The sequence below is a fragment of the Tolypothrix sp. VBCCA 56010 genome (assembly GCF_050875635.1).
In the GTDB taxonomy this organism is placed as follows: Bacteria; Cyanobacteriota; Cyanobacteriia; order Cyanobacteriales; family Nostocaceae; genus Hassallia.
In genome coordinates this window covers 57,448-114,595 of record NZ_JBPAOH010000005.1, presented here as the reverse complement: position 1 = coordinate 114,595, position 57,148 = coordinate 57,448, and the positions used below count along the sequence as shown (strand labels likewise).

General features: G+C 43.0%; 57 protein-coding genes, 1 other RNA gene and 1 pseudogene (1 of these 59 cut by a window edge). 28 read left to right on the top strand and 31 right to left on the bottom strand.

Annotation, left to right across the window (positions count from 1 at the left end):
• The 3 genes from AABK37_RS03290 to AABK37_RS03280 form a co-directional block, all read left to right on the top strand.
• On the top strand, positions 1 to 769 hold a 769-nt coding region (locus tag AABK37_RS03290), incomplete at its 5' end, for an RNA-guided endonuclease InsQ/TnpB family protein (protein WP_432550173.1).
• Between the two features lie 91 nt (positions 770 to 860).
• Positions 861 to 1,403 (top strand): glycosyltransferase, encoded by a 543-nt coding sequence (locus AABK37_RS03285; RefSeq protein ID WP_432550172.1) that lies wholly within the window; start codon positions 861 to 863, stop codon positions 1,401 to 1,403.
• Positions 1,403 to 1,669 carry a glycosyltransferase gene (locus tag AABK37_RS03280; RefSeq protein ID WP_432550171.1) on the top strand — a complete coding sequence of 89 codons (267 nt, stop codon included), beginning with the start codon at positions 1,403 to 1,405 and terminating at the stop codon, positions 1,667 to 1,669. Before AABK37_RS03285 ends, AABK37_RS03280 begins: the two co-directional genes overlap by 1 nt.
• A 63-nt stretch (positions 1,670 to 1,732) precedes the next feature.
• Here the strand turns inward: AABK37_RS03280 and AABK37_RS03275 are convergent, their stop codons facing one another.
• The 6 genes from AABK37_RS03275 to AABK37_RS03250 form a co-directional block, all read right to left on the bottom strand.
• Positions 1,733 to 1,936 (bottom strand): phycobilisome linker polypeptide, encoded by a 204-nt coding sequence (locus AABK37_RS03275; RefSeq protein WP_039738781.1) that lies wholly within the window; start codon positions 1,934 to 1,936, stop codon positions 1,733 to 1,735.
• Between the two features lie 246 nt (positions 1,937 to 2,182).
• A complete protein-coding gene (apcB, locus tag AABK37_RS03270) occupies positions 2,183 to 2,668 on the bottom strand; it encodes an allophycocyanin subunit beta (protein WP_039738782.1) in 486 nt (161 codons plus the stop codon).
• A gap of 65 nt (positions 2,669 to 2,733) precedes the next feature.
• Positions 2,734 to 3,219 (bottom strand): allophycocyanin subunit alpha, encoded by a 486-nt coding sequence (gene apcA / locus AABK37_RS03265; RefSeq protein WP_039738783.1) that lies wholly within the window; start codon positions 3,217 to 3,219, stop codon positions 2,734 to 2,736.
• A 413-nt stretch (positions 3,220 to 3,632) separates the two neighbouring features.
• Entirely contained in the window at positions 3,633 to 7,025 is a 3,393-nt protein-coding gene (locus AABK37_RS03260; RefSeq protein ID WP_432550170.1) for a phycobilisome rod-core linker polypeptide, read from the bottom strand.
• 413 nt (positions 7,026 to 7,438) lie between these two features.
• Positions 7,439 to 8,167, bottom strand: a complete 729-nt coding sequence (locus AABK37_RS03255; protein ID WP_432550169.1) for a hypothetical protein — start codon at positions 8,165 to 8,167, stop codon at positions 7,439 to 7,441.
• Positions 8,168 to 8,503: 336 nt separating this feature from the next.
• Complete coding sequence (locus AABK37_RS03250; protein WP_432550168.1) at positions 8,504 to 8,878, bottom strand: hypothetical protein; 375 nt, start codon at positions 8,876 to 8,878, stop codon at positions 8,504 to 8,506.
• Between the two features lie 824 nt (positions 8,879 to 9,702).
• Here AABK37_RS03250 and AABK37_RS03245 point away from each other — a divergent pair.
• From AABK37_RS03245 to ssrA, 11 genes are all read left to right on the top strand, one after another.
• A complete protein-coding gene (locus AABK37_RS03245; RefSeq protein ID WP_432550167.1) occupies positions 9,703 to 10,233 on the top strand; it encodes a hypothetical protein in 531 nt (176 codons plus the stop codon).
• A gap of 193 nt (positions 10,234 to 10,426) precedes the next feature.
• Complete coding sequence (locus AABK37_RS03240; protein ID WP_432550166.1) at positions 10,427 to 11,605, top strand: class I SAM-dependent methyltransferase; 1,179 nt, start codon at positions 10,427 to 10,429, stop codon at positions 11,603 to 11,605.
• A 235-nt stretch (positions 11,606 to 11,840) separates the two neighbouring features.
• Complete coding sequence (locus AABK37_RS03235) at positions 11,841 to 12,284, top strand: ATP synthase subunit I (RefSeq protein WP_039738800.1); 444 nt, start codon at positions 11,841 to 11,843, stop codon at positions 12,282 to 12,284.
• A 60-nt stretch (positions 12,285 to 12,344) separates the two neighbouring features.
• Positions 12,345 to 13,106, top strand: coding sequence for a F0F1 ATP synthase subunit A (atpB, locus tag AABK37_RS03230; RefSeq protein ID WP_200819242.1), 762 nt, complete (start codon positions 12,345 to 12,347; stop codon positions 13,104 to 13,106).
• A gap of 84 nt (positions 13,107 to 13,190) precedes the next feature.
• Positions 13,191 to 13,436 (top strand): ATP synthase F0 subunit C, encoded by a 246-nt coding sequence (gene atpE, locus AABK37_RS03225; RefSeq protein ID WP_008233924.1) that lies wholly within the window; start codon positions 13,191 to 13,193, stop codon positions 13,434 to 13,436.
• A gap of 210 nt (positions 13,437 to 13,646) precedes the next feature.
• Positions 13,647 to 14,081 carry a F0F1 ATP synthase subunit B' gene (locus tag AABK37_RS03220; protein ID WP_432550165.1) on the top strand — a complete coding sequence of 145 codons (435 nt, stop codon included), beginning with the start codon at positions 13,647 to 13,649 and terminating at the stop codon, positions 14,079 to 14,081.
• A gap of 150 nt (positions 14,082 to 14,231) precedes the next feature.
• A complete protein-coding gene (locus AABK37_RS03215) occupies positions 14,232 to 14,792 on the top strand; it encodes a F0F1 ATP synthase subunit B (protein ID WP_432550164.1) in 561 nt (186 codons plus the stop codon).
• A gap of 1 nt (position 14,793) precedes the next feature.
• Entirely contained in the window at positions 14,794 to 15,345 is a 552-nt protein-coding gene (gene atpH, locus AABK37_RS03210) for an ATP synthase F1 subunit delta (RefSeq protein ID WP_432550163.1), read from the top strand.
• Positions 15,346 to 15,492: 147 nt separating this feature from the next.
• A complete protein-coding gene (atpA, locus tag AABK37_RS03205) occupies positions 15,493 to 17,013 on the top strand; it encodes a F0F1 ATP synthase subunit alpha (RefSeq protein ID WP_432550162.1) in 1,521 nt (506 codons plus the stop codon).
• 153 nt (positions 17,014 to 17,166) lie between these two features.
• Positions 17,167 to 18,114, top strand: a complete 948-nt coding sequence (locus AABK37_RS03200) for a F0F1 ATP synthase subunit gamma (RefSeq protein ID WP_432550161.1) — start codon at positions 17,167 to 17,169, stop codon at positions 18,112 to 18,114.
• Positions 18,115 to 18,300: 186 nt separating this feature from the next.
• Positions 18,301 to 18,691: a transfer-messenger RNA gene (gene ssrA, locus AABK37_RS03195) on the top strand.
• Between the two features lie 61 nt (positions 18,692 to 18,752).
• On the opposite strand, the gene AABK37_RS03190 is transcribed toward ssrA, so the two are convergent.
• Complete coding sequence (locus AABK37_RS03190; protein ID WP_089127168.1) at positions 18,753 to 19,025, bottom strand: DUF1830 domain-containing protein; 273 nt, start codon at positions 19,023 to 19,025, stop codon at positions 18,753 to 18,755.
• A gap of 551 nt (positions 19,026 to 19,576) precedes the next feature.
• On the opposite strand from AABK37_RS03190, the gene AABK37_RS03185 reads away from it, so the two are divergent.
• Together AABK37_RS03185 and trpD are read left to right on the top strand one after the other, a co-directional pair.
• The gene (locus AABK37_RS03185) at positions 19,577 to 20,965 is read left to right on the top strand and encodes a hypothetical protein (RefSeq protein WP_432550160.1); all 1,389 of its coding nucleotides are present in this window, start codon (positions 19,577 to 19,579) and stop codon (positions 20,963 to 20,965) included.
• 943 nt (positions 20,966 to 21,908) lie between these two features.
• Positions 21,909 to 23,066, top strand: coding sequence for an anthranilate phosphoribosyltransferase (gene trpD / locus AABK37_RS03180; RefSeq protein ID WP_432550159.1), 1,158 nt, complete (start codon positions 21,909 to 21,911; stop codon positions 23,064 to 23,066).
• Here the strand turns inward: trpD and AABK37_RS03175 are convergent.
• Positions 22,996 to 24,069, bottom strand: a complete 1,074-nt coding sequence (locus AABK37_RS03175; RefSeq protein ID WP_432550158.1) for a retropepsin-like aspartic protease family protein — start codon at positions 24,067 to 24,069, stop codon at positions 22,996 to 22,998. The two genes, trpD and AABK37_RS03175, sit on opposite strands and share 71 nt — an antisense overlap.
• A 378-nt stretch (positions 24,070 to 24,447) precedes the next feature.
• On the opposite strand from AABK37_RS03175, the gene carA reads away from it, so the two are divergent.
• The gene (gene carA, locus AABK37_RS03170) at positions 24,448 to 25,611 is read left to right on the top strand and encodes a glutamine-hydrolyzing carbamoyl-phosphate synthase small subunit (protein ID WP_432550179.1); all 1,164 of its coding nucleotides are present in this window, start codon (positions 24,448 to 24,450) and stop codon (positions 25,609 to 25,611) included.
• On the opposite strand, the gene AABK37_RS03165 is transcribed toward carA, so the two are convergent.
• On the bottom strand, positions 25,608 to 25,862 hold the full coding sequence (locus tag AABK37_RS03165) for a hypothetical protein (RefSeq protein WP_432550157.1): 255 nt from the start codon (positions 25,860 to 25,862) through the stop codon (positions 25,608 to 25,610). The genes carA and AABK37_RS03165 overlap by 4 nt on opposite strands.
• 33 nt (positions 25,863 to 25,895) lie before the next feature.
• On the opposite strand from AABK37_RS03165, the gene AABK37_RS03160 reads away from it, so the two are divergent.
• The 4 genes from AABK37_RS03160 to AABK37_RS03145 all read left to right on the top strand — a co-directional run bounded on the left by AABK37_RS03160 (position 25,896) and on the right by AABK37_RS03145 (position 28,951).
• Entirely contained in the window at positions 25,896 to 26,333 is a 438-nt protein-coding gene (locus AABK37_RS03160) for an STAS domain-containing protein (RefSeq protein WP_432550178.1), read from the top strand.
• Positions 26,334 to 26,722: 389 nt separating this feature from the next.
• On the top strand, positions 26,723 to 27,205 hold the full coding sequence (locus tag AABK37_RS03155; RefSeq protein WP_432550156.1) for a Mini-ribonuclease 3: 483 nt from the start codon (positions 26,723 to 26,725) through the stop codon (positions 27,203 to 27,205).
• Positions 27,206 to 27,296: 91 nt separating this feature from the next.
• Positions 27,297 to 28,574, top strand: a complete 1,278-nt coding sequence (rlmB, locus tag AABK37_RS03150) for a 23S rRNA (guanosine(2251)-2'-O)-methyltransferase RlmB (RefSeq protein ID WP_432550155.1) — start codon at positions 27,297 to 27,299, stop codon at positions 28,572 to 28,574.
• Between the two features lie 74 nt (positions 28,575 to 28,648).
• Positions 28,649 to 28,951 carry a DUF1816 domain-containing protein gene (locus tag AABK37_RS03145; protein ID WP_432550154.1) on the top strand — a complete coding sequence of 101 codons (303 nt, stop codon included), beginning with the start codon at positions 28,649 to 28,651 and terminating at the stop codon, positions 28,949 to 28,951.
• A gap of 29 nt (positions 28,952 to 28,980) precedes the next feature.
• On the opposite strand, the gene AABK37_RS03140 is transcribed toward AABK37_RS03145, so the two are convergent.
• The 10 genes from AABK37_RS03140 to AABK37_RS03095 form a co-directional block, all read right to left on the bottom strand.
• Complete coding sequence (locus AABK37_RS03140) at positions 28,981 to 29,829, bottom strand: alpha/beta fold hydrolase (protein ID WP_432550153.1); 849 nt, start codon at positions 29,827 to 29,829, stop codon at positions 28,981 to 28,983.
• 113 nt (positions 29,830 to 29,942) lie between these two features.
• The gene (locus AABK37_RS03135; protein WP_432550152.1) at positions 29,943 to 30,650 is read right to left on the bottom strand and encodes a CAP domain-containing protein; all 708 of its coding nucleotides are present in this window, start codon (positions 30,648 to 30,650) and stop codon (positions 29,943 to 29,945) included.
• A 133-nt stretch (positions 30,651 to 30,783) separates the two neighbouring features.
• Complete coding sequence (locus AABK37_RS03130) at positions 30,784 to 31,500, bottom strand: CAP domain-containing protein (protein ID WP_432550151.1); 717 nt, start codon at positions 31,498 to 31,500, stop codon at positions 30,784 to 30,786.
• Positions 31,501 to 31,590: 90 nt separating this feature from the next.
• Positions 31,591 to 32,304 carry a CAP domain-containing protein gene (locus tag AABK37_RS03125; protein WP_432550150.1) on the bottom strand — a complete coding sequence of 238 codons (714 nt, stop codon included), beginning with the start codon at positions 32,302 to 32,304 and terminating at the stop codon, positions 31,591 to 31,593.
• A gap of 178 nt (positions 32,305 to 32,482) precedes the next feature.
• Positions 32,483 to 32,782, bottom strand: coding sequence for a type II toxin-antitoxin system PemK/MazF family toxin (locus AABK37_RS03120; protein WP_432550177.1), 300 nt, complete (start codon positions 32,780 to 32,782; stop codon positions 32,483 to 32,485).
• A 365-nt stretch (positions 32,783 to 33,147) separates the two neighbouring features.
• Complete coding sequence (locus AABK37_RS03115; protein ID WP_432550149.1) at positions 33,148 to 33,291, bottom strand: hypothetical protein; 144 nt, start codon at positions 33,289 to 33,291, stop codon at positions 33,148 to 33,150.
• Between the two features lie 73 nt (positions 33,292 to 33,364).
• Positions 33,365 to 34,135, bottom strand: a complete 771-nt coding sequence (locus AABK37_RS03110; protein WP_432550148.1) for a DsbA family protein — start codon at positions 34,133 to 34,135, stop codon at positions 33,365 to 33,367.
• A 69-nt stretch (positions 34,136 to 34,204) separates the two neighbouring features.
• Entirely contained in the window at positions 34,205 to 34,756 is a 552-nt protein-coding gene (locus AABK37_RS03105) for a transposase (RefSeq protein ID WP_432550147.1), read from the bottom strand.
• Between the two features lie 146 nt (positions 34,757 to 34,902).
• A complete protein-coding gene (locus AABK37_RS03100) occupies positions 34,903 to 37,536 on the bottom strand; it encodes a DNA polymerase III subunit alpha (protein WP_432550146.1) in 2,634 nt (877 codons plus the stop codon).
• Between the two features lie 278 nt (positions 37,537 to 37,814).
• The gene (locus AABK37_RS03095; protein ID WP_432550145.1) at positions 37,815 to 38,879 is read right to left on the bottom strand and encodes a hypothetical protein; all 1,065 of its coding nucleotides are present in this window, start codon (positions 38,877 to 38,879) and stop codon (positions 37,815 to 37,817) included.
• Between the two features lie 343 nt (positions 38,880 to 39,222).
• On the opposite strand from AABK37_RS03095, the gene AABK37_RS03090 reads away from it, so the two are divergent.
• Positions 39,223 to 40,512 (top strand): dicarboxylate/amino acid:cation symporter, encoded by a 1,290-nt coding sequence (locus tag AABK37_RS03090; RefSeq protein WP_432550144.1) that lies wholly within the window; start codon positions 39,223 to 39,225, stop codon positions 40,510 to 40,512.
• A gap of 148 nt (positions 40,513 to 40,660) precedes the next feature.
• Here AABK37_RS03090 and AABK37_RS03085 read toward each other — a convergent pair whose 3' ends face one another.
• The 3 genes from AABK37_RS03085 to AABK37_RS03075 all read right to left on the bottom strand — a co-directional run bounded on the left by AABK37_RS03085 (position 40,661) and on the right by AABK37_RS03075 (position 45,105).
• Complete coding sequence (locus AABK37_RS03085; protein WP_432550143.1) at positions 40,661 to 40,840, bottom strand: hypothetical protein; 180 nt, start codon at positions 40,838 to 40,840, stop codon at positions 40,661 to 40,663.
• 574 nt (positions 40,841 to 41,414) lie between these two features.
• Positions 41,415 to 43,127, bottom strand: coding sequence for a diflavin flavoprotein (locus AABK37_RS03080; RefSeq protein WP_432550176.1), 1,713 nt, complete (start codon positions 43,125 to 43,127; stop codon positions 41,415 to 41,417).
• A gap of 262 nt (positions 43,128 to 43,389) precedes the next feature.
• The gene (locus tag AABK37_RS03075) at positions 43,390 to 45,105 is read right to left on the bottom strand and encodes a diflavin flavoprotein (RefSeq protein WP_432550142.1); all 1,716 of its coding nucleotides are present in this window, start codon (positions 45,103 to 45,105) and stop codon (positions 43,390 to 43,392) included.
• Between the two features lie 315 nt (positions 45,106 to 45,420).
• Here AABK37_RS03075 and AABK37_RS03070 point away from each other — a divergent pair, with 315 nt between their 5' ends.
• On the top strand, positions 45,421 to 45,549 hold the full coding sequence (locus AABK37_RS03070; protein ID WP_432550141.1) for a hypothetical protein: 129 nt from the start codon (positions 45,421 to 45,423) through the stop codon (positions 45,547 to 45,549).
• On the opposite strand, the gene AABK37_RS03065 is transcribed toward AABK37_RS03070, so the two are convergent.
• The gene (locus AABK37_RS03065; RefSeq protein WP_432550140.1) at positions 45,529 to 45,972 is read right to left on the bottom strand and encodes a hypothetical protein; all 444 of its coding nucleotides are present in this window, start codon (positions 45,970 to 45,972) and stop codon (positions 45,529 to 45,531) included. The genes AABK37_RS03070 and AABK37_RS03065 overlap by 21 nt on opposite strands.
• Positions 45,973 to 46,378: 406 nt before the next feature.
• On the opposite strand from AABK37_RS03065, the gene cruF reads away from it, so the two are divergent.
• Positions 46,379 to 47,284 (top strand): gamma-carotene 1'-hydroxylase CruF, encoded by a 906-nt coding sequence (gene cruF, locus AABK37_RS03060; RefSeq protein ID WP_432550139.1) that lies wholly within the window; start codon positions 46,379 to 46,381, stop codon positions 47,282 to 47,284.
• A 6-nt stretch (positions 47,285 to 47,290) separates the two neighbouring features.
• Here cruF and AABK37_RS03055 read toward each other — a convergent pair whose 3' ends face one another.
• Complete coding sequence (locus tag AABK37_RS03055) at positions 47,291 to 47,428, bottom strand: histidine kinase (protein ID WP_432550138.1); 138 nt, start codon at positions 47,426 to 47,428, stop codon at positions 47,291 to 47,293.
• 27 nt (positions 47,429 to 47,455) lie between these two features.
• Here AABK37_RS03055 and cruG point away from each other — a divergent pair, with 27 nt between their 5' ends.
• Positions 47,456 to 48,634, top strand: a complete 1,179-nt coding sequence (gene cruG, locus AABK37_RS03050; protein ID WP_432550175.1) for a 2'-O-glycosyltransferase CruG — start codon at positions 47,456 to 47,458, stop codon at positions 48,632 to 48,634.
• A gap of 108 nt (positions 48,635 to 48,742) precedes the next feature.
• Here cruG and rnhA read toward each other — a convergent pair whose 3' ends face one another.
• From rnhA to AABK37_RS03030, 4 genes are read right to left on the bottom strand one after another with little or no spacing between them, the layout of a single operon-like run.
• A complete protein-coding gene (rnhA, locus tag AABK37_RS03045) occupies positions 48,743 to 49,642 on the bottom strand; it encodes a ribonuclease HI (protein WP_432550137.1) in 900 nt (299 codons plus the stop codon).
• Positions 49,643 to 49,692: 50 nt separating this feature from the next.
• A complete protein-coding gene (locus AABK37_RS03040; protein WP_432550136.1) occupies positions 49,693 to 51,072 on the bottom strand; it encodes a hypothetical protein in 1,380 nt (459 codons plus the stop codon).
• Complete coding sequence (locus tag AABK37_RS03035; protein WP_432550135.1) at positions 51,069 to 51,491, bottom strand: hypothetical protein; 423 nt, start codon at positions 51,489 to 51,491, stop codon at positions 51,069 to 51,071. Before AABK37_RS03035 ends, AABK37_RS03040 begins: the two co-directional genes overlap by 4 nt.
• Positions 51,479 to 54,682: a tetratricopeptide repeat protein gene (locus AABK37_RS03030; protein WP_432550134.1), complete on the bottom strand. Its 3,204-nt coding sequence runs from the start codon at positions 54,680 to 54,682 to the stop codon at positions 51,479 to 51,481. Before AABK37_RS03030 ends, AABK37_RS03035 begins: the two co-directional genes overlap by 13 nt.
• Positions 54,683 to 54,917: 235 nt before the next feature.
• Here AABK37_RS03030 and AABK37_RS03025 point away from each other — a divergent pair, with 235 nt between their 5' ends.
• Together AABK37_RS03025 and AABK37_RS03020 are read left to right on the top strand one after the other, a co-directional pair.
• Positions 54,918 to 55,163, top strand: a complete 246-nt coding sequence (locus AABK37_RS03025; RefSeq protein ID WP_432550133.1) for a DUF433 domain-containing protein — start codon at positions 54,918 to 54,920, stop codon at positions 55,161 to 55,163.
• On the top strand, positions 55,164 to 55,514 hold the full coding sequence (locus AABK37_RS03020) for a DUF5615 family PIN-like protein (RefSeq protein ID WP_432550132.1): 351 nt from the start codon (positions 55,164 to 55,166) through the stop codon (positions 55,512 to 55,514).
• 71 nt (positions 55,515 to 55,585) lie between these two features.
• Here the strand turns inward: AABK37_RS03020 and AABK37_RS03015 are convergent, their stop codons facing one another.
• From AABK37_RS03015 to AABK37_RS03005, 3 genes and pseudogenes are all read right to left on the bottom strand, one after another.
• The gene (locus AABK37_RS03015; RefSeq protein WP_432550131.1) at positions 55,586 to 56,029 is read right to left on the bottom strand and encodes a protein tyrosine phosphatase family protein; all 444 of its coding nucleotides are present in this window, start codon (positions 56,027 to 56,029) and stop codon (positions 55,586 to 55,588) included.
• 51 nt (positions 56,030 to 56,080) lie between these two features.
• A complete protein-coding gene (locus AABK37_RS03010) occupies positions 56,081 to 56,539 on the bottom strand; it encodes a cupin domain-containing protein (protein ID WP_432550130.1) in 459 nt (152 codons plus the stop codon).
• Positions 56,529 to 56,955 (bottom strand): annotated as a pseudogene (locus AABK37_RS03005) (GNAT family N-acetyltransferase). Before AABK37_RS03005 ends, AABK37_RS03010 begins: the two are co-directional and overlap by 11 nt.
• 89 nt (positions 56,956 to 57,044) lie before the next feature.
• Here AABK37_RS03005 and AABK37_RS03000 point away from each other — a divergent pair.
• Positions 57,045 to 57,148, top strand: partial view of a DinB family protein gene (locus tag AABK37_RS03000; protein ID WP_432550129.1) — the beginning only. 436 nt of this gene lie beyond the right edge of the window; 104 of the gene's 540 nt are visible here — the first part of the coding sequence; it begins with the start codon at positions 57,045 to 57,047; the stop codon falls past the right edge of the window.

Genomic DNA, 57,148 nt, shown 5'->3' with positions numbered 1-57,148 from the left:
AGGTCAGAATGATTCTTTCACTATTGACGCTAGTGGTAAACCCATCCCTGTCGGCGGTGTGCGTGTCAAGCTACCTACTATAGGTTGGGTCAAAACTTATGAAAGATTGCCCCATACCACGACTACTAAGTTATCAATATCTCGGATAGCTGATGACTGGTACATTGCATTTGCATATGAACAAAAATGCCCACTAACACCGAAATCTGTAGATATTGTAGGCGTGGACTTGGGAATCAAGGAACTGGCTACACTCAGCACTGGTGTTACATTCCCTAATCCGAAAGCTTACAAGAAAAATATCCAAAAATTCAAACGATTGTCGAAAGCTCATTCCCGAAAAGAGAAAGGCAGCGCCAATCGTCATAAGTCAAAAATCAAGCTAGCGAAACACCATAACCGTGTTTCAAACATTCGCAAAGACTCACTTCATAAAGTTACCAACTACTTATGCAAAAACCACGCTGTAATAGTAGTCGAAAACTTGAATGTTAGCGGTATGATGGCTAACCATAAGCTTGCTCAATCCATTACTGATTGTGGGTTTTATGAATTCAGGCGACAACTTGAATATAAATCCAAGAAGTTTGTTGCTGTGCTAATTTTGGCGGATAGGTGGTATCCATCATCCAAGACTTGTAGTAATTGTGGCTGCAAAAAAGAAACGCTCACGTTAAAAGAACGAGTGTTTAAATGTGGTCATTGCGGTTTTGTTATTGACCGCGACTTGAACGCAGCAATCAATCTATCGCGTCTGGCTAAGGCGTGAATGCTTTCCGAGGGATAACCGCTTCCATGCTCCCTGTGAAGAAAGAAGTAAATGTCTAGACTTGTCTAGGTTTTATATAGCAGGTAAAATAGTGAGTCGAATAGTTGTAACCACGATTGGTTCTCTTGGCGATCTTCATCCGAAAATAGCGATCGCGCTCGAATTGCGGCAACGCGGTCATGATGTTGTGTTTGCAACCCACAAAGAATATCAAGCTAAAATTGAAGCTTTGGGATTTGAGTTTCACCGGATGCGTCCTGACAATACCGCGCTCAACGATCCTCAAGAAATGGCACGGGTAATGGATTTGCAAACAGGATCGGAATATATTATCCGAAAATGGATTTGTCCGAGTTTGCGCCAGATGTATTCGGACTTGATGGACAGTGCAAAAGATGCAGATTTTATCTTTGCTGGTGAAGGAGTTGTTGCAGCTCCATTAGTAGCAGAAAAATTAGAAATGCGATGGGCATCAAGTGCTATGGCACCGATTTCATTTTTCTCTGCTTACGATCCGCCAGTGTTAGCTCCATTTCCATTTTTAGCTAAACTGCGTCGGTTTGGTGCGATCCTCATCAAGGAGGTATTGGTACGACAGCTCAAGCGTTACGGGCAGGTCGTCCTACCCTCGTAATGCCCTACAGCCACGACCAACCGGACAACGCAGCACGAGTCCAACGCTTAGGAACTTCCCGCACCATTTCCCGCAAGCAGTATTCAGCTTCATCGGCTGCAAAAGAATTGCGTGAATTGTTAGATAATCCCAGCTATGCAGCAAAAGCAACACAAATCAAACGCATTATCCAATTAGAGAATGGTGTTTGTCTAGCGTGCGATCAAATTGAAAAACAGATTATACCAAACAGTAGGGGCGGGGTTTCCCCGTCCACGACTACGTAAACAAAAAAGAGGTCATCATTGACCTCTTTGCAACTCCCTACAATAATTTTTGTTATATAGGAATTACAGTAACCCAGTATTGACACCTTGCTTGCCAGTTGCTAGTTCCACCTTGACGATTTTGCCGCCCATTTTCATAATGCGCTGCTGTTCGCGAAACCAGTTGTCATAGGGAACCAGCTTGGTGAAGTAGGTATTTTGCAGTTCGCGTTGAGTGCGAATGCGAGTTTGACTGGGAACGCAAGCGGTAATTTTAAACATCCGCATCGGGTTAAATCTCCTGTATCTTTGGTGAAAACTTTTTTATGTCTAAAAAATGGGAGTGTATTTTTTACGCAAATCTTTAAATTAATCACTCCAAGGCTGGAAATCAATCATCAATACTAGACAGTTAACACTCATCACTCCAAATATTTAAATTTAAAAAGACAAGCGAAATAACTTTCTAGCACTCACGATTGATTTCCAGACCTTAATCAAGCCGCACCTAAATCATTAAGCGCTGACTAGCTCTTAGCTCAAGCCAGAGGAGATATAGTCGAAGTAAACGCCCATTTCCTTACCGGCGTCAGGACCTACCAAGCTAGCAGTTACTTCCTTCATTGCTTGGATAGATTGCACGGTTGCACCAACGGGTACACCCAAGGAATTGTAGGTTTCTTTCAAGCCATTCAACACGCGCTCATCGAGGATGGAAGGATCTCCAGCCAACATAGCGTAGGTAGAATAACGCAAGTAGTAGTCCAAATCGCGGATGCAAGCAGCATAGCGACGGGTGGTGTACATGTTACCACCGGGACGGGTGATGTCAGAGTACAACAAGGACTTTGCTACAGCTTCCTTGACGATCGCCGAAGCATTAGCGCTGATGCTGGTAGCAGCACGAACGCGCAGTTCACCAGTTGAGAAGTAGCCTTTTAGTTTCTCTAAAGCAGAGGTATCGAGGTACTTACCTTGAACGTCTGAAGAGTTAATGACAGCGGTAATTGCGTCTTGCATGTTGTTAATTCCTTATTTCCAACCGTATTGCAATTGTTTTGTTTCGAGAGAGAAACAAGTTCAACCTATTGCATTGCACCAACTAAGTAGTCGAAGTAAGCGCCAGCTTCACCAGCATCTTCACTTGACAACAAAGAGGCAGCTGCATTCTTCATTGCGGTTACGCCTGAAGCAACAGCGTCAATGGGAGTTCCCAAGGACTTGTACATTTCGCGAACACCGACAACACCGATTTCTTCGATGGGGGTTACATCACCAGAAACAACTCCGTAGGTGATCAGGCGGAGGTAGTAATCCAGGTCACGCAGGCAAGTAGCGGTCATTTCTTGACCGTAAGCGTTGCCACCGGGAGATACAACATCAGGACGCTTTTGGAACAGTTGGTCACCAGCTTGCTTAACAATCCGCTCGCGGTTGTCAGTCAAAACTTGAGCGATCCGAAGACGACGCTCACCACCTGTAACAAAGCTCTTGATCCGATCCAGTTCGCCAGGGCTAAGGTAGCGGGCTTCTGCATCAGCATTCACGATAGCTTTCGTGACGATACTCATGATTTGGATTCCTCCAGTACTAATGAAACCAGAATTTGATTAAACTGGTGCGACTTTTTGGATTGACTGAGTTTTTCTCGTTTTCTTAGACAAAACACTTGCAAAATTGTTTGTGTTGTGCTAGGAATTTCGATTTGACTTGGGTAAATAGAACTACACAAGCCGTAAAACTCAGATACCTTCCGCAAAATATTTTCGGGCATTATGTTGAGCAATTATGACTGCTCTTAACACTTTGTAATATTTATTTTCAGATTTGCAGTCGCACAGACAATCTGAAAGCTTTGTTGCGAAAGGTTGGGAGGGGAGTGGAGAGGGGGATAGGGGGGGAGGGGGGGAGAGGGGAGAAATTTCTCCTTGTCCCCCTTGTCCCCTTGTCCCCTTGTCCCCCCCTCCCCCTGTCCCCCTAAGCGCTACCTAGCACGTCCGCCGGTTATAACAGACGGTGACAAGCTAGACCAGGATTGTTTCACCAAGTCCGCAGCCGCTTGGACGCTACCGAGGTAGTTACCCGCAGGTAAAGATGGGAAGCGGTTGTAAGGTACTACGTCTTCACCAAAGTAACGAGCGTACTCTGGGCTTTCGACTATCGCTATTACAGCGGCTTTTAAACCGCCATCAGCCAGCAGCTTGTTGTAAGTGCGTATTTCCGCCTGAGTAGCTGGTGCGCGTCCCAATAGGTGACGGAATAGGAATTCAATCACTTTGGTGTTGGGATAAGGCGTATAGAAGCGTTTGCGATAGATTTCTGAACTAGCTAGATCGCGCACAAACTCGCGCACGGAGATTTCCCCATTCCGCAGTTTGCTTTCCAAGTCAGAACGGCGGAAGTAATCAGGAACCTGTCCGCTAAATACATCCAATACCTGACAGTAAATCGCGTCCATCACCTGCTGCATTTCTGCTTGACCCGTTCCTACAGTCATGCGGTAAATGCGGGATGGTTTGCGACGAGTTGTACCGACACCAACTTCCACCGACTGTCCGCGACCGTCGTTGAAGGAACGACCGAGTTCGATAAACAGCGGTTTGGTTTTGTCGATTTCGCGAGTTCTCGCCGCCAAATCTGCGATCGCCTTGCCCAAAAGCGGCATTTTCGCCACATCCATACGCGGCTCCACCGTCTCAAAGCTGGGCACAACCACATCATCGTTTTGTTTGGTGAGTTGGTTGTACAATTTCTGAGAGTTCGGGTAGTTCGCCGCCGGCAATGTTAAGAAGCGGTTGTAAGGCACTGTATCTTCACCAAAGGCTTGCAGATACTCAACACTGTTCACCATCGCCCCAATAAAAGCACGCAGCCCTTGACTTGCCAGTATCTGATTATACTTGCGAATTTCTGCCTGATCTAATGGCGCACGACCTAAGAAGTGCTTGGTTCCCAGTTCAATTACCTTGGTGTTGGGATAAGGCGCGTAGAACTCTCTTTGGTATAGACTAGAACCACCTAAACCTTCGATGAATTCCTTAACGTTAATTTCCCCGTTACCCAGTTTGCTTTCTAACGCCGTAAATTCGTTTTTCACGATGTATGGAGCAATATCGCGCTCGAAAATCTGCCGGTAAGCAGCACCAATCGCTGTTTTCACAGCAACTTTATCGTTAAGACCTGCTACCAACTTGAAGACTTTGGTTTGTTCGCGCTTCTTGCTAACACCTTGATTAATGCGGGACTGAATTTCCGGTTCTGAGCGAGTTTCGACAGCACCAAGTTCGACAAAGCGCGGCGCTTCTTCCTTGTCAACTCTGTTACCGACGTCTTCGCGAATGCTACCAACGCGCAGTTGTCGCAGCGAAACACCTTGAGGAGTCAGATAACGTTCGTAAGGAACTGTATCTTCACCAAACGCCTCACTGTACTCCGGACTGTCAATAATCGCATCTACAAGCGCGTAGAAGCCCTTCTTAGAACAGATATCGAAGTACTTATTGTTTTCTTGACGACCGTAGGTAGGACGACCCAACAAGCGACGGTGGATGTACTCGATCGCCTTACATACATAAAGCGAAGTCCAGTACATTTTCCGGAACAGATCCGACTTCGCCAAAGCACGGATAAATTCTCTTACAGAAATTTCACCGTTTTCCAGCTTAATTTCTGCTACTTTCAGCCGCTGACCTTCATAAACATCGCGACCAAAAACTTGCAGGTAAGCACCTTTAATTAATGCTTGGGTCGAGCTTTCCGAGTATTTTACACTGACACCGCTTGGTGCTTTTCTGCCTCTTGTGCCGGGTAGCTGATCTAACCTAAACACTTTCGGACCGAGCGTACCTGGGAATTCACCACGCGCTTTCGGATTGCCATTTTGGTTAGAAATACCGGGACCATTGTGAATCAAAATCCGCTTGGTATCTTTGCCAAAAGGCGCCGGACGAGTGCTGGGGTTGCGAGTTTCTTTCGGGAAAATCGCTCCAAATTGAATTTCCAGCGGATCGTTACCAGAACCGTAAACGTGTTGATCTGGTAGTGGCTGTTCGTAGTCAGCGAATGTCGTGATAAACTGAGGAACTTTGCGGAAAGGCGCACTGTAATTTAACAGGTCTTGCTGCGGTCCCCAGTTGCGACATTCTTGAGCTTCTTGACCCAGACCGCGCAAATATGGTACTGTTTCTTCCCCAAAGTAGTCAGAATATTCCTGAGAATCTACCAAAGCATCGACTAAAGCAGATAGACCGCCATTGGAAATAATCGAGAAGTAATCTTGTACTTCTTCGCGGCTACTCGGTCCACGTCCGAGGAAGTGACGGAATGCCAATTCTAAAGCGCGGCTGTTGATAAAAGGCTGATAAAACTGTTTTTGGTAAAGGGGAGATTTGCCAAGGCGTCGGACAAACTCTTTCATCGAGATTGTACCGTTCTTCACCTGAGATTCTAGGTAAGATATCGACTGACTGTAAGCACGGGTAATGTCGCGCTCAAAGATTTGCCGATAAGCCGCTTTGACTACTTCATTTTTTTCACCTGCGCTCAATCCAGTCTTCATGACAAACTTGGGTCTACGCTCTGCCGCATTAAAGTAAATTTGAGGCAGTTCTAACCCTTGTTGGTCGCTGGAGGGACGTTGGCGCAGTTTATTTGATGGAGTGGGTGCTTTGAATTCTCCTAGCAAAACATCCATGTACTGAGTCACAATATCTGCTGCCTCAGCATCCCTGCGGAAAAATGAGAGTGATGCTAGTTTTATTTCTTGCAAAGCAACAATTGTTGCTTCACCAGAACAAGCGTTCTCAATGATTTCTCGCAATCCCCGTGTATTCACGGATATGATGTTGGGATCGCCTGCGACGATCGCATAAGTTGCGTAGCGCAGAAACCACGACAAGTCCCGCAAGCTCTTAGCCATATTGCTAGGACCATAACGGGAAATGTTGATTGGTCTAAAACCTGGAGGTGTCGGACCGCTGGGCGAAGAGTTAAAAATGGAACGTAAATTTTCCAGGAATCCGCCACGAGTTTCCACGTAGGTGACGTTTCCTAATTTCATTCCTTCTTTTACATCAATTCCCCCAGCAGCAACAGTCTCTAGTTCTGGTTCTTTGAGCTTTTCTAAGAAAGCCATTGGCGAACCACCGACAAAAATTCGGTTGGCGGCTCGTGAGACAATAATCTCAGAATTGTCCGTGAGCGTCTGGGCAATTTCTAAACGCTTTGCACCAGATGCAAAATAGCTTTCGAGTTCCTTCAGTTCGCCGGTTCCCAAAAAGCGGTCTTGCTGTTCCGCTTGGGTAATTGTTGACAAAGCTAAAGTTTGATATAGTTGCGGACGCGCAACTGAGCTTCCACCACTTGCCTTAACACTCATCGGATTTCTAAAACTCCCATCATAATTATTTATGTGTTAAGTCTGGGTTCGTTTGCAGCTTGACACATCGGTGTGGTCATCCACTTCCGTGCCACTTTCAAAACTGCCAAAAAAATTTAACCCATTCAGCTTTTAGATTAGAACGTTTTGCGGCGTCTGAGCGTATTTATTAAGAAGTGTGTACAATCTGTAATCTACAAGCGTCTGATTCGGCAAGTGGATGGGAGGCGTCTGTGAGAGAAATCCTAAGTTTTGTGTCGTTAGTGCCTGACGACTGGAAGTCGCGGCTATACGAACAAAGTCCGCCTTCGCGGACTATGAAGAGTGGTGATTTTTAGGTGACGGTGACAAATATGGGTGAGAATGTCGGTAAATCTAGGTTAGACTACATTTTTTCTTTAAATATGTCACCTTTATAACTGACTTTTTATATCATTAAAATATGCTTGAATTTTATCTGCTGATAATGTGACATTATCAGGTTCACAAAAATCTGATGGATTAGTTTTTAATTTGGTTATAATTTCTTCTATAAAAATATAAAAATCAGAACCTATTATTAAATCTGAGTTACATTTACTTGCCAGCAGGCATACTGAAACATACATATTTAGGCTGAATACAGCACTCTTAAATATTTTCGAGTCATTACTGTAATTCCCAAAATAAGCTAACATTATTTCATCTGCACCAATTCCATCTTCTAATAGTATTTTTTGGCAAATTTCATATATCTTATTTTTTTCATGAAAACGAATTTCTTGAAATACGACTTTATCTCCAATAATAAATCCACCAGTTAAACGTAAAAGTTCATTTAGATATGTAGCTTTATTTTCGTCTTCGGCATTTGGCTCTATAACTTGTTGTAAAGTTCTTGTAGTTCTTAATACTGATGGTGAGGTAATTATATAGCTAGTTATACAAAAAACCAAAAAAATAAATATTGAAGTTTGTATAAATGTGGCAACCCAATCTACTTCTTCTTGACAATTTTGATAATTCTGATAATTAGATTGGCAATAAGAATTATAATTAGGGCTTTGACTTTTATACGAAACACAACCAGACAGTAAGCATATAATAGCAATAAAGGGAACTATTTTTAGATGTTTAGCCCAATATAAATGACGTTTTTTCATCTCTATGTTTCTGTTATACCTGATGAATTCGTTGAGAAGCATATATTTAAATTTCTGCTTTAAAAATATGTTTAATAAATAGAAAAATTCCAATTATATTATAATTATCTCGGATATTTACCAAACTGTTTTTCTAGTTGTTTTACTAGGTCTTGGTCAGATGTACCGAAAGTGTTTTCCAACCATTATAAACTGACTGATAAGCATCTAGGTCGTCAATTATACATTTAATAACTACTTGAACAGGAGATTTTATTATGAAACTATTTTCAATTGAGACTTTGCGTCTTTGGAAAACGCAAAATCTCAATTACCTTTAAAAATAGATTACTTAATTTAACTTTCCAAAGTAAATAACGGATACAAATTTAAAAATTTCTCTTCTGCTAAAGTACTGTACAAACTTTGAAGTACATAATATTTTTTACAATGCCGACATTCAACAAAATCCCAACTGTAATAATCAGTTTCCTCTCTTGGTTCTGAATGAACATCTATTATATTACCATCGTCATCATATTCAGGTTCTGTTATAAAATCAAAATAATTGTTTGTAGCTGTTACTTGATTTTTTGAAGAGTTAACATTAAATACAGATGAACCATCTGGAGTTAATGAAGTTAAAATACGACGCATAAAATCATGTTTGTTACACTCTGGATTTTTACATCTGTGATTCGTGACCGTAATTTGAGTTCCATCATCATGCATCTTAAAATTCATTATATATAATATCCTTTTTGAAAACTATAATTTATATTGGCACTAGCCTTTCTAAAAATAAGTGTCAAACACTCACTAACGTATTTTTATACTCGTATTTTAGTGAATCTAGACAGAAGTTTTTTTTAATTACTTCTGGCAAGGTTTAGGTTTTTTAATTTGCAAAACTTTCTGAGTCAGTACTGTACAAACATCCTTATAAATTAACCTTTTCAAGAATTTAATATCCTCAACAAATATACTGGATATTTTAAAATGTATCAAATGCTTATTCCTCGTAATAACACTTAGAAAAACTATATAACCAAGCCTAGACCTTCCCAACCAATCACCCCATAAGCCATTAGTCCCCCGTTACCGCGTCGTGTAGCGCTTTATTTTGCCGCGTGGATTTGTACAGCATTTATGATACTCGCGAAAAAATGATTGATAAATTGCCGCTTTATTGAGGCAATGCACGAGTGCGATCGCTCAAAAATAAATTTCCCGGCTGATTGCGAAATAGAAGTGAGTGAAGCTGTATATATCAACGTCCACTTATAAAAAACTTATATTTATGCGTAATAAATTTTACTTACTATTACATGCTGCTTTGTTCACTCTAGCCCTGATGTGGGCGAACACTTCTGCTGATGGCTTACCAAAACCAAACACGAATCTTGCCTTCAGGTTGACACAGAATATACCTGTTGTACAACCTTGAAATATTCAAGATGCTAATTGTGCGATCGCGTGTGTGACTGCAATCACTAACGTAATTTAGCGATCGCCTAAACTGTAACTACTTATTTTTCACATAACAGAGGAAACCGATGTTTGCTCGTAATAAATTTAACTTATTATCAACTGCTGCTTTATCCGTTTGTGCGATCGCCTTAACTGTCGCACCTGCAAACGCACTACCAGGACAAAACATTAACACTGTCCTCAACTGGGCAAAAACCAGACCTCAACTATCAGCGCTGAAGTATAACAACGAAGCACATGGTTACGAAGGTCGCAACGGTAATTTATACTTTTATGTAAATACTACTTCCGAAAACGGGACTGTAACTAAAGAAGGAATAACAGTCAGCAATGACCCCAGCATAAAATTTACCACTAATAATGCTAAGGGCATGAAACTGCTGCAAAATATTTATAATTCAGAAATTGCCAACGATTTTCGTAATTCTCGTTCTGTCGCCAAAGTCGGTAGAGACACGTTTTCTCGCGGGCAAAAATTCGCTTACATCACTGCTGAAGTTCAAAATGGGACTAATTTGCAGATAATTTCTTTGAATAATTTGCAAGGTGAAATCAAAAACGCCAAATATTGCCAAACCCATCAATGTGACCTTTGATAAACACCCCTCCCTCAGGCTAGAAGCCTGGGGCTATACGAACAAAGCCTGCCTACGCAGGCTTTTAATTTATTAGTCCGCGCAGGCGGACTTCGTTCGTGTAGCTGCACCCTTGAGGGTGTCAGGCTTCTAATTTAATCAAAAATGATCCAGCATTCGCTACACTCAAAAATGCTGCCATACTGCTCCAAAAATGTCCGATCAAACCGTTAGCGCTGCTGTCGCCAAACTCTACAATACCTACCCCTTTCCCCCAGAACCGCTGCTAGATGAACCACCACCCGGTTACAATTGGCGCTGGAATTGGTTAGCCGCTTACAACTTCTGCACCGGACAAAAACCGCAAAAGCAAGACATCCGCATTTTAGACGCTGGCTGCGGTACGGGGGTGAGTACTGAATATTTGGTACATCTCAACCCACAAGCCCAGGTTGTCGGAATTGACTTAAGTGCTGGTGCTTTAGATGTTGCAAAAGAGCGCTGCAAACGTTCTGGAGCCAATAGAGTAGAATTTCATCACCTCAGTTTGTACGACGTGGAACAACTTCCGGGTGAGTTTGATTTAATTAACTGTGTGGGAGTGCTGCACCATTTAAGCGATCCAATTCGCGGTATTCAAGCTTTGGCGAAAAAGTTAGCCCCAGGTGGGTTGATGCACATCTTCGTCTATGGCGAGTTGGGACGCTGGGAAATTCAACTTATGCAAAAGGCGATCGCACTCCTTCAAGGTGACAAACGCGGCGATTATCGCGATGGTGTCCAAGTCGGGCGACAATTATTTTCATCATTACCAGAAAATAATCGAATTGTCAAGTACGAAAAACAACGTTGGGCATTGGAAAACCAGCGGGATGAATGCTTTGCCGATATGTACGTCCATCCCCAAGAGATTGACTACAACATTGATACGCTATTTGAATTAATTGATGCTTCGGGTTTGGAGTTTATTAACTTTTCAAATCCGGGATTTTGGCAGTTGCAGCGACTTTTGAGCAAAGCACCGGAGTTAATCGAACGGGCACAAGGTTTGAGCGATCGCTCTTTATACCGACTGATAGAATTACTAGATCCAGAAGTTACCCATTACGAGTTTTTTCTCGGTCGTCCGACCATAGTAAAAGCAGACTGGTCAGTTGATGATGCTTTATTAGCAGCGATTCCCGAACTTAATCCTTGTATTGATGGGTTTCCGAGTAAGTGTATTTTTAACTACGATTATCAAATTATCAACTTGTCAGACAGCGAGTTTGAGTTTTTGCAAAAATGTGATAGAAAAGCGACGGTAGGAGAGATTTTAGGAAGTGTGGAGTTGGGGATAGAGGGAGTGCGATCGCTCCTTGAGCAGCAGGTGATATTGTTAACACCAAGGTAGGGAGACAAGGAGACAAGGGGACAAGGGGGACAAGGGGGACAAGGGGGACAACTAACCACTAACCACGCTCCTCCTAACTCCTAACTCCGCTCCTCCTAACTCCCAACTCCGCTCCTCCCAACTCCCAAACAAGAAGTTAATTGTTTTTTCCTAAAGTATTGTTACCCAACCGTGATATGATTCAGCTGACTGAATGTGCAGTCAACATAATTAGCTGTACTGGTTTCTCCTTCCCGTGAGCTTGTCAGACGAATCGATTAACCCCACGCCGACAACACGACAAGATGCTCAACCTGGTTTTGAGGATACAGAACCAGCCTCTTCTTCTATGGAAGAGTTTTATCAACTCTTTCAGAAGTTGTTGAAAATCACACTCGTGTTGACCGGGATTATTTTTATCTCAGTGTGGATTTTTTATTCCCTAAACATTGCCCTGAATTATTTGATAGGGGCGTGTGCGGGTGTGGTTTACTTAAAATTGCTGGCTAGAGACGTTGAGCGGCTAGGTAGCGAAAAAAAAAGTTTGAGCAAAGATCGTTTTGCTCTGTTTATTGGTTTGATGGTAGTTGCGACTCAATGGCGCGATTTACATGTCCTGCCAATATTCTTGGGATTTCTCACTTACAAAGCCACGCTCATCGTCTATACGGTGCAAACTGCGTTTATTCCTGATTCTTAAAAGTCAGGCTCACAAAGACAATATCTCCAATCCTCGCTTTTTGGGGAAAAATCTTGAAGAATGCACATGCTTAGTGTCTCAAACGCCTTTAATTCTTTTCCCCTCGCCGAATTGGAAGTAGGTCATCACCTCTACTGGCAATTGGGCAATCTGAAAATACACGGACAAGTTTTTCTCACCTCATGGTTTGTGATTGGCGTTCTCGTCATAGCTTCCATCGCTGCTACTACCAACGCCAAGAGAATTCCTAAAGGCATCCAAAATTTGATGGAATATGCCCTAGAATTTATTCGGGACTTGGCGAAAAACCAACTTGGTGAGAAAGACTACCGTCCTTGGGTGCCGTTTATTGGCACACTATTTTTGTTTATCTTCGTGTCGAATTGGTCGGGTGCTTTAATTCCCTGGAAGTTAATCAAACTGCCTTCGGGTGAATTGGCAGCACCGACAAATGATATCAATACGACTGTCGCATTGGCGTTGCTAACTTCTTTAGCGTATTTTTACGCCGGATTTAGCAAACGGGGTTTAGGCTACTTTAAGAAGTATATAGAGCCGACACCGATTTTATTGCCGATCGCTATTCTCGAAGACTTCACCAAGCCTCTCTCCCTAAGCTTCCGTCTATTTGGCAATATTTTGGCGGATGAATTGGTAGTAGGTGTGCTAGTTCTATTGGTTCCTCTGTTTATACCTTTGCCCGTTATGGCTTTAGGTCTATTTACCAGTGCCATTCAAGCCCTGGTATTTGCTACCTTAGCAGGAGCATACATTCACGAGGCAATAGCTGGTCACGGTGATGAAGGGCATGAGGAGCATTAAACCTTCTCAGTTGATGTAATTTTAGATTTTGTTCAAAATCTAAAACCGAAAATTGTTCATTCTGTTCTCATAAGGAAAATCAAAATGGATCCATTAGTTTCTGCTGCTTCCGTTCTCGCTGCTGCTTTAGCAATTGGTTTAGCTGCAATTGGACCTGGTATCGGTCAAGGAAATGCTGCGGGTCAAGCAGTAGAAGGTATTGCGCGTCAACCAGAAGCAGAAGGAAAAATTCGCGGTACATTGCTGTTAACCCTGGCATTCATGGAATCCCTGACCATCTACGGTCTGGTTATTGCCCTAGTGCTACTGTTTGCTAACCCATTTTCCTAAGACCTAAAAATTGTTAGTGTAGAGACGCGAACGATGTTAGCGCAAGCTGCTACACATCCAACCGTCTCTACAACTGACATCTACACGATTGGCTCTTTCGTTTCGATGATGTAAGTTGACCCTGGTTGGCTATGGGGTCTATAGAATATCAAAGGTTGGATGAATTAGCTAGCCATCAAAGAATGCTATTCCAGCCCGTAGAGGAGAGAAATGTTTGATTTCGATGCTACCTTGCCCTTGATGGCATTGCAATTTTTGCTGTTAGCAGCTTTGTTGAATGCAATTTTCTACAAGCCACTGACCAAGGTACTAGACGATCGCGATAATTATATCCGGACGAATAACCTTGAAGCTGGCGAACGCTTGGCAAAAGCCGAGCGCTTAACTAAAGAATACGAACAGCAGCTAGCCGATGCTCGCAGGCAATCGCAAGCAACTGTAGAAGCAGCTCAAGCCGAAGCGAAGAAAATTACCGCAGAGAAAATTGCCCAAGCGCAAAAAGAAGCTCAAGCTCAACGCGAACAAGCATCTGTGGAAATCGAGCAGCAAAAGCAAGAAGCTATGCAATCCTTAGAACAACAAGTTGATGCCCTCAGCAGGCAGATTCTAGAAAAACTATTAGGACCAACAAGTCTGGTTAGATAAAGTAATATCTTCCAGATTATAACATTGGTTCTGTTGAAAGTATACGCGCATCTCAACGAAAGTCTTGAAGGGCGCTTAATTAAGTGTCGTTTGGCACTTTTTCTCATCGATAAAGTTCAAATTAATCAGCAAGCGATCGCGAGCGTGTAAATGGCTAACATGGGGACTTTCATATTACTTGCCGCAGAAGCCGCTGTTCATCACTCAGAAATGGCAGAAGGCGAAGGTGGTTTCGGTCTAAACCTAGACATATTAGAAACCAATCTGATTAACTTAGCGCTTCTAATTGGCATACTATTTTACTTTGGACGTAAAGTTTTAACCAACATCCTGAACGAGCGGCGGATAAATATTGAAACCGAAATTCAAGGAGCCGAAGCGCGTTTAAAAGAGGCACAAATTGCCCTTTCCAAAGCGCAAGAACAGTTAACTCAAGCGCAAGCAGAAGCACAACGCATCCGCAAAGCAGCCGAAGAAAATGCGGCATCTGCGCGAGAAGCAACGTTACAGAAGGCAGCACAAGACGTAGAACGCTTGAAACAAACAGCCGCAGCTGATTTGAATACAGAAAGAGATCGAGCGATCGCCGAACTGCGACAAAGAGTAGCTGCCCTAGCATTGCAAAAAGTCGAATCTAATTTGCAAAGTGGCATTGCCGACGACGTTCAACAAACATTAATTGACCGCAGCATCGCGCAGGTGGGAGGCTAGGATGAAAAGCGACATAGCAACAGCCGAAATCGCCCAGCCTTACGCACAGGCATTAATGTCAGTAGCCGAGTCAAAAAACCAGACAGAAGAATTCGGCGAAGATGTACGTTCTTTGTTGAATTTATTGAAAAATTCACCAGAATTGCAAAGCTTTGTCGGCAACCCCTTTATTGAGCCTGACAAAAAAAAGGCAGTGATCAACGAAGTAGTTGGTGACACTAACTCAAACTTCCGCAATTTCTTGATGCTGTTGGTAGATAGACGGCGCATTTTGTTGCTAGAACCAATTTGCGAACAGTATATAGCGCTTCTCAGACAGAAAAATCAAACTGTCTTAGCAGAAATAACCTCAACCGTTCCCCTTTCTCAAGAGCAAGAACAAGCAATACGAGAAAAAGTCATCGCCATGACCAACGCTCGTCAAGTCGATCTAGAAACAAAAATAGACCGTGACTTGATTGGTGGTGTAATCATTAAAGTTGGCTCTCAAGTAATTGACGCCAGTTTGCGGAGTCAGTTACGCCGTCTTTCCTTACGCTTAAGTGGATCGTAATAAATTGTTGGTTGATAGTTGATAGTTGATAGTCGATAGTTGTTGGTTGTTGATTTTTCCACTAACTATTAACCACTAACTACTAACCACTAACCACTAACCACTAACCACTAACTACTTTCTCAGTTTCCCAAAAAAGATAGACACATGGCTATTAACATCAGACCTGACGAAATCAGCAGCATTATTCAGAGACAAATCGAGCAATATGACCAAGATGTCAAAGTTGCTAACGTTGGTACCGTTTTGCAAGTAGGTGACGGTATTGCCCGGATCTATGGTCTGGAAAAGGCTATGGCTGGGGAACTACTAGAATTTGAAGATGGTACAATCGGCATCGCCCAAAACCTAGAAGAAGATAACGTGGGTGCGGTGTTGATGGGTGAAGGTCGCGATATTCAAGAAGGTAGCTCCGTTACCGCCACTGGTAGAATTGCCCAAGTGCCGGTGGGTGATGCGATGATTGGACGAGTCATTGATGCTCTCGGTCGTCCGATTGATGGTAAGGGAGAAATCAAAACTACAGAAACTCGTTTGATTGAATCTCCCGCACCTGGTATTATTGCGCGTCGTTCCGTACACGAACCGATGCAAACCGGTATCACCGCGATTGATTCGATGATTCCCATCGGTCGGGGTCAGCGCGAATTAATTATCGGCGATCGCCAAACCGGAAAAACTGCGATCGCGATCGACACAATCATCAACCAAAAAGAAGAAGATGTAATTTGTGTTTACGTGGCGATCGGTCAAAAAGCTTCCACCGTTGCCAACGTGGTGCAAACATTGCAAGAAAAAGGCGCAATGGATTATACCATAGTTGTTGCCGCTAACGCCAGTGACCCAGCAACACTACAATACTTGGCTCCTTACACTGGGGCAACAATGGCTGAGTACTTCATGTACAACGGCAAAGCTACCCTAGTAATTTACGATGACTTGTCCAAGCAGGCTCAAGCTTATCGCCAAATGTCCTTGCTGCTGCGTCGTCCACCCGGACGCGAAGCGTATCCTGGAGATGTATTCTACATCCACTCCCGCTTGTTGGAAAGAGCCGCTAAACTCAGCGATGAATTGGGCAAAGGCAGCATGACCGCTTTACCAATCATCGAAACTCAAGCTGGTGACGTATCTGCCTACATTCCTACAAACGTAATTTCGATTACCGACGGTCAGATATTCCTTTCCTCGGACTTGTTTAACTCAGGTATCCGTCCGGCTGTAAACCCAGGTATTTCCGTATCCCGCGTAGGTTCTGCCGCTCAAACCAAGGCAATGAAAAAAGTTGCCGGTAAAATCAAGTTGGAATTGGCGCAGTTTGACGACTTACAAGCCTTCGCGCAATTTGCTTCTGACTTAGATAAAGCCACCCAAGACCAGTTAGCACGCGGTCAACGTTTGCGCGAACTTCTCAAGCAGTCGCAAAACGAACCCCTATCGGTATACGAGCAAGTAGCAATTCTATACGCTGGTATTAACGGCTATTTGGATGAAATTCCCGTCAATAAAGTTACTTCCTTCACCAAAGGTCTGCGGGAATACTTAAAGAGCAGCAAACCTCAATACAGCCAAGCAGTACAAACTCAGAAAGTACTCGGCGACGCTGAGGAAACTGCTTTGAAAGAAGCACTTACCGAATACAAGAAGACTTTCTTGGCAACCGTTTAGGTAATGGGTAATGGGTAATAGGTAATAGGTAATAGGTAATGGGTAATGGGTAATGGAATAAAAATTTTCCCCCTTTTCCCCTCTTGATATGCCCTGTTACCTTTTACCCAATTACCAATTTGCAATTAGCAATTAGCAATTAGCAATCAGATTATGGCTAATCTCAAAGCAATACGCGATCGCATTCAGTCGGTCAAAAATACCCAAAAAATTACAGAAGCGATGCGACTGGTAGCAGCAGCAAGAGTGCGTCGCGCTCAAGAACAAGTAATTGCTACCCGTCCCTTTGCCGATCGCTTGGCACAAGTATTATATGGCTTGCAAACTCGCTTGCGGTTTGAAGAAGCAAATTTGCCACTTCTAAGAAAACGCGATGTCAAGTCTGTCGGGTTGTTGGTAATTTCAGGCGATCGGGGTTTGTGCGGTGGTTACAACACCAACGTCATTCGTCGTGCCGAAAATCGCGCCAAGGAACTGAAAGCAGAAGGCGTAAACTACAAATTTGTATTGGTAGGACGCAAAGCCATTCAGTACTTCCAACGCCGAGATCAGCCGATTGATGGAACCTACACAGGCTTAGAGCAAATTCCTACCGCAGCCGAGGCAAATCAAATTGCCGATCAACTGCTTTCTTTGTTCCTCTCAGAAAGCGTAGACCGCGTAGAGCTAGTCTACACCAGGTTCATCTCCCTGGTAAGTTCTCGCCCAGTAGTGCAAACTTTGCTTCCTTTAGACGTTCAAGGTTTAGAAGCCGGTGACGACGAAATTTTCCGCCTGACAACTCGTGGCGGTCAATTTGAAGTGCAACGCGAGAAAGTCACTACCCCAGTTCGCGCTTTTCCCCGCGACATGCTTTTTGAACAAGATCCAGTACAGATTCTCGATTCTCTGTTGCCATTGTATCTGAGTAACCAGCTATTGCGGGCGCTGCAAGAATCAGCCGCCAGTGAACTAGCCGCACGCATGACAGCAATGAACAACGCCAGCGACAACGCCGGCGAATTGATTAAATCTCTTTCCTTGTCTTATAACAAAGCCCGACAAGCCGCAATTACCCAAGAAATTCTAGAGGTTGTTGGCGGCGCCCAGGCGTTGACTTAGTGACTAGGGACTGGGGACTGGGGATTAGGGACAAGGAGACAAGAAGACAAGGAGGACAAGGAGGACAAAAAGACAAGGAGAATAATTCTTCTTTCCCCCCATCCCCCCCCTCTCCCCATCCCCCCACTCCCCACTCCCATTTTGTTGCAAATTTCCAAATACTACACTATAATCGAAATATGACATGGGGCCGTAACGGTTTCGACGGGATGGCGAAAGCTGCTCTGTGATTCAGGTCGAGAGTGAGTCTGCTCTCGTAAATCAAAGGCTCGAAAAAAAAGTAAATGCGAACAACATCGTAAAATTTGCTCGTAAGGATGCTCTAGTAGCAGCCTAATACACCTCTTTCAGGTTCGAGCGTCTCTAGTTTGACTCCGTTAAGGGCTAGAGACCAACCCCCAACGGATGCTCTAGCAAGCGTTCTCTGGTTGGCTTGCTAGCTAAGATTAAATCAGAGCATCCTACGTTCGGGATAATGAACGATTCCCGCCTTGAGGGTCAGAAAGGCTAAACCTGTGAACGAGTGGGGGGTTAATACCCATTGCGGACGGCAGTTCAATTCTGCCCGGTTCCACTAAGATAGTTAAAAAATCCACCTGACACTAATGTGTAGGTGGATTTTGCTTTTTGGATACGATTTAGCCACTAGTAAAAGAATGTGCGAGATCATTATCAAGGTGTAAATCAGTACAGCAGATTTTATCAGCCAACGACGTACTTGTATGAATTTCTAATTCAGCTTCTGGTAAAGCTTCAAACAAAAGTATTTGTTCGGGAAAAACTACTCGCTCAAAATACCAATTGGGAATGTTGGAAATCCGAATAATTTGGATTTGAGAAGTGTGATTTGTATAACCACATAAAATTTGACGTTCCGAGTCAATATTTAGATAATCAAGAATTTGAGTCATATTTTTCCTTCTTGGGTGATAACTAATAAAGCAGAAGGATAAAGGATAAAAAACACATTGCTTTACAAGCGAACGTATATAGTGATATGTATAAACAATACGAACGTATCACTTTATCCTTCTCAATCGCACTTTTACGCACTCGCGTTCATAGTTTATCTTTTAATTGAGATTACAGCAATTTTCGTGTATCTAGACCACACTCAAGTTTCTTCATTTCTTCGTTTGCTACGAGTGCGACGGCAGTCGCTACAACCAAGGCAAAATACGCACTTGCCTGCCTCGACTTTGCGCTTCTATAAAAATAATGTGGTTCATATAAGCTGAAAATCGCACTCCAGAGCTAGATTGATTTTTTCTAGCTTTAATAAAATAGTCATAAATTTATTGTACGGTACTCCTATCGTTTAACCGTTATTTTCAGATAAAACCTGGAAACTCCGGGTAAACAACTATAGGTAGTTTAGCTAGTGTCTGCTTGCAGGTTTGTAAACTACAGAAACTTTTGAGAAATTTCATCTGTCTGATTGTGTACATTCTGACAAAAGCTAATGTCTGTTTCTTTTCAAGGCATTCCCGGAGTGCCAGATTTAACACATCCTGTTGAACTAGTTCACTTGGGAAGCCAGATACTCAAAGCTTCAGTTTTGTTAGTATTTCTGCTGATCGCTTTGGGAATAGCGATCGCACTACTAAGTTTTTCTCTGCGTCGTTCGCCAAAAGAACAATCTTTATTTATTGGCGAATTGGGGCTTCGTTATTCTGAGCTTTTGCGGGGATTCCAGCATCTAGCCTTGGTATTAGTTTTGCTGGTGGTGGGATTTTTTCTTTGCTCAACTCTTAGCAATCGCTATCATCACTGGGAACAGGCAAAAGTAGCTCAAGTTGCTCTCTTGGTCGCAGGAGATAAACTAGAACAATCAGCACCGCAAGTGCGCTACATCATAAAAGAGCCATATACCACGACAACTCAAGTTAATGGCAAAATAGTCAAAATAAATGAAACGCGAGATGTAAACCGCTTTTTAACCATAGCTGGTTCGCAAATTCAAGTAAAGCTTGACCAAACTCCAGACGTTCAAGGTCGGAGTGCAACTTATCGCGTAGATTACAGCGCTGACTACAAAGTTATCAATCAACTTGAGAATATTAATAATTTTATCTTTGAAGTACCGCCACCTAACGGCTACTCCCTACTGCAAAGCTATAAAGTAGAGCGTGTCGGTACTAGATTACAACAAACCAATGCCGGTGATTACAGCTTTGCATTTAGCTTGCAACCAAAAGAAGAAACTAGCTTTCGCGTTACCTACAAAGCGCAAGGCGGATCGCGTTGGGTTTATAGTGCCCAAGGGCAATTACTTTCTAACTTTCGCTTGATAGCGATCGCTAACTTTTCTGGAGCTAACTTTGCCAGCGGTATTATACCAAATGACATTAAAGTTGACAGAAAAAGCACTCAATTTACTTGGATATTTGATGATAACGTTTCCGTCAGAAATCCCTTTGGAGTATATACCAACACCGACCCGATTCGGAACACTGGCATCATCCCCCGTTTATTATTGCTAGCGCCGGCGTTATTTCTCTGGTGGATATTGTTGTTATATTTATCCATCCCAATGAGTTTAAAAAACGTAACCCTGGCTGGCGGGATTTTCTTTGCTTGTCTATTGAGTTTGACTTATTTAGCCCGTATAATAAACGCCGAATTTGCTTGGACGCTGATTTCTTTCATCTTACTAGGATTGACATGGGGGTTAGGAGCAAATTTGCGTGCGTCTGTTGCTGCTTTCATTTGTGCGATCGCCGGCGCAGTAATACCTGTTTTTGGTTTATTAGTATCATTTAGCGGTCTTACCCTCAGCCTTGCGGGTTTACTTTCCGCAGTCTGGTTGGCAGTTCTTCATTTGTACGGGTGGTACAAATTGCACCCCTGAATCGGTTGCTCAAGCTATGGGAGGAAATGAGCGCGGCGATCGCTACACCAAACACATGCTCTTTCGAGCCGAAATCGATTATAAAATGTATCCATGTCGCGCCTGTGCAGCATATTCTAGCAACTCAGATCGGCTAGTTCGCGCCGGCTTAATCCAATCATCAATGATTTTGTAAACCCGTTGATTGTGTATAGCCATATGTCCCAACCCATGCAAGGCACTCTCTATACAGGCTGGCTTTTTTAGATAAAGAGCAAATTCAAGGACTTCCAGAGTTAATTCAAAATACTCACAGTCTCCTTTATTTCCCCAACTACTTATTGGAGTCACGTCCCACAACATGTAACAAACAGAGTTAATGGGTGAAGCTCCAGGTTCATCTAAGTGACTTAGAATAGGTCTAGCACGCTTTTCAAAGCAATCAGTGTAGAGAATTTTGATGCACGAATAGCTGCTGTACGAGCTTGGGCAGGAACTGTTGGCTCTTTCAAGCTATAGATAATATCCGAAATTGAATTATTGAAAATTGCATTTATTCCATTCTTGACCTGTTTATCTGAAAAGCAAAGCAGATCGGAACCAGAATGTACTAATGTTCTATGGATGTACTCAACAGTTGTACGAGCATCGAACTTGGAATATGAAACGTGTTGATTGGCAGCCCGACCAAATATGCAATTGAGCCACTTTTCATAAGTTAGCATTGGTTTTTAAGCTTTTTGTATTAGCGATAATTTTCGAGGAGTGAAAGATTTTGATAGTGTTATCAAGCGCGATCGCACGCTCTTCTATTCATTTGCCATCGCCAATAAATGCTAATATTATCAGATTGCACCCGCAAAACCGTTAAAAATCAGTGCATAAGCCAGGTATGCTGAATAAGTCGGGATTTTCATCAATGCCATATTAAGCGTTAAAACGCTTACTACGAAGAATCCAATTTATGACAAATTCCCCCATCCCCGCGCTTGAATTTTCCGCTAGCTGGACACTGCTGCAACAATTATTAGACCGCGAATCCTTGTCTCGCAATCAAGCTGCTGAATTGATGCAAGGATGGTTAAACGAAGCTATTCCCCCAGAAATATCAGGAGCAATTCTTACAGCATTGCACTTCAAAGGCGTTTCTGCCGACGAATTGGCAGGAATGGCTGAAGTCTTGCAAGCTCAGTCTGTAGGGAGACAAGGGGGACAAGGGGACAGGGAGACAAGGGGACAGGGGGGACAAAGGGGACAAGGGGGAGAACTCTTAACTCCTAACTCCTCACTCCTAACTCCCCCTCCCCCCCTCTCCCCATCCCCCCTCATCGATACTTGTGGTACTGGCGGTGATGGTGCATCGACATTTAATATTTCCACAGCGGTGGCTTTTGTGGCTGCGGCATATGGTGTGAAAGTTGCCAAGCACGGCAATCGTTCAGCATCTAGTCGCGTGGGTAGTGCGGATGTTTTGGAAGCTTTGGGTGTGAATTTAACTGTCTCTAGCGATAAGGTACAAGCAGCACTACAAGAGGTGGGGATTACTTTTTTATTTGCCCCTGGTTGGCATCCAGCACTCAAAGCTGTTGCTTCATTGCGACGTACTTTGAAGGTGCGGACGGTGTTTAATTTACTTGGACCTTTAGTAAATCCGTTGCGTCCGACTGGGCAAGTTATCGGAATATTCGATCCGCACCTTTTAGCAACAATTGCTCAAGCTTTACAGCAGTTAGGTACACAAAAAGCAATTATTTTGCACGGACGAGAAAGACTTGATGAAGCTGGCTTGGGAGATTTAACCGATTTGGCGGTGTTGTCTGTTGGTGAAGTGCAGTTGACAAGTATTAATCCCCAAGAATTAAATTTAACACCTGCTCCCATCGGAATGCTACGGGGTGGCGATGTTCAAGAAAATGCGGAGATTCTCAAAGCAGTACTCCAAGGTAAGGGAACTGCTGCACAACGAGATGTAGTGGCATTAAATGCGGCTTTAGCGCTGCAAGTTGGGGGTGCAGTTGAGTTGATGAACCATGCCCAAGGTGTTAGTGCGGCTAAGGATATTCTACAGAGCGGCGCTGCTTGGGCGAAGTTGGAACAGTTAGTTGAGTTTCTGAGGAATTAAGCTGTAAATCGTCATGAGGGCGAAATTCGACCACATCGCGTTTGATGGTGAGGTCGTAATTGCCAAAAAAGTCATGTCCGAGAAGTCCAGTTTCTAAATCTGAGCCGGCGATCGCTACTGCTACTTTATTAACTGATACTCCACCGGCTTCGATGGTATCAACATAACCGATGGAAAATTCTACGGCTTTGGAACTAGCGGTGTTTGCTTTAGCTTTCCCCACAGACACGACTCCCAAAGAATAAGCCATTTGCTGAGTGATAACTGTACCACTCGCTCCTGTATCGACAATCATCTCAAATTGCTGACTGTTATTGAAGGTAACTTCTATAATTGGTGTGCCGCCAATTCGCCGTTTGATGGGTACTGAAAATACTTCTTGCCGTTCTTTTTCTTTGGCTTGGTTGAGTGCTAGTGGCGGCGACGATACGGGAGGTGGTAGTTTTTTTACTTGTACGGGTGCAGGTTGGGGCAAACGTCGGAGGATGAACTTTGGTAATTCAGATGCTTGTGGAACAGCAACTACTATTTTCTGTGGTTCTGGTGATGTCGTTAAAAGCGGGTTAACAGTCGCTTTTTCCTGAGCATATTTGGCTTGGAGTTGATATTCAGTAATTTTTCTTTGAGCTAGAGCAAAGTCCGGACTTTCTTGCTGAACTTGTTTCATCAGAGCGATCGCATCTTGGTATTGACTCGCTACCAACTTCCAATCCGCGCTTGATTGAGCAGATTGACTAATACTTAAACCACCAATGGCTTTATCCAACCCCAACTCAAAAGAAGTCGGTTCAATCTTGACTGGTGTCTGAGATTTTGTTTCTGGACTAGCTGCTGGTGCAGTTTCACCAACGGAAGGTTCTGCTGCCAGATTATTCATTTGAGCTGGTTGCTCATTGCCACTGATCGCGGTATTTTGTTTGTCTTCACGACAGCCAAAACTCAACACCGCCAAAGTGCCTGATAGAAAAATTAGCAATCCACGGGATAAATAAGAATGAAGCATAATTACTTGACATTTTACCTGCCCAAGGCTCTTGAAATCTACTTCTGCACCTCCTAAAATTTTATCTGTTTAATTATTAATTTTTAATTAATTTTGCTTACAACTCAAAATTGAACAACTCATGAGATAATTAACATTCGCATGGGGCAATGGGCAATGGGCAATGGGCAATGGGCAATGGGCAATGGGCAATGGGCAATGGGAATTAAAGAAGTGGCTGTAAGTGATGCGCGTTCTAATACGATTCTTGCCATGCCCGATGACGGCAGGTGCTACAACGGAGGGAACCTCCGCAACGCACAGCCAAACCTATGCCCCATGCCCGATGCCCAATGCCCCATGCCCAATGCCCCATGCCCAATTCCCTACTTTTTACCTATGCCCCTGTCTGACGCAATACCTGCTTTACTTGTCCTGGCAGATGGAACTACTTATCGCGGTTGGTCTTTCGGTGCTACTGGCACTGCGATCGGGGAAGTGGTCTTTAACACTGGGATGACCGGATATCAAGAAGTGCTGACCGACCCTAGTTACTGCGGTCAGATAGTTATTTTTACTTATCCAGAATTAGGAAACACTGGAGTGAATCCTCTTGATGAGGAGTCAAAACGACCGCAAGTACAAGGTGCGATCGCTCGCAATATTTGTCATAAACCGAGTAATTGGCGATCGACACAATCGTTACCAGACTACCTCAAACAGCACCAAGTACCGGGTATTTACGGAATTGATACCCGCGCTCTCACCCGCAAAATTCGCATGTTTGGAGCGATGAACGGCGGCATATCCACCACAATTCTTGATGAGGCGGAATTGTTAGAAAAAGTACAAGCCGCTCCAAGTATGAAGGGATTAAATCTGGTTCGCGAAGTCACCACCCCAACGGTTTATGAATGGTCAGATCCCACCACTGCAACTTGGGAATTTAACCCGGTTGGTGTGGCAAATTCTCAAGAGTCCTTGACCGTTGTCGCTCTTGATTTTGGCGTGAAACGCAATATTTTACGTCGTTTAGCTGCTTACGGATGCCGAGTTGTCGTTGTTCCCGCAGACACCCCACCAGAGAAAATTCTCAAACACAATCCAGATGGTATCTTTCTTTCCAATGGTCCTGGCGATCCCTCCACAGTCACTGAAGGAATTGAAACCGCGAAAGCTTTGCTTTCTGCGGAAAAACCCATCTTTGGCATTTGCATGGGACACCAAATTTTAGGTCATGCATTGGGGGCGGAAACCTTTAAACTCAAATTTGGGCATCGCGGTTTAAATCAGCCCGCAGGATTGCAACAAAGGATAGAAATTACCAGCCAAAATCATAGTTTTGCCATTGACCCAGATTCTTTAACCGACACCCAGGTAGAAATCAGCCACCTGAACTTAAACGATCGCACTGTTGCTGGATTGCGTCATAAGTCTTTACCTGTGTTTTCAGTACAATATCACCCAGAGGCAAGTCCTGGGCCTCATGATGCTGATTATTTGTTTGAACAGTTTGTCCAATCAATGCAAGCAGCACGTCGCGCCGCCGCTGAAGTAAGCTAAAAATGTAGAAAGTGGTTAGGGATTGGGCATTGGGCAATGGGCATTGGGCAATGGGCATTGGTAATTGGTAATTGGTAATTGGTAATTGTCCCGCTGCTCCCCCTTGTCTCCCTGCAAAGTGCCACGCCAGATGCTTCACTTGGGGAGCCACCCCCGTGGGCGGGTTTCCCGACTTGAGGGGAGTGGCGTGAAACCCCAAGACCGCACTGGCTCCCCTGCCCGATGCCCGATGCCCGATGCCCAATGCCCAATGCCCGATGCCCAATGCCCAATGCCCCTATTTCATGAAGCCAGTTGTAGACAACTTGCTCAAAAATTATCTATACTTAAACGTTTACCTTAATGATGAGGAGGGAGTTATAGCTGAACCACTTAATCTAACCGTGAGCCTGAGAGGTACTCGCGAAGTCCGGGATAACTGTCAGCTATTCCGTCTCACAGGTCTGTTGGATGCCTTTTCGGAACCGACTTTTCGCAAGGTGCTAGGCAGCAAGATTGATGAAGGTCCTCTTCACATAATTCTGGATCTCTCACAGATTGACTTTGTTGATAGCTCTGGCTTGGGTGCTCTAGTGCAGCTAGCCAAGCAGGCTCAAAACGCCGAAGGCACTTTGCAAATTGTCACAAACGCCCGCGTTACTCAAACAGTCAAGCTTGTTCGCTTAGAGAAGTTTCTCTCGCTGCAAACATCAGTTGATGCGGCTCTAGAAAACATTAAGTAGTCGGGAATTGCTTGACAAATATAATTTAGCTATCCGATGTTAAAATCTGGATAGCTTAATTTTTATTACTTTCCGACAAAACAGATATTTTCCCTGATAAAAATAAAAGTGCGATCGCCCACTTTTTGCTATTGCGTATAAATGCCTAGTGGTGTACTAGCTAAAATAAAGAATAATAAACTCAAACTTGGGGATCGCAATTAAAGATACAAAAGCTTGGTAAAACCTGTTGGTAAAGTATAGACCAATCTGAAAATTATTTAACTAAATGTAAATTTAAAACTAAAAAGATAAAATTAGTAATAATTTTGGTAGTGTTGATTATGCTAGGTATATCAGCACCATAATCTGTGGAAAAAATTAATGTAGCCGAAAGGAATGATTAACTTGTGGAATCAAAGGAGGAAGAGCTATTAGATGAATCAAATGCAGCAAACAAGCAAAATTCATCTTCGTGCCAATTAATTAAAGCAACCACAGAGCAATTACCTCAAGAGATTTGCCGCTCGGATGTGCGAAAAATTTCTCCAGCAGCCCTGGCATATTTGGGGGATGCAGTTTATGAACTTCATATGAGAATGTTTTATTTGCTGCCACCGCAGCGAGTGGAAACTTACCATCGTTTAGTCGTGGCGCAAGTGCGAGCAGAAACACAAGCGAAAATATTGCGATCGCTCACTCCTTATCTGAGAGACACAGAATTAGAAATTGTTCGGCGCGGTCGTAATGCCGCTACAAAAAGTCCCAAGCGCCTTGAAAGAGAAGTTTATCAACAAGCAACTAGTCTCGAAACTTTAATTGGTTATTTGTATCTTACCGATTCTCAACGCTTAACCGAACTGCTGCAAAAACTCCAGCTAGAAAAACCGTGAGAAATATACCTCACTAAAAAAATAATAACTGAGAGTGTGTAAATTCAACTTGATTAAATTGGGATGCTCTTCATCCTTGTACCAAAGTAATATGTCAAATCCAAGAAAAAACAACTCGAATCGCGAAGCCAATCGCGCACCATCTTTAAAAATTAAAGGCAAGCGTGTCATTTCTAGTTCGATTCGTCCCCGACCTCAAGATGGCGAAGGCTCAAAAGATCAACCACGCCCGCGTCGCAAGTTCTCTGATGCATCGCCATCTAAATCAGGTTCAGGCGCTTTAGACGAACCACGGCTGCGTCGCAAGTTCTCTGATGCATCATCTAAACCAATAGGTGAAGGTGCTTTAGATGAACCACGGCTGCGTCGCAAGTTCTCTGATGCATCATCTAAACCAATAGGTGAAGGTGCTTTAGACGACTCACGCCCACCACGTCGCAAGTTCAGTAATGCATCTGCATCTAACAAGAGCGAAGGCGCCTCCTACGACTCACGCCCACCACGTCGCAGTTTCTCTGATGCATCATCAACAAAATCAACAGAAGATAGCGATCTAATCTACGGTCGCCATCCAGTGTTGACTGCATTAGAAAATCAGCGCGGTCTAAATCGAATCTGGATTACTTCTAAACTGCGCTACGATCCCCGCTTTCATAATTTGATTTTGCAAGCGAAAGACAACGGCACGGTGATTGATGAAGTTGAACCAAAGCGCTTAGACCAAATTACCTACCACGCAAATCATCAGGGAATAGCGGCACAAATTGCTCCCCACGCCTACATCGAGTTAGACGAGTTAATAAGCAAAGCTTTTTCTACTACCGATGCGCCAGTAATTGTCGTGGCTGACGGTATTACCGATCCCCACAACTTGGGAGCAATTATTCGTACAGCCGAAGCGATCGGCGCTCAAGGATTAGTAATCCCGCAACGCCGAGCTTCTGGAATCACTTCCACGGTGATGAAAGTCGCAGCTGGTGCCCTAGAAACCTTTCCGGTTGCAAGAGTAGTTAACCTCAGCCGCGCAATGGATGCCTTAAAAGCCGCTAATTTTTGGATTTACGGCACTGCTGTCAGTGGTAGCGTACCGCTGCATACCGTTGAATTCGTCAATCCCAAAGATGAAAACAAAAAACCAATTCCGATTGTTTTGGTAGTTGGCTCGGAAGGCGAAGGCTTGAGTATGCTCACACAACGCTCTTGCGATGTTTTGGTGTCGATTCCCTTACAAGGCAATACTCCTAGCCTGAATGCTTCTGTGGCGGCAGGTATGGCGCTTTATGAAATTTATCGCCAACGCTGGTTAAATACGTTGCATTTAGACAAATTACAAAAAACCGCTTGGAAAACGAATAATAACAGAGTATAAAGAAATGTAAATGAGAAAAAATCAGTAAGACACGTTTACCACCCAAAAAGCACACTTATCAACTGGCGAAAACTATGAAACCCATTTGGTATAACCTCAAAGAAGCGTTAATTAACACGTTCGACAACTTCGGCTTGGCTTGGTGGGTAGAGATTGGGACAGAAAATCCCCGTTGCACCTACTACTTTGGACCATTTCTCAGTTCTTCTGAAGCTAAAGCGGCAATCAAAGGCTATGTAGAAGATTTGGAAGTTGAAGGAGCGCAAGGAATTGCAGTAAATGTCAAACGCTGCAAACCTCGTACTTTAACAATTGCTGAAGATTTGGGGGAACGGATTGACCGTAAAGTAAAGCCTGCCTTTAGCGGTCAAATGTAATCGAATGGCTTATAGCTAATAGCTAATAGCTAATGGCTATTAGCTATTACTTGCGGATGCTGTTGCAGCCAAAAGTCAATATCGCTCAGTACTTGGTCAGGAATTTCCCACGGAAAGAGATGAGCGGTGTTTGGGTAGCTTTGCCACTGACAATTTATCAAGTGTTGAGCAGTTTCTAAACTGGAATTAACTGTGATGTGACGGTCTTCGGTACCAGCGAGTACCAGACTGGGACAGAAAATTTGCTCTAAGTCTGTAAGTCGATTGTAACCAGATTGAATCGCAGTATAAAGGGCGCGAGTGGCAGCGGATGAAGTTTGCAAATAAGCCGGCACCGCTGATGAGGCGATGTAGCCGTAAGCGGTGGGTGTATGTTGTTGAATTAGATAACGAAAGAGCGATCGCTTGCCAAATGTCTCAATATTCCACCGCCAACCTGGTTTTACACAGTTTAAAAGAGCAGCAATCCCAGTATACAAATTGTCCAGCAAACTAATCGGCGGATGATTTCCTCTAGGTCTAGCTGCCGTAGCAATCAAAATTAATCCAGTCACCCGCTGTGGTAGCATTAGTGCCAGTTCCATCGCCAAAATGCCACCGAGCGACCATCCCAACACTAAGCATTTTTCTATCCCTAAGCGGTCTAGAAGCGCTTCTAAGTCGGTCAAATGGTCGCGCATATCAAAATCACCTTTAAAGCGACTTTTGCCGTATCCGCGCAAATCTGGGGCGATAGTTTGAAAACGTTTTGATAAGCGATCGGTAAATACAGAAAGGCTAGAACCAGAACCTGGATGACCGTGCAGGCATAAAATAGGAAATCCTTCGCCTTGGATTTCTACGTTGAGATTAACGGCTTTACTATAAGGGTGGTACATTTAGAAGTAGGGAAAAGGGAAAAGGGAAAAGGGAAAAGGGTAAGGGGTAAGGTTAAAGGATCGAAAAATCATTTTCTTCTCAAGATGATAAAAAAACCTTTCTTTCCCAGTCCCTAATCCCTAGTTCCTAGTTTCTTGTCCCGATATCCTCCAGCATAATCAATCACGCACATTTGCCTGTAAGTCGAGTGAATGCCAAAAGCAACTCCTGCGACTTTAAAATCGGGGTTAAACATGTTTGTTCTATGACCCCGCGATGGTACTCCGTCATCTATAATTAACTGCATAACGATATCTTGAGCCGTGTGGGAACCATAGCTGATGTTTTCCCCAGCAGTTTTTTGCCAAGTTCCATAACGGTTGATGCGAATAAAGGGATCGCTTTTGTCGCTACCATCATGACCAATTGCACCTGTTTTTCCTTGGTCTTTCACATGATCTTTAGCAGCTAAAGACATACCCTTAGATGCAGTTAAAGTTCCCACCGGACGGACTGACTTGAGATAAGCGATCGCTTCATCGACTGCTTTGACTCCTTCAGTCGTTTGCAAATAGACAGTATCAGAGATTTTTACTCGTTTACCTGAAAAGCGCTTTTTATACTTTTCTAAGATAGCCGCATAAGCAGCAGGATTTGTTCTCGCCTTATTCATTTCTACAATCACTTGTTTTTCCAACGGCGAGAGGCTATTTTCCCGTGTGGATAATTGCGAATCTTTTTGAGTAGTTTCCGGTACAGAAGGGTGAGATTCAAACACAGTATCACAGGATGTAACTAGTAGGGTAATAGAGATAAATACCCAAAATAGTATGCGACGCATCAATAACCTCAAAAGTAGAAAGCAACCAATCAATATATGATTAGATTCATACAGTGAGAATTGGTTTCCTTTCTTAGCCGCTTTGAAACAGAGGCGATACTCTTAGAGAGTCACTCCGTTAACGCAATTAAATTTATTTTTCTTGATATCCTCCAGCATAGTCAATCACGCACATTCTTCTATATTTTGCGTGAATTCCGTAAGCGATTCCCACAACTTTGAAATCGCCGTTAAACATGTTTTTTCTATGACCCCGCGACGGTACACCATCATCTATAATTAACTGCATGACAATATCCTGGGGATTGTTTAAACCGTAGCTAATGCTTTCACCTGCGGTAATTAGCCAGGTTCCGTAGCGGTTCATTCGAGTAGAAGCGTCACTACCATCGCTACCATCGTGACCTATAGCACCTATTTTTCCAGTGTCTTTGACATGATCTTTCGCAGCTAAAGACATATTATTGCATGTAGTTAAAGTTTGCACGGGACGGACTGACTTGAGAAATGCGATCGCTTCATCGACTGCTTTGACTCCTTCAGTCGTCTGTAAAAAAACACCTTCAGAGATTTTCACTCTGTTGCCTGAAAAGCGCTTTTTATAGTTTTCTAACACAGCAACATAAGCAGCAGGATTTGTTCTCACCTGATTCATTTGGGCAATTACTTCTTGTTCGAGTGGTGAGAGATTATTTTCTTTGTGTGGAGATAATTCCGCATCTTTTTCAGGAGTTTCCAACACAGAGGAGTTGGAGAAAATAGCTAATGATTTGAGTTGGTCAAATCTTAGAGATTGTATTCCACTCTTAGGTAATTTCATCATCAGGGAGTAAATAATCAACTTCTTCATGTAACTTCACAAATTTTACCAAATATTCAAGTTAATTCCTTAAGGTAAATTACTGAATTAAATGTATAAAAAATCTTTATTTACTAGTCCCTAATCCCTACTTCCTAGTCCCTTGTCCCGATATCCCCCAGCATAGTTAATCACGCATATCGTTCTGTATGTGGCGTGAGTTCCATAAGCGACTCCTGCGACTTTAAAAGCAGGGTTAAAGATATTTTTTCTATGACCGCGATCGCGCACCCCGTCATCTATAATTAATTGCATGACGATATCTTGAGCCGTATTTAAACCATAGCTGATGTTTTCTCCAGCGGATATGCGCCAAGTTCCATAACGACTGATGCGAGTAGAAGGGTTGCTACCATCAGCACCATAATGACCTGTTACACCTTTTGCTCCTCGGTCTTTAACGTGATCCCTAGCGGCTAAAGACATCCCTTTAGATGTAGTCAAAGTTCCTACAGGACGAACTGACTTGAGAAATGCGATCGCTTCATCGACTGGTTTTACTCCTTCTTGCGTTTGTAAATAAGTATTGCCAGAAATTTTGACTCGTTTGCCTTGGAAACGCTTTTTATAGCTTTCCATAATCGGGATATATGCTTTGGGATTTGTCCGCACTTTGTTCATTTGGGCAATTACCTGTTCTTCTAAAGGTGAGAGGTAATTTGAAGAAGCTAACAAAGTCGGATTAACTTGGACTACAGCCGACTGGGAAGTAGATGTATTTGCTCTTGCTGGCTGATGAGAAAAGCTAGCTATCAACGCAATCGGGAAAACTACACACAATCCGAAGCGATGCATTCATTACCTCACAATTTCTGTTTTCAGGGTTAACACTGGCTAAATGCCCAATTTGGTTTTGGCATAATGTATCCGTTGTAACCTTGGAAACAAAAAATCGTAAACAGTAAGCTTACTGAGGTCGATAATATTAGCGATCGCCTCATTGATAATAAACGATGACGCGATCGCAGCAACTTTACAAACCCAAAAGAATCCGTAGTCTGTCTTCTACCATCATCATGGTGGTTGAAGAAATTACACCCCACAAATCGGAAAGTCTCTCTATGCTGATAGAGCGGACATCTTCACATTTAATATAACTTCGTTGTGTCAGTCCCCCTTCAGGAGGGTTAACTTCAACGTGGAAGGGAATCCCTTTGTTTTTAGATGTAATCGGTAGCACAACAGCTAATCCAGATGCCCCGGAATTGAATAAGTCTACCGATACAACTAAGCAAGGACGATTTCTGTGCCTGTTCGTGACCTCGTGTGGGATTCAAGTCAACAAGCCATATCTGTCAGGAGTGACCAAACCCCTTCGGGGCGGGTGTGGGGTTTGGGGTGTAGGGTGTAGGGAGGGAAAAAGCCCCGAAGTTCCGGTACAATCCTAAGCTTTTAAGTATGGAAAAAGAAAAAGATGTATTTCGAGACGCAAAGCGCGAGAAATACGGTGTCCTTATTTGAAACCCCATAATTAAATAATGGGGTTCCCGACACCCCACACCCTACCCCCTACACCCTTTTTCATGGCTTTGTAATGGTCATTCTAAGGCGTCAGCTAGAGTGATATCCCAAGCTTCTCTTTCTTCAAGTTCAGCCTGCCAAGCTTCTGAGTTGTTGCGTAAGGCAGCGTAAGCTTGGTTAGCTGACTCTAAAAACACTTGTCTTTTGGTATTGCTCGATCGCTTGATCGAGGATTGCTTGCATCGACTCCCCAGAGCGTGCAGCCAGTTCTTTAAGGATATTGTGAGATGTACTGCTGATTCTGATGGTAGAACTTTGCATACTGTGATTTTGTATACAAATTTGTATACATCGATGATAGCTTAGGGCGGGGTATCCCCGCCTTTAAAGATAATTACTGAGTAGCACGAGCCAAGACTTTTTCCATGTCTGATAGCTGCACAGCACCAGAGAAAGTTACACCATTCATGACAAAGAAAGGTGTACCAGTCAGCCCCAATTTTTGCGCTAGCTGCATATCTTTAACAATTGCATTATCGGCATAAGAGCGATCGCTTTTAAACTTGTCTAAATCCAACTTGAGATTTGTGGCAATATCTAAATACAAAGCCTCATCAAGTTGTTTTTGATTAGAAAATAGCGCATCACTATATTCCCAGAATTTGCCCTGCTGAAAAGCTGCCCAAGCAGCTTTTGCAGCTGGCAATGCTTGGGCATGAATTGGTGTCAGGGGAAAATGTTTGTAAACTAACGTTACCTTATCTTGATGCTTTTCCATAAACTTTTTCAGAGTTTTGTTAGCCTCAGCACAATAAGGACACTCAAAGTCGGAAAATTCCACTAAGACAATCTTTGAATTAGGCGAACCAGTAACAGGAGAATTGCCAATCACCGATTGGGGATTGATTTGTAAATCTTGCAAAAATGCCTGCTGTGATTGTCGTATTTGCTGTTGTTGTTGCTGCTGGTATGCTTGGACAGATTCTATAAGTACCTCTGGATGTTCGCGGATGATTTGTATAACTTGCTGTTCGAGTTTGGGACTGATGCGGGTGGCTGCTTGCGCGGGAAGTGACCAGCCTAAAATCAGACATAGCAAGCTTATTATTGCCAAGCTACGTAGGTAATTAAGTAAATTTGTAGACCAATTGAAAAATATACGCATGTTCGACATATATAGAGCAAAAAATTAATCTTAACTCAGTATCGCTGGAGACAGAAGAAAAGACCAATATCAGGGCGGGAAGACCCCGCCCCTACGGGGGTTGTGTGGATCTTTTACCCAACGATTTGGATTTGTAATAATATATTGCCGGATTGTGTGTAACGCCTGTTCTCTGCGGATGATGCGATCGTAAAAATTTCGTTGCCACACACGATGTCCGGGGGTATCATCAATTTGATTGATAATTTTCGTTGTTTGGTATTTGTAATAAGCAACAATTTGCCCCAACGTAGGTTTGCGTAGGGGCGGGGTCTCCCCGCCCTCCTCGGCGCCCCCCGCGCCCGTGGATTTATCCGTAATCACGATAATTCCGTGAATGTGGTTAGGCATGACGATAAATTCATCTAATTCAACATTGGGGAAACGATCGGGAATTTGAAACCAAAATCGATAGGCGATCGCACCCCTAAGTGTGAATTTCATATCACCATCAACCAAGTTACCTAAACAACATTCGCGGTATTGCGTGCAAATCGTCACAAAATATGCACCTATCAGAGAATAATCGTATCCTCGCAATCGAATAGAACGGCGATGATGAATATTAGGATTATATTTCACAGCGGATAGTGGGTAGGTGAACTGTAGGGGCGGGGTCTCCCCGCCCGTGGGGGTCTCCCCGCCCGTGGGGTCTCCCCGCCCGTGGGGGTCTCCCCGCCCGTGGGGGTCTTCCCTACGGTAATTATTCCCATCCCTACGCCAATTATTTATTCTGGCAAACCCTGAACTTGCATCAAATCCAATCCGCGTTCAAATATTTCATCAATCGGTAACATTTGACCATCAACAGTCATAAACTTATGGTCTTTTGTTGCCTGAATAGTTGAACCATCTTCCAGACAATATTCAAAAACTTCTTGCTGACCGCGATTGTGCCATTGGGCAATAACTTGAGTGTAAATATTCCCATTACTATCAACACTATACACACTGCATTCAATGCTTTTCTCGACAATTTTACCAATCGGTAAAAAACCATATTCTACCGTCAATACTTCCGTTTCATAGCTTAAGCAATATTCCGCAAACTTTAACATGTCGTTGAATAATTTTTCAGCGACTTGTTTATTAACTCCATTTTTTGCCGAGCCATCAATGAATTTTTCTCGTTGCTTTTCCATTTCCGCAACTTTCTTCTTACCCATTGCACGGCGCATTAAATCGGCTTGTCCTAAAGTATATCCACCCATATCTTGAGCAATTTTCATAATTTGCTCTTGATAAACCATAATTCCATAGGTTTCATTCAATATGGGTTCTAAAATAGAGTTACCGTATTTAATTTCCTCTCGTCCGTGCTTGCGATTAATAAAATCAGGAATCAATCCCGCGTCTAATGGTCCTGGTCGATAAAGCGCCAAAATCGAAGAAATATCTTCTATGTTGGAAGGCTTCAAATCGCGCACTATCTGACGCATTCCCGAAGATTCTAATTGAAAGATACCTTCTAATTCCCCAGCTTCTAAAAGTTCATAAGCCTTTTTTACTTCATTTGGTAAAACGCTATGTTCACCTTTTGCTAATATTTGCTGCGCTCTTCTTTCTTGACGGGTGATATCATCTGTATCAATATCATATCCACGAGTTTGTTTAATTAAATCAACGGTTTTCTCGATTAGCGTCAGATTTCGCAAACCTAAGAAATCCATCTTTAACAAACCCATAGATTCCAAGTCTTCCATGAAATATTGGGTAATCACAGAACCGTCATTATTCTTTTGTAGCGGCACAATTTCATCGAGAGGATCGGCAGAAATTACCACCCCAGCAGCATGAACACCAAAGGTTTTGTTAGTTCCTTCAATTCGCATCGCCATATCAACCCAATGGCGAACGTGCGGTTCATTATCATATTTTGCTTTAAACTCTGGTTCTGGGGTTGTATCAGAAATCATCACTTTGAGTTTAGTTGGTTTACCTCGCACCACAGGAATTAACTTTGCCATTCTGTCTGATTCGCCATAAGGAATATTTAACACTCTGGCGACATCTTTCAAGACAGCTTTAGAAGTAAGTCGGTTAAAGGTGATAATTTGGGCTACTCTTTCTGTACCGTATTTTTTTGTTACGTATTCAATAACTTTATCGCGTTGTTCAATGCAGAAATCTGTATCAATATCCGGCATTGATTTGCGTTCTGGGTTCAAGAAACGCTCGAATAATAAACCGTGATGTACGGGGTCAATGTTAGTAATTCGCATTGCATAAGCAACCAAAGAACCTGCGGCTGAACCTCGACCAGGACCGACGGGAATCTTATTATCTCTAGCAAATTTGATGTAGTCCCACACAACTAAAAAGTATGTGGAAAAACCCATCTTTTGCAGCATTTTTAGTTCATATTCCAACCTTTCTTTATATTCTGCATCAACTTCGCTACGCGATTTGCGATTTAATCGTTCTAAAAGTCCTTGCCAAGCAACTTCTTCAACGTATGTGTCAGCAGTGTGACCGGATGGTATAGGATAATTGGGAATGCGAGGCTCACCCATAATATTGTGGTAAGGCTCGACTTTATCTGCAACTTCTTCGGTAGTGTTTATAGCTTCGGCAATGACGTCATCTGGTAAATGGTCGCGAAATAGCTGACTCATTTCTTCAGCAGATTTAAGATATTCTGTGCCGCTATAACGCATCCGTTTATCTTCACTAATCAGCTTGCCAGTTTGAATACATAGCAAAGCGTCGTGTGCTTCTACGTCGAAACATGAAATATAATGGGAATCATTGGTGGCTATAAATTTAATTCCTAGTTCCTTGGCAATTTTGACAATTTCAACGTTAACAATTCTATCTTCTTGGGAACCGTGGTCTTGAATTTCTAAATAAAAATCATCGCCAAATACTTCTTTATACCATTGAGCGACTTTACGTGCGGCATCGGATCGATTGCTGAGAATTGCTTGGGGTATTTCTCCACCCAAACAAGCACTAGTAACTATCAAGCCTTCATGGTATTCTTGGAGTAAGTCTTTGTTAATGCAAGGACGAGAAAATATTCCTTTACCTTGTACACCTTTGAGATGAGAAATTGTAGTTAATTTAACTAAATTTTTGTAACCTTTTGTATTTTTAGCTAAAACAACTTGATGATAACGGGGACGACGTTCTTGTTTTTGGATATCGCCGTTAATTATATACATTTCGTTGCCAATAATTGGCTTAATATTTCTACTGCGGCAAATTTTGATTAGTTCGATCGCACCATACATCACACCATGATCCGTGAGGGCGATCGCTTTCATACCGAGGGCAAGTGCTTGATCGATCAACTCCGGTAACTGACTGGCGCCATCAAGCAAACTGTAATCACTGTGAATGTGCAAAGGGACAAAAGACATATACGTTACCCAACACCGACAAACAACACAAGCGTTTTCTATTAAACTACAGTAGCGAAGCTTTCATACACAGTGACAAAGAAAATATGCTTATGTTAAGGCGTAGATGCGTTCTTCTGCTTGTCGCGCGAACACATCGCACTTGCCCTCATCCAAGCCACTTTCATCGCAAATGCACGCCTGTTATTTTATTGTGGACAAGGAGTAGGGCAAAAACGGCAGTGCAGTCAGATAACTTTACATCAGTCACCCCGATGAAGACGCACCCGTTATATTTTTTAAGTAAGTAATTCAGCATTTTGGCGTTGCTTGTTGTCATTAATAATATTGATTCGCAAAGCCATGCCTTTCATGTATGTACTAATGTACGAGAGCAAAGCATAAATAAAGACAGCAATGCCGAGCATCTCTAGAAACTCTTCAATCGTCGTTATTATGACATAAATTATGTTTTGCTGTCCGTGTAATTCTGCATAGTACCCACCAACTAATTCTGTGCCAATTGCACCAAATACGAAGATTGTCCCAGCAATCAGAAATACATAACGTGTCTTTGCGGGAAGAGCAGCGAGAAAACTTAAAAACGCTAACAGGCAAATCAGTATGAAGATAGCACCAGGTATAACCCAAGCGTAATAAAGAAAGCCACTGGTATTAAGTGTTTTTCGCAACGGATCGATCAGCCTTTCATGAAGGCTCATGAATTCGTCGCCGGAAAGATACAGAAAGATGATTGATAAGGCTGTCCAGTGGCGGACAAAAAGTTCACCAGCTACTTTCTTGGCATGGGCGATTATCAACAAAAGAACAGAACAAAATAGTAAAGCAGACGCAGAGTACACCGCAGGAATATTTTGTTCATAGTCAATGTAGAATATTGCTGCGAAGAAACCTCTCAACGGGAACTCAGGCAGAAAGTACACGCTGAACTGTCCGGCAAGACTGACGAGGCAAAGACTGAGTATCACCAAAAACAAAACTCGCAACGTGTTTTTGGGAGAGAGATTGATCGCGAACTTACGCAACGATACAGTTAAAGGCTGTGCTGAATCAGAGCCTCCCCATTCTGCATGACTAATTTGCTCTATGGAATTTTTGTTTTGATCAAGCTGTTTTTTATTCGCTGTTAGTTGTTCTGGTAAAACTATCTTTTCCAGAAAATACTCAATAGTTTGCTGTTTAATCCAGCCATGTTTTGTAAGAATTTCTTGCAAATGTCTGCCAGACGAATTTTGTTCTTTAAGTGCCGTTTCTAATTGAGATGGCGTTATCAAGCCTGCTTCAATTAAACACTCTCCCAAGTACTTTTGCTTACGCTTATTTATTTCCAAATTTGTCATCATTATTGCAATACCCGCCTTTTTTAAGTGGTTTATGGTATTAAATTATTTAACTATCTAAGTAAAATTATTGATATAAATGCTATTGTGACACGGTTAAAATTTAGATGAAGTAAAGTTTAGCTTAGGATTAAGTAAGATTATGTAAAGATTAAATAAAAGCGATCGCATCTGCTTGGTGTAAGCAAAAGTCCTCGTAGTTTGCGTACAATCCGCAAAAATTTTTGATAAATTTATGTAACTCACAACAATGCTGTTGTAGTTTGAATCACTACAGATTGTACAAAGAGTGAAATCTCTTGAGTCGTGTTTCAATATATGCAATTCCTCAGTCTGACAAAACGCAATGAACGAAACAGAAAGCATTAAGCCTGACACTAAACTCCGTCCTTGGTGGCAGCGTATCCCTCTCACATTGCAAATTATCATCGCCTTAGTGCTGGCAATCGGCTTAGGAATTGCTTTAGGTGCAGGCAACCCCAACGCAGCCAATAAAGACTTTATCAACAACTTAGCAATTCCCGCTGAATTGGTGCTGAAAGCACTCCGCGCCCTAGCTACACCGCTGATTCTCGTAGCAGTGTTGCATACCTTCATGACTACGAATATTCCCGGAACAGCAGGACGGAAATTAGCTGTATTACTTTTAACTAATACAACCGTAGCAATACTAGTTGGGCTTTTAGTAGCAAATATTCTGCGTCCCGGTACTTGGGGGCGTTTGGCGGCTCCAGAAAATACACAAGCAGCCAGTCAAAGTCTTGACCCTTGGGGATTACTCAAAGACGCTATACCAGAAGCCGTCCTCAAGCCGTTGGTTGATAATAACGTTATACAACTGATTGTAATTGCTTTGAGCTTTGGTATCGTTTTGCGGGCAATAAAATCAGAACAAATCGCTGAAGGAAAAAGAGGATACCAACCGATTGAGGATTTAGTCGGGACTTTGTTTGAGGCAGTAATTCGCGTCCTCAACTGGGTGATTGCCCTCGTACCTTTGGCAGTGTTTGGAATTGTAGCTAAAACTGTTGCCTTGCAAGGCTTTTCGCCATTTAAATCTCTGTTTGCCTTCATCGTGGCGGTGCTGGTAGCGCTGGCATTACAAGCTTGCTACTACCTCACTAGAGTCAAATTTGGTTCTTGGGTGAACCCGTTGAAGTTTTTAGCTGGGGGTGCTGATGCCTTTTTGACAGCTTTTTCCACTTCTTCCTCAACGGTGACAATGCCTATCACCTTTGAAATTCTACAGACAAAAATCGGCTTGCGAGAATCTTCTGCTTCTTTAGGGGCGCTGGTTGGGGCAAACTTTAATAATGATGGTACTGCCCTTTATGAGGCAATGTCTGCATTGTTTATTTCCCAGGTGATTGGGCAACATTTGAATTTGGGACAGCAGTTAGTTGTCATCCTCACGTCGATTTTTGCATCGGTGGGGGCAGCGGGTATTCCGAATGCGGGATTGGTAACGATGACTTTGGTGTTTACTTCCGTTGGTTTACCAACTCAGTATATTGCTTTGTTGGTGACAGTAGACTGGTTTTTGGATCGCTGCCGCACTGCGATTAATGTCATGGGAGATATGACTGTTAGTGCTTTGCTTGACGGCAAAAAACCTCGTTCTATCGACGAAACTTAGACATTTTGGATTTTGCGGAAAGTCACCACGCCACATGCGTCACTGTCGGCAGAGACGTTCCGTCGGAACGTCTCTACGAGAAATTACGGATTGCATACTAATATTCAGCGATGCCAAAATCTCAAATCTAAAATTGGCAAGTGGCTATTTAATGCTGTTGCGGTCCTTTAGCATCACATTCTTTAGCCCAGCACCTTTTAAGAAGTTCTATTCGCCAGATGTTGGCAAAGCGATGAGGATTTAATACCAACTTATTATCGTGGCTAAATAGGGGCTGGTTGAGATACTGCCAGAGGGGAAATCTAATCTTGCTGTGTTCTGGGGTCATGGGTAAGGCAAAATATTATAAAAGCGTTGTGGTAGTAGTTGGCATTTACTATAAAAGATGCTGACTACTGAACTTCTAGTCAAACATTACACACTATATATTCAATTGTCTTTGTGGCAATTGCGGAATTTTCTCACACCGATTCAAGTATTTTATAGTTTATGGCTGAGAAGATATATAAAATTGATGGCAGTATACTGAATAAATAAGGTATAAGATTGTCTTTGCCTACTTGTCTGCGAGCAAAAGTAGCGCTGATTGTATTGATATCGCCGGGGCAAAGCATTATTGTGGTTTTCAATTGGGTGGAATACATCAAAGAATTAAGGAATTACACACAAACATATACAAATACTGATAAGCTGATACTTCATCCGGATAAGAGCCGATACAATAAACCGCCTTGGCTATTGTTTAACCAAAGCGGTAATTGTCGTGTCCGGTTATATAGGCGATAAGTTCGTAGTGAGGACTGAAGTCCTCATCTGAATTGGATAAGGACTGAAGTCCTTACTACGAAGATATATAATTAGTTAAACGGACATGATGTAATTAGCGATCGCCTACGCGCATCCTAATAATGATTGCCCGATTTGCGATGGTGAACCGCAGTCACAGCATCCGGTTTGAGTAATTTTCCGTTGTCAACGGTGGCATAGACAACCCAGTGATCGCCACATTCCATGCGCTGGTTGACAGAACACTCAAGATATGCTGAGGCTTCAGTCAGGACTAAACAGCCATTTTCGGCAATTTCTGTAGAGAAGCCGGAAAATCGCTCTTCACCTGGGGCAAAAGATTTGCGGAAGTGCTTGACAAAATCTTGTTGATTGCCTTCAGCTAAGATGTTCAGGGCAAACTTACCCCCAGAATACATCAAAGATTCAATTGCTCGGTCTTTGGCAATACCAACGGTGATTCCGGGTGGATTGAAGGTTGCTTGCGAAACCCAAGCACCTAACATCGCCGTGGAGACTTCTCCTTGCTTTGCCGTAATGACGCACAGCGAACCGACAATTCGACCTACAGCTTGTTCCACAGGAGTTACAGCTTGTTGGGGCAAACGCAATTTTTTCGCCTTTCTCAGAGTTTGGGCAAAGTCTGTACCGGTTTCTTCACACTGCTTGAGAATGACATCCGAGGGTTTGAACTTGACGCGCATCGTCTCAAATCCAAACCGATATCCAGCATCGCGAAGTTTGCCTTCAATTAAATCAAATGCTTCGCCACTCCAGCCATAGGAACCGAAGACACCGGCAAGTTTGCTGTTGTCACCAACGCCGAGGACAAGACCCAAAGCTGTTTGCACTGGGGTGGGTGCGTGTCCGCCGAGGGTAGGAGAACCGATAATAAAACCATCTGCCTTTTCGACAGCAGCGCGAATTTCATCAGGTTCCGCAAATTCGCAGTTGATTGATTCTACCGCGACACCACCTTTAGTTAATCCGAGAGCGATCGCTTGCGCTAAAGTTGCTGTATTGCCATAAGCTGAAGCATACAACAAAGCAACTGTTATCTCCCGCTCGGAAAGCGAATGACTCCATTCTTCATAAGAATTGATCAGTTCGACAACACCGTAACGCACCAAAGGTCCGTGACCGGTGGCGATCATTCTCACTTGCAGTTCTGATAGTTTCTCTAAAACTGCTTGGACGTGAGTTGCATGAGGCGCCATCAAACAGTCATAATAATACCGCTGGTCTTCTTTTAAAGCTTCGCGGTTTTCATCAAAAACTTGCTCGCCACAGATATGAGTTGCAAATAACTTATCTGTGTAGAGAATTTGCGTTTGTTGGTCGTAAGTACAAAGACCGGCGGGCCATCTTGGACTAGGTGTAGGAACAAATTTTAAAACATGACCCTTACCTAAATCTAAAGTTTCTTTCCCGCGCATGACGATGATTTTTAAATCTCGGTCTGGGAAAGTAGTACGCAAATCTCCAGCTGCTGGTAACGAACAGACAAAGGTAATCTGCGGTGCAAGTTCTAACAGCGCTTTAAAAGTGGCGATACGGTTAGGACTAAAGTGACCTAAAATCACATAATCCAACTTTTTAAAGTCGAGAGAATGCCGCAATCCTTCCAGAAAAATATCGGTGAAGGTTTCTGCTGGTGGGTCAACAAGTGCAATTTTATCACCTTCGATTAAATAGCAATTGGAAGTTGTACCTCTTTCCAATGCATATTCAATTTCAAACCGCAGACGCGACCAGCTACGCGCTCTCATTACTGTAGTGTTTGTGGCGATCGGTAAAACTTGAACGTCACGGGGTTTGGAATCGCTCATAGGTGTGGAGTGAAGGGTGAAGAGATAGCGTTTGGGGGGGATGGGGAGGACAAGGGGGATGGGGAGGACAAGGGGGATGGGGGGAGGGGGGGAGGGGGAGATGGCGAGATGGGGAGACAAGGAAGAAAATTCACCTCATCCCCCTTGTCCACGGACACGTTCCTTAACGGGGGGGAACCCCCGCACTCGCTGTGTCCTCCCCTTGTCTCCTTGTCCCCTTGTCTCCTTGTCTCCTTGTCCCCTTGTCCCCAGTCCCTAGTCCCTAGTAGTAATTACCTACTTTGCGGTGACGAACTGCGGTGAGTCCATCTTTGGAGACGCGACCTTCTTGGACGGTGCAGTAAAGAATCCAGTGGTCGCTGCATTCCATGCTTTGAGTGACTTCACATTCCATGTATGCTAAAGCATCGGTAAGAATGGGTGAACCGTTTTTCGCGCTTTGGGTTTTCACGCCGGCAAAGCGATCGGCACCGGGAGGTAGACGCTTGAGGAAGTGCTTTTTCAGGTCTTGATAATTTCCTTCTTCTAAGGCATTGAGGACGAAGCGATCGCCTATTTGCAATAATGATTCCATTGCTCTATCTTTGGCAACGGCTATTGTAAATCCTAATGGTTGCAAACTCGCTTGTGCTACCCAAGATGCCAACATCGCACTGCTGACATCACCTTTTTTGGCGGTGAGAATATACAATCCGCTGCTAATGCGTCCGAGGGCTTTTTCCATGTTGACATCAAGCGATTTAATCTGCTTGATGTTGCGTTCCCGCATCAACAATTGTCCCAAATCTGTACCCGCTTCTTCACACAATTGGTAAGTAGCTGCGGTGGGTTCACCTTTAATCCGAATTGCGGGAAAGGCTTCTTTCACACTCAAATCGATGAATTTTCTCCGGAGGGTATCAATCGGTTCGTCATCCCCACCGTAAGATTCAAATAAGCCGACTTTTTGCTTGTTGTTGGCGACAACTAAAAGCGAATTAATCGCCGCTTGTGCTGCAACCGCTGCGGTTGGCGGCATTCCGATAATTATACCAGATGCTCTACCTGCCAGTTCTTGAATTTCTTGGATTTCCGCACTGGATAAGTCCATCATTTCGACGGCTACCCCAGTTTTTTGGACTCCTTCATTAATCGACATGGCGAGGCGATCGCTATAGCCGTAGTCTGAGACGTAAAATAAAGCTACGGTTGTTTGCGCTTCTGCTTGGATTTGGCTCCAGCTTTGGTAGCGTTCTGTGAGAAAATCAAGGTTGTGGTGGAGTAAGGGTCCGTGTCCGTTGGCGATGATGTTGATTTTCCCTAGTTCGCTCATTCTCTTCATTGCATTCAGCAAAGAGCGAGCGTTGGGACCCATTAAGCAATCGTAGTAAAATCGAAAGTCAGCTTCTATTGCTTCTAAATCTTCGTCAAAGGTTCGCTCGTCGCAAAAGTGCATCCCAAAAGCATCACAGGTGAAGAGAGTTTGGGTTTTGCGATCGTAGCTGAATATTGTATCGGGCCAGTGCAAGTTAGGCGCACTGACGAATTCTATGACGTGTCCGTTACCTAAGTCAACGCGATCGCCACTTTTAACAATTCGCTTGGAAAAAGGATCGTGTACTAAGCCTTCAAGAAATTGTAAGGCAATTTTTGAACCTAAAACGGTTGCTCTGGGCGCTAATTGCAAAACTTCTTCCACCAAGCCGCTGTGGTCTGGCTCTGTGTGGCTGATTATGATATAATCAATTGCCTTGGGGTTGATTAAACCTTTGAGCGTGTCTAAATACAGCTTTTCAAACTTCCGGTGGGAAGTATCAACTAATGCGGTTTGCTGACCGCGAATTAGATATGAGTTGTAAGTTGTACCGTTTTGCAAACCGAATTCGATGTCGAAGCGATCGCGATCCCAATCAAGAGAACGAATCGCTGTTGTATTCGGGGCAATTTCTACAGTTTGTATAGTTAGCCGTTTTTGAGCATTTTCGGCGATCGCTACCATTATTCGTCTCCGAACGCAAATATCAGTATTTTTCTCTCTTTTTATTTTGCATGTAAATTTTTTTTAAAGTTGTAATAAAAAGCATAAATTATGTAATTGTAAAAGTAGCAAATATTGCTCTTTTTCAGCAGACTTTTTTACGATAATATTTTCATAACAAAAAGCAGAAACTCTTCAAGCCTATTTGTATCTAATGTTTCCTTTATCTACCATGTTTATCAACTGAAACATTGTATTATAAGGCATAGATAATAAAACTTATTTTGTAATTTAGGCTTCAAAAGTTAATAAATTGGGGAATGGGGCAATTGTTTAATGGGCAATTGTTTAATGGGCAATAAAAATAAAAATAAAGCCAAATTTCTTTCTATGCCCTATGCCCGATGCCCCATGCCCGATTCCCCAATTCCCAATTTTCAATTTTCAAAGAAAACGGATAGTTAAATGATGTGGAAATGCCGTCTGCATGATTGCACCCAAGGCTAAACCTGCTAAAGAAAAGATACTCGTCAGAAAAAAAGTTTGCCGTTCTCCCAAACCAGACCCTTGAAGGTCTATTCTTAATAATATGTTCGCGCAAATGATTAACAAGGTATCAATAAATACTTGAAACCAGGCGATCATCAGAAAGAACAAGAAAGCAGCTAAAACCGAAAAGGCGAAAGTTCTAGTATCCGATCTAAAGAAAATAATAGAATAATCTGCAATCTTCAACCACGGAGTTGTCAAGGCTGATAGCAAAAACAAGATAGCTGTGACTACCGTCAACCAAACATACCAAGGTGAATGTGCTTGCGATATCAACCAGCCCAAGCTACCGTAGGCAAGAACCACTAACGTCAGGGAAACCCAAAGAAAACTTTTCATACATTGACATCGGTTGATTTCCCAATACCATATCAACTCATTATTCCACAACTATCTGCTCTGCTGCAAGCAAAGCTTCTGGGCTACTTGACAATTTGCTCATTTTATGTAGAAAACATCAGTTGCGATCGAACGGCGTAGTCGATGTCTAAACCGATTTATCTGTCTTGAGGTGGGGTTTAAAACTCCTGAATTCTTTGTTGATAAATTTTTACTTGAATGATTTAAACTATAAATTTAACATCTTGTGTATTTTCCCTTTAACCAATAGAATCGTATGCTGTGTCAAAGAAAGACAAACAAGTTTACGCCTAATTAGCCCTCAAATTAGTTAAATATGTTCTTAAACATTTGTAAACTGTTAGCAGCGAAGTAGCCGCGTGTCACGTCTTGTTAGGGAATTATCATGAGACAACTTGTTATTGTTGAGCGCGTATGCCTGATCGGTCATATTTTATCCAAGGTTTTTGGATTGCTTGGTATACTACTGGTCATACCTAATGCCGAAGTAATTTTGAATTTAGGCACTGTTGGAGAGACTGCGATGCAGTCGAGTATGGCTAACGGTGGTGTAGTTGATATTATATTAGGTACAGTAGCTGTCAGTATTTTCGCGTATCGAGTTTTGGGATTGCGAAACTGGTTAGCATTCATGCTGCCCTCAGTGTTTATCTCTGTAGGAAGTGAACTGCTAGGAACTAGCACAGGATTTCCATTTGGTGATTATAACTACTTGAGTGGGTTGGGCTATAAAATTGCCGGGTTAGTACCGTTTACAATTCCTATATCCTGGTTTTATGTTGGTCTTTCGGCGTACTTAATCGCCAGAGCCGGTTTGCAAGTAGCTGAAAAACCAAGTTTAGTGCGTCACATTGCTGCTATAGCGGTAGGTGCTTTGTTATTCACCTGCTGGGACTTCGCTTTAGAGCCAGGTATGAGTCAAACTGCTTTTCCGTTTTGGTATTGGGAAAAACCAGGAGCTTTCTTTGGGACACCTTACCAAAACTATGCAGGTTGGTTTGGTACAAGTGCTTTATTCATGACTGTAACAGCACTATTGTGGAGAAATGCGTCGATAAAATTAGAGCGATCGCAACTCAACGTTCCTTTAATCGTTTATATCAGCAATTTTGTCTTCGCCGCTGGACTCAGCTTAGGATCTGGGTTTGCGATTCCAGTTTTACTGGGCTTTGTCGGTGGTGTAGTTCCGGCTTTAGCTCTGTGGTGGAGAACTGCAAATACACCCGCACAACCAGCCGTTGAAGCAAACACAGAAATGCAAGTGGCTCCAGTCAAAGTTGCTTTGAAGTAAGCATTTTCAGAAAGAAGAGGCATTGGGCATTGGGCATGGGGCATTGGGCATGGGGAATCGGGCATTGGGCATGGGGCATTTCCCATGAGTCCCTTTTCCCTTTCCCCTTTTCCCCTCTTCAATTGCCCATTGCCCATTGCCCATTGCCCATTGCCCATTCTTCAATTTTGAATTTTGAATTATTTAACGCTATTTTTGCTACTTATCCAAGTACCGACAACAGCGATTTTGCTCTCGCGTCTGCTGAAAGGACCCGGACGCCATCCTCCTATTAAACCCCAACAACCAACACCAGAGCTTTTAGGTAGTGTCAGTGTTATCGTTCCTACCTTAAATGAAGCTTTACGTATTAGCCCTTTGTTAAACTGCTTAAGTCGGCAAAGTTACGAACTTCGGGAAATTATTGTTGTAGACAGTAAGTCCCAAGATGGCACTCCCGACTTGGTAAAATTGGCACAGCAAAAAGACCCTCGTTTTCGGCTGATGACGGATGATCCTTTACCTCCCGGTTGGGTGGGGCGTCCTTGGGCGTTGCATAATGGCTTTTTGCATAGTTCAGAGGCAAGTGAGTGGTTTTTAGGGATGGATGCTGATACTCAGCCCGATCCCGGTTTGATTGCTGGTTTGGTGAAGACAGCAGAAGCTGAAAAATATGACTTGGTTTCGCTGTCGCCTCAGTTTATTCTGAAATATCCAGGGGAATGCTGGTTACAGCCGGCTTTGTTGATGACTCTGCTTTACCGATTTGATCCGGCTGGTGTGAATACTAAGCAGCCAGAACGGGTGATGGCGAATGGACAATGCTTTTTGTGTCGTCGCCGAGTTTTAGCGGCTGTGGATGGCTACAGCAGTGCTGGGGGTTCTTTTTGTGATGATGTTACTTTAGCTCGTAATATCGCCGCTCAAGGCTTTAAGGTAGGCTTTCTGGATGGTGCGAAGGTGCTAAAGGTGCGGATGTATGAGGGAGCGTTGGAGACGTGGAAGGAATGGGGGCGAAGTCTTGATTTGAAAGATGCATCTTCCCGCGCTCAATTGTGGGGGGATTTATGGCTACTTTTTTCAGTTCAGGGTTTACCTATTTTTGTTGTCCTTACTTACCTCTTTCTCTCCCCATTTCACCCCCTCCCCCACTTCCCCACTCTCCCCCTCCTCCTACTGGGTTTGAATGTATTTCTGCTGGTGATTCGCTTTGCTTTGTTGTTGGCGATCGCACCTTCTTACGATCGCAAAACTGCCACATACGGCTGGTTGTTCTGGCTTTCTCCTTTAGCCGATCCCATAGCGGTGCTACGAATTTTCTTATCTGCATTTCGTACTCCCCGCGAGTGGCGAGGACGGAAGTATAGTTAGGAGTTATGAGTTATGAGTTATGAGTTATGAGAAAGAAGATAGAAAATAGAATAACTTCTTCACTCTTAACTCCTCACTCCTAACTCCTAACTCCTCACTCCTAACTCCTCACTCCTCACTTTCATTCCCCAGGCGATCGCCTCTTTCCAATTCCCAGAGAATTTGATTACCTTCTCGTCGTACTCGTGAAACGATCCAGTTGCGCCAACGCCATTGATCTCCTCGACTGGTGACAGCGCTGGCGTGAACATCCATTAAATCTGCTAGTTCGGAACTGGTGATTAAGTAGCCTTTTGTGGCTATTTCGTCAGCGATGTGCAGAGTTTCAACTAAGTTGCGGAGATGCGCCACCCTCATCTCTGGTGGTTTTTCTTCGATTGTTGTCGATGTAGATGGCTCCATAATTGTTGTATCTGTTGCAATACTGATTTCTTGTTTTCTTTTGTTAATTATTGTCGAGTTTGTATCACAATCAGATACTTTTGCTACATTTATCTCGCTTGTTTGCGTTAAGGATTGCTGAGAGTGAGTGTAAGCGAGTTGTTTGAGGGATGGGGTTTTACCAGTGGCGTAGGCACGAGCAATTACATCGCACCGTTCGTTTCCTATGTTACCAGAATGACCCCGGACATGTTCCCACTTGACTCTGCGACTATTGAGTTCATCCAATTGTTCCAAAAGGTCTTGATTTTGGACGGGGTTCCCATCTGCTTTTTTCCAGCCTTTCTTTTTCCAGTTTTTCACCCACTTGGTAACGCAGTTGATTAAATATTCGCTGTCGGTATAAAGGGAAATGGGTTCTTTTTGTCCAGATTCTTCTAAGTATTTGAGAGCTGCGATCGCTGCTTGCATTTCCATTTTATTATTGGTGGTATGGGGAGAGCGATCGCCCATTTCATAAATTGAGCCATCGGTAAAATAGACGACTACACCCCAACCACCCGGACCTGGGTTGCCGGTGCAAGCGCCATCAGTATATATACTTTGAATTGTGCGTTGAGAAGACATGGTTAAAATATCGAACCGCGAAGACACGAAGGACGCAAAGGAAGAAGTTATTAGCGACGAAGGCTGCGAAGCAATATATACGTTAGCGCGGCAAAAATCAACCCTATAAACAAACTCAAGGTAAAGATTTGGGTTTGGTAAGCTAGAGGGTTTTTATCTTTGGGTATCTCGGCTAGGATGACGGCAGATCCTATTTGGCTGGTTGCTAGTCCCACACCTGCGATGCCGATGAATTCTTCTAGGTGGCGATCGCTTTTTGCTTGGTATATGTCAATTGTACCCTGAATTGTACTAATTAAATTTTGCAGCAGGGTCAAGCCTGGGCTGAGGTTAATATAATCTGTCTCTACTTGTTGGAGATATTTTTCAGCACTAAATTCGCTAAATTCTTGCATAAATTGTTGCTGATTGTTGCTATTTTCTTTGGAAATCTTCTCTAGCCGCTTTTTGTAATTGTTAAGATTTACTTTTATTGTGCGTCCTTGGTCATCAAGGTAATTTAAATCTATTGCATAGTGCGATAAAATTGTCAATGTCTTAGTTAGGGTTTTTTGTAATTCTTCAAGATTGAGTTTACCTGCGTTTATTTGTTGTCCTAAATCAGTGACTTTTTTTACTATTTTTTGTACTTCATGAAAATCTTTCTTGAGTTTGCTTTTCAATTTGCGGCTTTGGTGATAAGCCCAAATAATTTTATGACGATAGCAAAACAGACGGTTTAAATCGAAATATACATTGGCAATGCTTGTGGTGATGTCGTCAAGCGATCGCTGTGGTGGAAACAAACATATTAATATATGAAAGCTATCTTGAAAGCTTTTGTCATCAACCCAATCATTAGGCTGTTCCCACATTTCAAATGCTGTTGCACCTAAAAAAGTACCCTGGTTTTTCAAGTTGATTTGAGTTTGATAAATGGGGTTTATTTGCTTATAGCATTGTTGAGCGATCGCTTTAATTTCTTTATCGTTATAAACTTGTGACAACTGTCCCCAAATAAACCAAGTTTTACCGACTTTTCCTTGCTGATGTATCCGGGATTCTATATTTTTTTTAATATCTTGCAAACGGCTGATAGGTTTGCTCTTATTATCATTGATAACAGAGCAATCGACCTGTAAGGCATAGGTATCACTCAGTTGCAGTGCGCGGTAGTAGCCTTCTAAGTCTGGGTCAAATTTTTCAAGTTTTTCTGGTTCGTGTAACTCGACGTAATCGGCTTCCGTTTTTTCCAGGAAAGCGAGTTTTTTGAGTAAATCCTGTTCTTGAGAATTAAGCTTTTGGTAATCTTTATTTAATTCGGGTTTGATTTTCCGCCAAAAGTGATGACGATTTTGGTTAATTTGCTCGTCTGTTTGTCCTAAGCCTTGTTGCAAATCGTAGACGAATAAATCAACAGTTGGATAAATGAGATTATACTGTTGATTCATGGCATAGGCATTTGTAAAGAACGAATAATTATTGCCCAAACATCTTTAGCTTTACTTACAGAGTCAGCAGCATTGAAAATGGGTTGAGAGATTTCAGTTAAGTTTTCATCTTCGAGTTGTTCGTCAATGGCAACAAGAATATTGTTGATTTCTGTGCTTTGCTGTTCCGCAGCATGATTAATTTTAGCTGGTAAAGGTCCTCTACTCCGGATTTTACTATTTGCGTTTAAAGATTCGTGAATTTGTTCGTAGTAAGTTGCAAGCGGCGGATAATTCATGACAATGTCATACAGTTTGTCAATATCCGCCGGAATGTTGATATTATTTATCTGCGCTTGCACATCATCTGGCAAAGGTGCGTCAAGCTGGTAAAGTGCAAAAAGAAAAGCTTTGAGTTCCGAGGCTTCTAAAGGTTGCATGATTCAAAATTCCCAGTAATTGTAAAAGCTGCCCAGAAATAAGGATGATTATAAGGTTTATTATTTGGTTCGGTTGTATTGTTAATATTGTTTAAATGGCGTGACAAAAAACGGTAAACTATGCCTTCATGTTCTGGAAGTTGGGCGATTTGAGCCGCATACCATTCTGCAAGTTTGGCGTTGGTGACATTTCGCAACCATTGGGTAGCTTTAGCCAAAGCTACAATCTCTGATTTTTCTTGTTGCAGCAGGTGGTAAAATTGAATCATCACCAAAGCGCTAGCGGCTGATTCTACAATCCACAGTGTACTGACGACATGCGCCACACCGCAACTCATAAAGCCACTGACAAGCCCCACATATTCGGTGGTGATGGTATGATTACCTGCGATCGCGCTTTCGCAAGCTGCAAGACTAACGAGTTTGTAACTTTTCAAATCAAAGTTGCGGATATCGGTAAGAGTCAGTTTGTCTTCACCCGCTAACGCCAAGTGCGATAAAGCAGGATTGTGAAAATTGTATTCCCCATGTCCAGTAAAGTGGAAAATACTGTGTTTTTCCGGCAAAGCAGTTATTAGTGCTTCTTTTGTGGCTTGTTCAGAGGAAAGCCGAGTAGGTTTGAAGAACATTCGGTTTATCGCTTCCGATTCAATTTGGGCAAATTGCAACGAGGGATAACCTTTGCTGTTGGGATGTTCGATGCTAAGGAGTTGTAGAGACGCGAAATTTCGCGTCTCTACAAAAGTGGGGAAATTCTTCTTGTCTCCTTGTCTCTGTATCCCCGTATCATCTTTGTGCGTCTGCTGTAAGTTTATGCCAATTTGAGCGCTGGGTAGATAGGTGATGGTGAAGCGATCGCCAAACAGCGCATGGAGAGGAAAGCGGTGTAAGTCGCGGTGAGGAACCAAAATTAAATTTTGGATTTTGAATTTTGGATTTTGGATTGATGAGGTTGCATTGTCAGGGTTTATGGCGCTAACTATAGCGGAGATATCAAGAATATTATCCAGTTGGCGAAGCATTTCGGGCAAGTTGTCGCGCCATGTACTTTCTTTTTCGCCTTGCTTATCTTTACCTTTGCGATAATCGGCGTATTGTTCATTCCACTTTTTCACCCAGTCTTCAAAGTCGCGCAAGCGTTGCGTTTGGCTGAGAAACCCGGTTTCTCCCAAGACGATGGGTGATGGTGCGTTGTGTTTCAGGATGAAAGTGTGTAGGGCGTAAGGGCTAATATGCCAGTAAACAACAGCAGTTGTAGGATTAAGCAACTGTTGCATTTCTAAGTAGTTGGGTGAGGAAATATCATCACTCCACGCAGACAAAAGCCAACTTAAACAGGCATTTTTACCTTGTTCGGCTAATTCAACTGCTTGCACCAGATTCCCAGACTGCACCGCTAAATCAACAGTCAATTGCTGAAAACCTGCAAACTTCAAAGCTAGTTGTTTTTTACTTTCATCAGAACGATTTGCTTCACTCAGCAAGCGACGTAAAAAATCTGTACCGCGTCGCTGGAGTTCTTCCGCTTTGGCAGTTTCCCGCAAATCCAACTGCACGCGAATCAAGTCTCGCAAAACCTCTAGATGCAACTCAGGAAAATCTGCTTGTGTGAGAGTTTTCAGCGCCTGATTGTAACTTCTAACAGCCTTGTCCCAATAGGTGCGGGGGTAGAAATCTCCTCGCCCTCGGAAGTAGTGAGCATTACCTATCGCTTGATGCAATTCTCCCCAGCCTTCTGGGTGCGTGTCTTGCTGGCAATACTTCAAACCTTCCTCATAGCTTGCCAATTGTCCCTCATAGCCACGCTGATTGAGGATTGGATTTCTCTGTACTATGCCAATTAACAAACTCGGTAGCTGATTATAACTAACTGATTTTTCTGCCGCAATGCCCCGGTTTAACCAAGCTTCGTATAAATCAGGTTTGATTTTTATGGCTTTGTCGTAGGATGCGATCGCTTCTTCATATCGCCCTAAGTCATACAGCGCCCCGCCCCGATTCTCCCAAGCTTCGTAGAAGTCTGGTTTGATTTCTATAGCTTTGTCGTAGGATGCGATCGCTTCTTCAAATTGCCCTAAATAAAACAACGCCCTGCCCCGGTTCCTCCAAGCTTCATGGTAGTCAGGTTTTATTTCTATAGTTTTGTTGTAGGATGTGATCGCATCACTATGTCGTCCCAAATCAAACAGCGCCCCGCCCCGGTTGTACCAAGCTTCGTATAAATCAGGTTTAATTTCTATCGCTTTGTCGTAGGATGCGATCGCTTCTTCAAATTGCCCTAAGTTATCCAGCGCCATGCCTCGGTTATACCAAGCTTCATGGTAGTCAGGTTTGATTTCTATAGCTTTGTTGTAAGATGCGATCGCATCACTATAGCGTCCTAAGTTAACCAGCGTTACGCCCCGGAAATACCAAGCTGAGTCGTCGTCAGGTTTAATTTCTATGGCTTTGTCGAAAGAGGCGATCGCTTCTTCAAATTCTCCTAAGATATGCAGCACCAAACCCCGGTTGATCCAAGCTGAGTCGTCGTCAGGTTTGATTTCTATGGCTTTGTCGAAAGAGGCGATCGCTTCTTCAAATTGCCCTAATTTACCCAGCGCAACACCCCGGTTATACCAAGCTTCATGGTAGTCAGGTTTGATTTCTATGGCTTTGTCGAATGACGCGATCGCATCACTATATCGCCCTAAGTTAACCAGCGCCCCGCCCCGGTTGTTCCAAGCTTCGTGGTAGTCAGGTTTGATTTCTATGGCTTTGTCGAATGAGGCGATCGCACCTAGAAAATCCCCACCATAGTATTGCTCTTCCCCTCGCTCAAACCACGCTTCTGCCTCTCCCTCCTCTCCTCCCTTCGCGTCCTTCGCGCCTTCGCGGTTCGTTTCTCCCCCCCTCAACAACCGCATCCCAATATCACGCGCCACCTCTCCCACATCCCCAACATCCAACTCACCCAACTGCACCATCCGCTGTGCTAACTCCGCATTCAGTGCATTTGACACTAACAATCTTTCACCAAAACCCCGCAACCACTCCACCAAACCAGCCTGAGCGATTTTGTTTCCATCCAAAAAGCCTCTTACCCGTCCCCGACTCCAGCCGTCATTCACCCCAGCCAACAGTTCGAGAAACAACGATTCATACTCTGCATCTGTCGGCAGTTTCCGTGGTTCTACGGGTGTGTATTTCCCCAACGGTGGAGACTTGCTATTAAATAAACGTACTAAAGACCTTTTTAGCCACCGCCAAAGCCGCCTGAGCATTTGCCGCAACCTTGTATCGCTTTATTTTGTGTATTATAGCGATTTTACTGAGATGTCAGTGGGATGCGATCGCCTTTCACCACAAAAGCGAAAAGTGCGACTGTTCTTCAACTAAAGTTAAACAGCTTATGATGGTTTTAACTCCCCCTATTTCCAGGTTGAAACTATGGTAGACGAACTACTTAGCCGTATTACTGTTAACCCGAAAGTAATGCTAGGGAAACCCGTTATTAAGGGAACACGCTTAAGCGTTGAATATATTCTGAATTTGCTGGCACATGGTGCAACAATAACGGAAATTATTGAAGAGTATGAAGGCTTAGTCGAAGCAGATATTCAAGCCTGTTTTTTGTTTGCCAGTCGTTCGTTGGAAAGTACTAGTTTTATGCCACTTGTTACGGAGATGGCGTAGATGCGCTTTTTGGTAGATGAAAACGTTGGTGTTGTTGTGGCAAAATGGCTCCGGGAGCAAAAATACGAAGTGTTTTCAGTATATGAGTCAGCGCGGGGAATCGATGACGAAGATATAATCCAGAAGGCTTTTACAGAGAACTGGATTTTAATCACCAACGACAAAGACTTTGGAGAAAAAGTCTACAGAGAACACCGTTCGCATAAAGGTGTTATTCTTCTACGTTTGGAAAATCAAAAAGCTACAAACAAAATTGAGACTTTGCAACGGCTATTGGAAATGTATGCTGAACAACTATCTGACAATTTTATCGTAGTGAGTGAAACACAGATTCGCTTTGCAAGGTCATAATTCCAACGATAGTGACTATTGTGTCATTAAGGTTTTAAGTTTAGCTTTATCAAAAGTACTGCCCCAAAGGATTATTTTTTAATTGATATTACTTGTTCAATAAAATTCTGCCATATTTCATTAGGAATCCAAATTTTCTGCAAGTCCTTTTTGGCATCTTCATCACTAATACCTTGACAAAGGTGGCGATAAAGATACATGAATGCTGAAACTCGCATATTTGCAGCGCAATGCACAAAAACTTGTTTGTCTGCGTTCCCTTCCATGACGCTAAAAAATTCTTTCACATTCTCGATTGTTGGGTTTTGCCAAACTACGGGAATGTGGACATATTGCATACCTTGATTTTCGACAATTTGCTTTTCATCTGGCAAAGCGTTAGGAGATTCTGGTAGTGCCAGATTTACAATAACTTGATATCCGGCTTCTTTGATTGCTTGAAACTGTTCTGAAGTCGGTTGTCCGGAAGTGGCAATTGTATCGGATATTTTGAGAAAGTTGTAGATGTTTTCCATGCGTTAACAAAGTGACTGCGTAGGAGTATCGCCCACAATATTTATGCAAAATTAATCATAGAAAGTACCATCTTTGCGTGTAAACATCCAACCATCAGGAGTGGATTTCGCGATGATGTCATCATCTGGATAGGTTACGCGATCGCCTGAAGTTCTATCGCCAATTTCTAAATAAACTACCATCGCCTCAGATTTATTCACCAGATGGTGTCCATTTTCCTCACCAGCAGGGAAACCTGCCATCATACCCCGTTTTAATATTTGTTCTCCCTCGTTGCTAATTAACGTGATTTCACCCTCTATCACATAGATAAACTCATCTTGTCGCATATGCCAATGCCTCAACGCAGAACAACTTCCTGGCGCAAGTGTTACTAAGTTTACACCAAAGTTTTTCAAGCCAGCCGCATTACCTAACGCTTGTTTCACTCTTCCTGACACCAAAGGCTTAAATTCATCGGGATAAATTGAAGTTGTGCGAGTGGGTATATTTTCCGGGTTAATTATCATTATTTTGATTTATTCTAAACATCAACTGCATTTTACCTAATTCAGATGTAAAACCCCAACGTTGATAATATGGAATCATTTCTGGCAAACAGCAAAGAGCAATCCACTAAGATTGATTTTAACTGAGGATGATTGACAACTGCATCCATCAACTTCGAGCCAAGTTTCATGTTTCGATGAGTGGGTTTAATAATCACATCGAAAATAATCGCTCGATAAACAAAGTCAGTGAGTCTGCGAGTAAAACCAATTAATTTTTCATTTTCATCAACTAAAGCGATAATAACGTTTGATTTTGAAAGCATCCGCGTCACGTCTTAAAGTGTACGTTTATTACTCCAGAATTCGTTTTTGTACAAATCCAGCAGTTCCGAAATTTGATTTTCAGTCAGTTGTGAAACAATTCGGTACGTCATAAGCCTTTTCTTCATCAGCTAAAGAGCAAACTTATATAAATGCTGATTTGTTAGATAAAATCAAACTTAATTATACACTGAAATAAATCATGTCCGATCGCACTTACTACGAAACGATGGCAGAGTACAACTTTTGGATGAATCAAAAGCTTTATGCTATCTGTGCAGAAATCCCTGACGAAAAAAGAAGAGA

What these genes read in the sequence shown, in the direction of transcription:
- AABK37_RS03280 (WP_432550171.1), top strand. Translation starts at nt 1,403, where the DNA reads ATGCCCTACAGCCACGACCAACCGGACAACGCAGCACGAGTCCAACGC.
- AABK37_RS03275 (WP_039738781.1), bottom strand. Translation starts at nt 1,936, where the DNA reads ATGCGGATGTTTAAAATTACCGCTTGCGTTCCCAGTCAAACTCGCATT.
- apcB (WP_039738782.1), bottom strand. Translation starts at nt 2,668, where the DNA reads ATGCAAGACGCAATTACCGCTGTCATTAACTCTTCAGACGTTCAAGGT.
- apcA (WP_039738783.1), bottom strand. Translation starts at nt 3,219, where the DNA reads ATGAGTATCGTCACGAAAGCTATCGTGAATGCTGATGCAGAAGCCCGC.
- AABK37_RS03260 (WP_432550170.1), bottom strand. Translation starts at nt 7,025, where the DNA reads ATGAGTGTTAAGGCAAGTGGTGGAAGCTCAGTTGCGCGTCCGCAACTA.
- AABK37_RS03255 (WP_432550169.1), bottom strand. Translation starts at nt 8,167, where the DNA reads ATGAAAAAACGTCATTTATATTGGGCTAAACATCTAAAAATAGTTCCC.
- AABK37_RS03250 (WP_432550168.1), bottom strand. Translation starts at nt 8,878, where the DNA reads ATGCATGATGATGGAACTCAAATTACGGTCACGAATCACAGATGTAAA.
- AABK37_RS03245 (WP_432550167.1), top strand. Translation starts at nt 9,703, where the DNA reads ATGTTTGCTCGTAATAAATTTAACTTATTATCAACTGCTGCTTTATCC.
- AABK37_RS03240 (WP_432550166.1), top strand. Translation starts at nt 10,427, where the DNA reads ATGTCCGATCAAACCGTTAGCGCTGCTGTCGCCAAACTCTACAATACC.
- atpB (WP_200819242.1), top strand. Translation starts at nt 12,345, where the DNA reads ATGCACATGCTTAGTGTCTCAAACGCCTTTAATTCTTTTCCCCTCGCC.
- atpE (WP_008233924.1), top strand. Translation starts at nt 13,191, where the DNA reads ATGGATCCATTAGTTTCTGCTGCTTCCGTTCTCGCTGCTGCTTTAGCA.
- AABK37_RS03220 (WP_432550165.1), top strand. Translation starts at nt 13,647, where the DNA reads ATGTTTGATTTCGATGCTACCTTGCCCTTGATGGCATTGCAATTTTTG.
- AABK37_RS03215 (WP_432550164.1), top strand. Translation starts at nt 14,232, where the DNA reads ATGGCTAACATGGGGACTTTCATATTACTTGCCGCAGAAGCCGCTGTT.
- atpH (WP_432550163.1), top strand. Translation starts at nt 14,794, where the DNA reads ATGAAAAGCGACATAGCAACAGCCGAAATCGCCCAGCCTTACGCACAG.
- atpA (WP_432550162.1), top strand. Translation starts at nt 15,493, where the DNA reads ATGGCTATTAACATCAGACCTGACGAAATCAGCAGCATTATTCAGAGA.
- AABK37_RS03200 (WP_432550161.1), top strand. Translation starts at nt 17,167, where the DNA reads ATGGCTAATCTCAAAGCAATACGCGATCGCATTCAGTCGGTCAAAAAT.
- AABK37_RS03190 (WP_089127168.1), bottom strand. Translation starts at nt 19,025, where the DNA reads ATGACTCAAATTCTTGATTATCTAAATATTGACTCGGAACGTCAAATT.
- AABK37_RS03185 (WP_432550160.1), top strand. Translation starts at nt 19,577, where the DNA reads ATGTCTGTTTCTTTTCAAGGCATTCCCGGAGTGCCAGATTTAACACAT.
- trpD (WP_432550159.1), top strand. Translation starts at nt 21,909, where the DNA reads ATGACAAATTCCCCCATCCCCGCGCTTGAATTTTCCGCTAGCTGGACA.
- AABK37_RS03175 (WP_432550158.1), bottom strand. Translation starts at nt 24,069, where the DNA reads ATGCTTCATTCTTATTTATCCCGTGGATTGCTAATTTTTCTATCAGGC.
- carA (WP_432550179.1), top strand. Translation starts at nt 24,448, where the DNA reads ATGCCCCTGTCTGACGCAATACCTGCTTTACTTGTCCTGGCAGATGGA.
- AABK37_RS03160 (WP_432550178.1), top strand. Translation starts at nt 25,896, where the DNA reads ATGAAGCCAGTTGTAGACAACTTGCTCAAAAATTATCTATACTTAAAC.
- rlmB (WP_432550155.1), top strand. Translation starts at nt 27,297, where the DNA reads ATGTCAAATCCAAGAAAAAACAACTCGAATCGCGAAGCCAATCGCGCA.
- AABK37_RS03145 (WP_432550154.1), top strand. Translation starts at nt 28,649, where the DNA reads ATGAAACCCATTTGGTATAACCTCAAAGAAGCGTTAATTAACACGTTC.
- AABK37_RS03140 (WP_432550153.1), bottom strand. Translation starts at nt 29,829, where the DNA reads ATGTACCACCCTTATAGTAAAGCCGTTAATCTCAACGTAGAAATCCAA.
- AABK37_RS03135 (WP_432550152.1), bottom strand. Translation starts at nt 30,650, where the DNA reads ATGCGTCGCATACTATTTTGGGTATTTATCTCTATTACCCTACTAGTT.
- AABK37_RS03130 (WP_432550151.1), bottom strand. Translation starts at nt 31,500, where the DNA reads ATGAAGAAGTTGATTATTTACTCCCTGATGATGAAATTACCTAAGAGT.
- AABK37_RS03125 (WP_432550150.1), bottom strand. Translation starts at nt 32,304, where the DNA reads ATGCATCGCTTCGGATTGTGTGTAGTTTTCCCGATTGCGTTGATAGCT.
- AABK37_RS03115 (WP_432550149.1), bottom strand. Translation starts at nt 33,291, where the DNA reads ATGCAAAGTTCTACCATCAGAATCAGCAGTACATCTCACAATATCCTT.
- AABK37_RS03110 (WP_432550148.1), bottom strand. Translation starts at nt 34,135, where the DNA reads ATGCGTATATTTTTCAATTGGTCTACAAATTTACTTAATTACCTACGT.
- AABK37_RS03100 (WP_432550146.1), bottom strand. Translation starts at nt 37,536, where the DNA reads ATGTCTTTTGTCCCTTTGCACATTCACAGTGATTACAGTTTGCTTGAT.
- AABK37_RS03095 (WP_432550145.1), bottom strand. Translation starts at nt 38,879, where the DNA reads ATGATGACAAATTTGGAAATAAATAAGCGTAAGCAAAAGTACTTGGGA.
- AABK37_RS03090 (WP_432550144.1), top strand. Translation starts at nt 39,223, where the DNA reads ATGAACGAAACAGAAAGCATTAAGCCTGACACTAAACTCCGTCCTTGG.
- AABK37_RS03085 (WP_432550143.1), bottom strand. Translation starts at nt 40,840, where the DNA reads ATGACCCCAGAACACAGCAAGATTAGATTTCCCCTCTGGCAGTATCTC.
- AABK37_RS03080 (WP_432550176.1), bottom strand. Translation starts at nt 43,127, where the DNA reads ATGAGCGATTCCAAACCCCGTGACGTTCAAGTTTTACCGATCGCCACA.
- AABK37_RS03075 (WP_432550142.1), bottom strand. Translation starts at nt 45,105, where the DNA reads ATGGTAGCGATCGCCGAAAATGCTCAAAAACGGCTAACTATACAAACT.
- AABK37_RS03070 (WP_432550141.1), top strand. Translation starts at nt 45,421, where the DNA reads ATGGGCAATTGTTTAATGGGCAATAAAAATAAAAATAAAGCCAAATTT.
- AABK37_RS03065 (WP_432550140.1), bottom strand. Translation starts at nt 45,972, where the DNA reads ATGAAAAGTTTTCTTTGGGTTTCCCTGACGTTAGTGGTTCTTGCCTAC.
- cruF (WP_432550139.1), top strand. Translation starts at nt 46,379, where the DNA reads ATGAGACAACTTGTTATTGTTGAGCGCGTATGCCTGATCGGTCATATT.
- AABK37_RS03055 (WP_432550138.1), bottom strand. Translation starts at nt 47,428, where the DNA reads ATGGGCAATGGGCAATGGGCAATTGAAGAGGGGAAAAGGGGAAAGGGA.
- rnhA (WP_432550137.1), bottom strand. Translation starts at nt 49,642, where the DNA reads ATGTCTTCTCAACGCACAATTCAAAGTATATATACTGATGGCGCTTGC.
- AABK37_RS03040 (WP_432550136.1), bottom strand. Translation starts at nt 51,072, where the DNA reads ATGAATCAACAGTATAATCTCATTTATCCAACTGTTGATTTATTCGTC.
- AABK37_RS03035 (WP_432550135.1), bottom strand. Translation starts at nt 51,491, where the DNA reads ATGCAACCTTTAGAAGCCTCGGAACTCAAAGCTTTTCTTTTTGCACTT.
- AABK37_RS03025 (WP_432550133.1), top strand. Translation starts at nt 54,918, where the DNA reads ATGGTAGACGAACTACTTAGCCGTATTACTGTTAACCCGAAAGTAATG.
- AABK37_RS03020 (WP_432550132.1), top strand. Translation starts at nt 55,164, where the DNA reads ATGCGCTTTTTGGTAGATGAAAACGTTGGTGTTGTTGTGGCAAAATGG.
- AABK37_RS03015 (WP_432550131.1), bottom strand. Translation starts at nt 56,029, where the DNA reads ATGGAAAACATCTACAACTTTCTCAAAATATCCGATACAATTGCCACT.
- AABK37_RS03010 (WP_432550130.1), bottom strand. Translation starts at nt 56,539, where the DNA reads ATGATAATTAACCCGGAAAATATACCCACTCGCACAACTTCAATTTAT.